Origin of the sequence: Shewanella khirikhana (assembly GCF_003957745.1) — a bacterium.
In the GTDB taxonomy this organism is placed as follows: domain Bacteria; phylum Pseudomonadota; class Gammaproteobacteria; order Enterobacterales; family Shewanellaceae; genus Shewanella; species Shewanella khirikhana.
In genome coordinates this window covers 692,059-748,545 of sequence record NZ_CP020373.1, presented here as the reverse complement: position 1 = coordinate 748,545, position 56,487 = coordinate 692,059, and the positions used below count along the sequence as shown (strand labels likewise).

Annotated in this window: 54 protein-coding genes (1 of these 54 only partly in view); 26 read left to right on the top strand and 28 right to left on the bottom strand. The window is 55.6% G+C overall.

Annotated features, from left to right (window positions below):
• The 4 genes from STH12_RS03250 to STH12_RS03235 all read left to right on the top strand — a co-directional run.
• Positions 1-530, top strand: partial view of a glutathione binding-like protein gene (locus STH12_RS03250; RefSeq protein WP_126166232.1) — the 3' portion only. The gene continues 175 nt to the left of window position 1, outside the view; 530 of the gene's 705 nt are visible here — the last part of the coding sequence; its start codon lies off the left edge, out of view; it ends in the stop codon at positions 528-530.
• Positions 530-910: a nuclear transport factor 2 family protein gene (locus STH12_RS03245; protein WP_126166231.1), complete on the top strand. Its 381-nt coding sequence runs from the start codon at positions 530-532 to the stop codon at positions 908-910. Before STH12_RS03250 ends, STH12_RS03245 begins: the two co-directional genes overlap by 1 nt.
• Before the next feature lies 1 nt (position 911).
• Positions 912-1,118 (top strand): tautomerase family protein, encoded by a 207-nt coding sequence (locus STH12_RS03240; RefSeq protein WP_126166230.1) that lies wholly within the window; start codon positions 912-914, stop codon positions 1,116-1,118.
• 255 nt (positions 1,119-1,373) lie between these two features.
• Entirely contained in the window at positions 1,374-1,829 is a 456-nt protein-coding gene (locus STH12_RS03235) for a GNAT family N-acetyltransferase (protein ID WP_126166229.1), read from the top strand.
• Between the two features lie 112 nt (positions 1,830-1,941).
• On the opposite strand, the gene STH12_RS03230 is transcribed toward STH12_RS03235, so the two are convergent.
• The gene (locus STH12_RS03230; protein WP_237158844.1) at positions 1,942-3,498 is read right to left on the bottom strand and encodes a M28 family metallopeptidase; all 1,557 of its coding nucleotides are present in this window, start codon (positions 3,496-3,498) and stop codon (positions 1,942-1,944) included.
• A 358-nt stretch (positions 3,499-3,856) separates the two neighbouring features.
• Here STH12_RS03230 and STH12_RS03225 point away from each other — a divergent pair, with 358 nt between their 5' ends.
• Positions 3,857-5,041, top strand: coding sequence for an alginate export family protein (locus tag STH12_RS03225; RefSeq protein ID WP_126166228.1), 1,185 nt, complete (start codon positions 3,857-3,859; stop codon positions 5,039-5,041).
• 63 nt (positions 5,042-5,104) lie between these two features.
• Here STH12_RS03225 and STH12_RS03220 read toward each other — a convergent pair whose 3' ends face one another.
• The 3 genes from STH12_RS03220 to STH12_RS03210 form a co-directional block, all read right to left on the bottom strand.
• On the bottom strand, positions 5,105-5,515 hold the full coding sequence (locus STH12_RS03220; protein ID WP_126166227.1) for a GNAT family N-acetyltransferase: 411 nt from the start codon (positions 5,513-5,515) through the stop codon (positions 5,105-5,107).
• Positions 5,515-6,402, bottom strand: coding sequence for a DMT family transporter (locus STH12_RS03215; protein WP_126166226.1), 888 nt, complete (start codon positions 6,400-6,402; stop codon positions 5,515-5,517). Before STH12_RS03215 ends, STH12_RS03220 begins: the two co-directional genes overlap by 1 nt.
• A 120-nt stretch (positions 6,403-6,522) precedes the next feature.
• Positions 6,523-7,068: a hypothetical protein gene (locus tag STH12_RS03210; RefSeq protein ID WP_126166225.1), complete on the bottom strand. Its 546-nt coding sequence runs from the start codon at positions 7,066-7,068 to the stop codon at positions 6,523-6,525.
• Between the two features lie 143 nt (positions 7,069-7,211).
• Here STH12_RS03210 and STH12_RS03205 point away from each other — a divergent pair, with 143 nt between their 5' ends.
• Positions 7,212-7,424 (top strand): hypothetical protein, encoded by a 213-nt coding sequence (locus STH12_RS03205; RefSeq protein ID WP_126166224.1) that lies wholly within the window; start codon positions 7,212-7,214, stop codon positions 7,422-7,424.
• On the opposite strand, the gene STH12_RS03200 is transcribed toward STH12_RS03205, so the two are convergent.
• Positions 7,425-8,036: a hypothetical protein gene (locus STH12_RS03200; protein WP_126166223.1), complete on the bottom strand. Its 612-nt coding sequence runs from the start codon at positions 8,034-8,036 to the stop codon at positions 7,425-7,427.
• 226 nt (positions 8,037-8,262) lie between these two features.
• Between STH12_RS03200 and STH12_RS21395 the strand changes: the two genes are divergently transcribed.
• Positions 8,263-8,808, top strand: a complete 546-nt coding sequence (locus STH12_RS21395) for a DUF333 domain-containing protein (RefSeq protein WP_164551131.1) — start codon at positions 8,263-8,265, stop codon at positions 8,806-8,808.
• Positions 8,809-8,956: 148 nt separating this feature from the next.
• Here STH12_RS21395 and STH12_RS03190 read toward each other — a convergent pair whose 3' ends face one another.
• The 5 genes from STH12_RS03190 to STH12_RS03170 form a co-directional block, all read right to left on the bottom strand.
• On the bottom strand, positions 8,957-9,706 hold the full coding sequence (locus STH12_RS03190) for a substrate-binding periplasmic protein (protein ID WP_126166222.1): 750 nt from the start codon (positions 9,704-9,706) through the stop codon (positions 8,957-8,959).
• A 200-nt stretch (positions 9,707-9,906) separates the two neighbouring features.
• Positions 9,907-10,515, bottom strand: a complete 609-nt coding sequence (locus STH12_RS03185; RefSeq protein WP_126166221.1) for a fumarylacetoacetate hydrolase family protein — start codon at positions 10,513-10,515, stop codon at positions 9,907-9,909.
• Between the two features lie 9 nt (positions 10,516-10,524).
• The gene (locus tag STH12_RS03180) at positions 10,525-11,538 is read right to left on the bottom strand and encodes a succinylglutamate desuccinylase/aspartoacylase family protein (RefSeq protein ID WP_126166220.1); all 1,014 of its coding nucleotides are present in this window, start codon (positions 11,536-11,538) and stop codon (positions 10,525-10,527) included.
• Between the two features lie 74 nt (positions 11,539-11,612).
• Positions 11,613-12,122 carry a type II secretion system protein gene (locus STH12_RS03175; protein ID WP_126166219.1) on the bottom strand — a complete coding sequence of 170 codons (510 nt, stop codon included), beginning with the start codon at positions 12,120-12,122 and terminating at the stop codon, positions 11,613-11,615.
• Between the two features lie 158 nt (positions 12,123-12,280).
• Positions 12,281-12,847, bottom strand: a complete 567-nt coding sequence (locus tag STH12_RS03170; RefSeq protein WP_126166218.1) for a PhnA domain-containing protein — start codon at positions 12,845-12,847, stop codon at positions 12,281-12,283.
• Positions 12,848-12,947: 100 nt separating this feature from the next.
• On the opposite strand from STH12_RS03170, the gene STH12_RS03165 reads away from it, so the two are divergent.
• A complete protein-coding gene (locus STH12_RS03165) occupies positions 12,948-13,619 on the top strand; it encodes a DUF2461 domain-containing protein (RefSeq protein WP_126166217.1) in 672 nt (223 codons plus the stop codon).
• 40 nt (positions 13,620-13,659) lie between these two features.
• On the opposite strand, the gene STH12_RS03160 is transcribed toward STH12_RS03165, so the two are convergent.
• Positions 13,660-14,184, bottom strand: a complete 525-nt coding sequence (locus STH12_RS03160) for a TetR/AcrR family transcriptional regulator (RefSeq protein WP_237158726.1) — start codon at positions 14,182-14,184, stop codon at positions 13,660-13,662.
• Positions 14,185-14,346: 162 nt separating this feature from the next.
• Between STH12_RS03160 and STH12_RS03155 the strand changes: the two genes are divergently transcribed.
• The 5 genes from STH12_RS03155 (at position 14,347) to STH12_RS03135 (ending at position 20,821) form a co-directional block, all read left to right on the top strand.
• Positions 14,347-14,976, top strand: a complete 630-nt coding sequence (locus tag STH12_RS03155) for a glutathione S-transferase family protein (RefSeq protein ID WP_126166215.1) — start codon at positions 14,347-14,349, stop codon at positions 14,974-14,976.
• Between the two features lie 12 nt (positions 14,977-14,988).
• Positions 14,989-15,657, top strand: a complete 669-nt coding sequence (locus STH12_RS03150; protein WP_126166214.1) for a glutathione S-transferase family protein — start codon at positions 14,989-14,991, stop codon at positions 15,655-15,657.
• An 87-nt stretch (positions 15,658-15,744) separates the two neighbouring features.
• The gene (locus tag STH12_RS03145; RefSeq protein WP_126166213.1) at positions 15,745-17,106 is read left to right on the top strand and encodes an RsmB/NOP family class I SAM-dependent RNA methyltransferase; all 1,362 of its coding nucleotides are present in this window, start codon (positions 15,745-15,747) and stop codon (positions 17,104-17,106) included.
• 206 nt (positions 17,107-17,312) lie between these two features.
• Positions 17,313-17,474, top strand: a complete 162-nt coding sequence (locus STH12_RS03140) for a small highly charged protein (protein WP_126166212.1) — start codon at positions 17,313-17,315, stop codon at positions 17,472-17,474.
• A gap of 245 nt (positions 17,475-17,719) precedes the next feature.
• Entirely contained in the window at positions 17,720-20,821 is a 3,102-nt protein-coding gene (locus STH12_RS03135) for an acetoacetate decarboxylase family protein (protein WP_126166211.1), read from the top strand.
• A gap of 218 nt (positions 20,822-21,039) precedes the next feature.
• Here STH12_RS03135 and STH12_RS03130 read toward each other — a convergent pair whose 3' ends face one another.
• A complete protein-coding gene (locus STH12_RS03130; protein ID WP_126166210.1) occupies positions 21,040-22,806 on the bottom strand; it encodes a GGDEF domain-containing protein in 1,767 nt (588 codons plus the stop codon).
• A 254-nt stretch (positions 22,807-23,060) separates the two neighbouring features.
• Here STH12_RS03130 and STH12_RS03125 point away from each other — a divergent pair, with 254 nt between their 5' ends.
• Positions 23,061-23,951 (top strand): DMT family transporter, encoded by an 891-nt coding sequence (locus STH12_RS03125; RefSeq protein ID WP_126166209.1) that lies wholly within the window; start codon positions 23,061-23,063, stop codon positions 23,949-23,951.
• Here the strand turns inward: STH12_RS03125 and STH12_RS03120 are convergent.
• Both STH12_RS03120 and STH12_RS03115 read right to left on the bottom strand, forming a co-directional pair.
• Positions 23,893-24,411, bottom strand: a complete 519-nt coding sequence (locus STH12_RS03120) for a GNAT family N-acetyltransferase (RefSeq protein WP_126166208.1) — start codon at positions 24,409-24,411, stop codon at positions 23,893-23,895. The genes STH12_RS03125 and STH12_RS03120 overlap by 59 nt on opposite strands.
• 30 nt (positions 24,412-24,441) lie before the next feature.
• Positions 24,442-25,830, bottom strand: coding sequence for a magnesium transporter (locus STH12_RS03115; protein WP_418856595.1), 1,389 nt, complete (start codon positions 25,828-25,830; stop codon positions 24,442-24,444).
• A 137-nt stretch (positions 25,831-25,967) separates the two neighbouring features.
• Here STH12_RS03115 and STH12_RS03110 point away from each other — a divergent pair, with 137 nt between their 5' ends.
• Positions 25,968-26,462 (top strand): glutathione peroxidase, encoded by a 495-nt coding sequence (locus tag STH12_RS03110; RefSeq protein ID WP_126166206.1) that lies wholly within the window; start codon positions 25,968-25,970, stop codon positions 26,460-26,462.
• Between the two features lie 135 nt (positions 26,463-26,597).
• On the opposite strand, the gene STH12_RS03105 is transcribed toward STH12_RS03110, so the two are convergent.
• Together STH12_RS03105 and STH12_RS03100 are read right to left on the bottom strand one after the other, a co-directional pair.
• Positions 26,598-26,849: a hypothetical protein gene (locus STH12_RS03105; RefSeq protein ID WP_126166205.1), complete on the bottom strand. Its 252-nt coding sequence runs from the start codon at positions 26,847-26,849 to the stop codon at positions 26,598-26,600.
• A 75-nt stretch (positions 26,850-26,924) separates the two neighbouring features.
• Positions 26,925-28,709, bottom strand: coding sequence for a M1 family metallopeptidase (locus STH12_RS03100; RefSeq protein ID WP_126166204.1), 1,785 nt, complete (start codon positions 28,707-28,709; stop codon positions 26,925-26,927).
• A 136-nt stretch (positions 28,710-28,845) separates the two neighbouring features.
• Here STH12_RS03100 and STH12_RS03095 point away from each other — a divergent pair, with 136 nt between their 5' ends.
• A complete protein-coding gene (locus tag STH12_RS03095; protein ID WP_126166203.1) occupies positions 28,846-29,769 on the top strand; it encodes a collagenase in 924 nt (307 codons plus the stop codon).
• A gap of 206 nt (positions 29,770-29,975) precedes the next feature.
• On the opposite strand, the gene STH12_RS03090 is transcribed toward STH12_RS03095, so the two are convergent.
• The 4 genes from STH12_RS03090 to STH12_RS03075 all read right to left on the bottom strand — a co-directional run bounded on the left by STH12_RS03090 (position 29,976) and on the right by STH12_RS03075 (position 34,312).
• Positions 29,976-30,947, bottom strand: a complete 972-nt coding sequence (locus tag STH12_RS03090; protein ID WP_126166202.1) for a PstS family phosphate ABC transporter substrate-binding protein — start codon at positions 30,945-30,947, stop codon at positions 29,976-29,978.
• Between the two features lie 186 nt (positions 30,948-31,133).
• A complete protein-coding gene (gene phoR, locus STH12_RS03085) occupies positions 31,134-32,438 on the bottom strand; it encodes a phosphate regulon sensor histidine kinase PhoR (RefSeq protein ID WP_126166201.1) in 1,305 nt (434 codons plus the stop codon).
• A gap of 70 nt (positions 32,439-32,508) precedes the next feature.
• Positions 32,509-33,198 (bottom strand): phosphate regulon transcriptional regulator PhoB, encoded by a 690-nt coding sequence (gene phoB, locus STH12_RS03080; protein WP_126166200.1) that lies wholly within the window; start codon positions 33,196-33,198, stop codon positions 32,509-32,511.
• Between the two features lie 187 nt (positions 33,199-33,385).
• Positions 33,386-34,312 carry a porin gene (locus STH12_RS03075; RefSeq protein ID WP_126166199.1) on the bottom strand — a complete coding sequence of 309 codons (927 nt, stop codon included), beginning with the start codon at positions 34,310-34,312 and terminating at the stop codon, positions 33,386-33,388.
• Between the two features lie 292 nt (positions 34,313-34,604).
• On the opposite strand from STH12_RS03075, the gene rdgC reads away from it, so the two are divergent.
• From rdgC to STH12_RS03060, 3 genes are all read left to right on the top strand, one after another.
• On the top strand, positions 34,605-35,516 hold the full coding sequence (rdgC, locus tag STH12_RS03070; protein WP_126166198.1) for a recombination-associated protein RdgC: 912 nt from the start codon (positions 34,605-34,607) through the stop codon (positions 35,514-35,516).
• 98 nt (positions 35,517-35,614) lie between these two features.
• Positions 35,615-36,043, top strand: a complete 429-nt coding sequence (locus STH12_RS03065; RefSeq protein ID WP_126166197.1) for a hypothetical protein — start codon at positions 35,615-35,617, stop codon at positions 36,041-36,043.
• A 78-nt stretch (positions 36,044-36,121) separates the two neighbouring features.
• Complete coding sequence (locus STH12_RS03060) at positions 36,122-37,336, top strand: HD-GYP domain-containing protein (RefSeq protein ID WP_126166196.1); 1,215 nt, start codon at positions 36,122-36,124, stop codon at positions 37,334-37,336.
• Positions 37,337-37,404: 68 nt separating this feature from the next.
• Here STH12_RS03060 and STH12_RS03055 read toward each other — a convergent pair whose 3' ends face one another.
• The 3 genes from STH12_RS03055 to STH12_RS03045 are packed head-to-tail and all read right to left on the bottom strand — an operon-like array spanning position 37,405 to position 39,492.
• Entirely contained in the window at positions 37,405-38,259 is an 855-nt protein-coding gene (locus tag STH12_RS03055) for a substrate-binding periplasmic protein (protein WP_126166195.1), read from the bottom strand.
• Positions 38,260-38,285: 26 nt separating this feature from the next.
• Complete coding sequence (locus STH12_RS03050; protein ID WP_126166194.1) at positions 38,286-38,906, bottom strand: hypothetical protein; 621 nt, start codon at positions 38,904-38,906, stop codon at positions 38,286-38,288.
• Complete coding sequence (locus tag STH12_RS03045; RefSeq protein WP_126166193.1) at positions 38,896-39,492, bottom strand: sigma-70 family RNA polymerase sigma factor; 597 nt, start codon at positions 39,490-39,492, stop codon at positions 38,896-38,898. The genes STH12_RS03050 and STH12_RS03045 overlap by 11 nt, the downstream gene beginning before the upstream one ends.
• A 312-nt stretch (positions 39,493-39,804) precedes the next feature.
• On the opposite strand from STH12_RS03045, the gene dauA reads away from it, so the two are divergent.
• The 7 genes from dauA (at position 39,805) to STH12_RS03010 (ending at position 49,882) form a co-directional block, all read left to right on the top strand.
• Complete coding sequence (gene dauA / locus STH12_RS03040) at positions 39,805-41,550, top strand: C4-dicarboxylic acid transporter DauA (protein WP_126166192.1); 1,746 nt, start codon at positions 39,805-39,807, stop codon at positions 41,548-41,550.
• A 177-nt stretch (positions 41,551-41,727) separates the two neighbouring features.
• A complete protein-coding gene (locus STH12_RS03035; protein ID WP_126166191.1) occupies positions 41,728-43,110 on the top strand; it encodes an SPFH domain-containing protein in 1,383 nt (460 codons plus the stop codon).
• 137 nt (positions 43,111-43,247) lie between these two features.
• The gene (locus tag STH12_RS03030) at positions 43,248-44,390 is read left to right on the top strand and encodes a PQQ-dependent sugar dehydrogenase (protein ID WP_126166190.1); all 1,143 of its coding nucleotides are present in this window, start codon (positions 43,248-43,250) and stop codon (positions 44,388-44,390) included.
• Positions 44,391-44,541: 151 nt separating this feature from the next.
• Positions 44,542-45,033, top strand: coding sequence for a 5-(carboxyamino)imidazole ribonucleotide mutase (gene purE, locus STH12_RS03025; protein WP_126166189.1), 492 nt, complete (start codon positions 44,542-44,544; stop codon positions 45,031-45,033).
• Positions 45,034-45,035: 2 nt separating this feature from the next.
• Positions 45,036-46,121 (top strand): 5-(carboxyamino)imidazole ribonucleotide synthase, encoded by a 1,086-nt coding sequence (gene purK / locus STH12_RS03020; RefSeq protein WP_126166188.1) that lies wholly within the window; start codon positions 45,036-45,038, stop codon positions 46,119-46,121.
• A gap of 169 nt (positions 46,122-46,290) precedes the next feature.
• Complete coding sequence (locus tag STH12_RS03015) at positions 46,291-47,523, top strand: GGDEF domain-containing protein (protein WP_126166187.1); 1,233 nt, start codon at positions 46,291-46,293, stop codon at positions 47,521-47,523.
• Positions 47,524-47,575: 52 nt separating this feature from the next.
• Positions 47,576-49,882: a toxin-antitoxin system YwqK family antitoxin gene (locus tag STH12_RS03010; RefSeq protein ID WP_126166186.1), complete on the top strand. Its 2,307-nt coding sequence runs from the start codon at positions 47,576-47,578 to the stop codon at positions 49,880-49,882.
• 105 nt (positions 49,883-49,987) lie between these two features.
• Here STH12_RS03010 and STH12_RS03005 read toward each other — a convergent pair whose 3' ends face one another.
• The 5 genes from STH12_RS03005 to STH12_RS02985 all read right to left on the bottom strand — a co-directional run bounded on the left by STH12_RS03005 (position 49,988) and on the right by STH12_RS02985 (position 56,250).
• Positions 49,988-50,602, bottom strand: coding sequence for a transglycosylase SLT domain-containing protein (locus STH12_RS03005; RefSeq protein ID WP_126166185.1), 615 nt, complete (start codon positions 50,600-50,602; stop codon positions 49,988-49,990).
• Between the two features lie 114 nt (positions 50,603-50,716).
• On the bottom strand, positions 50,717-51,139 hold the full coding sequence (locus STH12_RS03000) for a hypothetical protein (protein WP_126166184.1): 423 nt from the start codon (positions 51,137-51,139) through the stop codon (positions 50,717-50,719).
• The gene (gene gshA / locus STH12_RS02995) at positions 51,127-52,767 is read right to left on the bottom strand and encodes a glutamate--cysteine ligase (protein WP_126166183.1); all 1,641 of its coding nucleotides are present in this window, start codon (positions 52,765-52,767) and stop codon (positions 51,127-51,129) included. Before gshA ends, STH12_RS03000 begins: the two co-directional genes overlap by 13 nt.
• A 117-nt stretch (positions 52,768-52,884) precedes the next feature.
• Positions 52,885-55,722: a M16 family metallopeptidase gene (locus tag STH12_RS02990; RefSeq protein ID WP_126166182.1), complete on the bottom strand. Its 2,838-nt coding sequence runs from the start codon at positions 55,720-55,722 to the stop codon at positions 52,885-52,887.
• Positions 55,723-55,833: 111 nt separating this feature from the next.
• Positions 55,834-56,250, bottom strand: a complete 417-nt coding sequence (locus STH12_RS02985; protein ID WP_126166181.1) for a YqaA family protein — start codon at positions 56,248-56,250, stop codon at positions 55,834-55,836.
• Positions 56,251-56,487: the final 237 nt, after the last annotated feature.

Here is a 56,487-nt window from a genome sequence, read left to right as displayed (position 1 = left end):
GCGGTGAAGTGATCACCGAAAACGCCGCCATCCTTGAGTTTCTGGCCGATTTGCCCGCTGCGCTTGGTAAGACTGCCCCCATCCAACTGGCGCCGCCTGTGGCAAGCCTTGAGCGCACCAGGCTCAGGGAATGGCTTGGCTTTCTGTCATCGGAGCTGCACAAGGCCTTCAGCCCCTTTTTCAGCGGCGTTGAGCTTAGCCCTGCGGCGCGCAAAGAGGCCGAAGCCAAGCTGCGTAAGCGTTTGTCATTGTTTGAGAAAAAACTGAGCCGCTCTGGGGATTACCTGCTTGGCGACCGTCTCAGCGTGGCCGATATCTACGCCTTTGTCATTCTGAACTGGTGCCAGTTTATTGGAGTCTCCCTCGCAGACTGGCCCGCAGCCTTTGCCCTGTGGCAAAAAATCGGCGCCAGACCCAATGCAATACTGGCCATGCAGCAGGAAGGCCTGCTGCCGGAAAAACAGACTGAGGCTGCGGCCGCAAACAGTGCCAGCCAGAACCAGCCCCAGAACCAAGAGGAACCAGCCTGATGCCAAGCCCTTTTGACGAAGTGCAGACACTGTTATCAGACTATTTTGAGCTGTTGTATCACTGCGATTTGCGCCTGTTCGATACCGTGTTTCACCCCGATGCCCTTTACGCCAGCGCCGATGAAACGCCGTTTCTGCAGCGGGATATGCCCACTTACCGCGAGGTAATTGCCACCCGGCAGTCACCGGCAAGCCGCCGGGAGCCGCGTCAGGATGTTATCGATTCCATTGAATTTGCCGGTGACAACACGGCCTTCGCCCGGGTGCGCTGCGCCATAGGGTCCCGCCAATTTGTGGATTTTCTGACCCTGGTACGGGTAAACGACCGCTGGCAGATCATCGCCAAGGTGTTTCAAATCATTGAGAAAAAGGACAGCTAACATGCCCTACGTGAATATTAAGGTGACCCGTGAAGGGGTAACCGCCGAGCAAAAAGCGGCGCTTATCAGTGGCGTAACCGAGCTGTTGGTGCAGGTGCTGCAAAAGTCTCCGGCCACCACCATGGTGGTAATTGACGAAGTGGAACTGGACAACTGGGGCATAGGCGGCCTGCCGGTGGCAGCCTTCCGTCAAAGTCAGCAAGGCTGATCAACACTTCTCTCCCCTGCCGGGCAGACGCAACAGTGGCATTCCAGGCCGCTTAATCGACTGCCCGGCGTTTTTATCAGCTAATTCAGCACGCTCAAAGTTGGAAGGATGCTGCACCGAAAAGGTGCACCGCTCCCAATCGAGGTGCTTCATGGTGCTGGGTTACACCTAAAACTCTTTAACTATCAATATCCTGAATTCAGGCATGGCCTTTGCTTTGCCCATATTGATGTCACTACTTATGGAGTATTAGGGATGAATATCAAGCTTGACGATTTAAGCCACCCGGCCGTTGCCAGATTGCTGCACGAACATCTGGAAGACATGTACGACAACTCCCCCGCGGACAGCGTCCATGCGCTGGATCTGGCCAGGCTCAAGCAAGGTGATATCCGTTTTTATACCCTGTGGCAGGGTGACATCCTCGCCGCCTGTGGCGCCGTCAAACAGGTTGATTTTCACAGCGGCGAAATCAAGTCGATGCGCGCCACCAGAGCCCTGCGCGGCCGCGGCTTTGGCCACGCCATGCTGATGCATCTGGAACAGGAGAGCCGACGCCTCGGCTTTAAGCGCCTGTATCTGGAAACCGGCACCGCCGATTACTTCCTGCCCGCCCAGCGGCTGTATCTGGCCCACGGCTTCGAGGTCTGTGCCCCCTTCGGCCATTACCGCGAAGACCCCCACAGCCTGTTTATGACCAAGGCGCTGTAAATCCCAGTAAGAAAAAAGCCCGCTATGGTGGGCTTTTAACAGCTGTCCTGAACCAAAGTTCTGTTCAACTCTCTGATACAGCGGAATTAACTCACTGCATCAAATATTGTGCTTAGCGGCCATCTTTGGCGCGGCGGGCTTTAAAATCAGACTCTTCCAGCCACTTGGGCCACTCAGTGCCGTTGGCGAGGCGTGAAAGGATTTGCTCAATCAGCTTAAGGTCCTGCTGCACGCCGCCGAGCTGCCACTCGGGTGAGTAATCGTCGGCGCCTTTATGATACTTGTGGGCGATGTAATCGGGGTCGGTATCGCCAAGGCTCATAAACAGCAGCCCAGGTACCCCCTGCTGGGCCAGGGCAAAGTGGTCTGAGCGGAACATCAAACCGTTTTGTGGACGGGGGTCGGCTTTCACCTGCCGGCCCTGGGCCTTGGCGGCATCATTGAGCATGGCTTCCAGCTCTGACACCCCTTCGCCATAGCGCAGTATGTAATCCACGCCCTCGCCCACATTCATGCCGTCAATGTTCAAAAAGGCCACCAGCTTGGCGGTGGGCAGCGGCGGATTTTCAGCAAAATACTGGGCACCAATCAACCCGGTTTCTTCGGCGGTAAAGGCCGAGAAAATAATGCTGCGGCCGGGTTTGTCTGTCTGTGGCAGCGCGGCAAAGTGCCTTGCCAGCGCCAGCACCCCGGCTACGCCTGTGGCGTTATCCACGGCGCCATTGAGGATAACGGTTTTGCCCGCTTCCTCGGTTTGGCCAAGGTGATCCCAATGGGCGTGCATGACCACAGCTTCATCGGCCTGTTTGTTGCCGGGCAGTATAGCGGCCACATTGTGAGACTCGGCGCGCTCGATATGGTTATTCAGGGTCAAATCGGCCTTCACCGACAAAGGCACGGCTTTAAAGCCCGGCACTTTGGCGGCCGCTTTCAGTGCTTCAATATCCTGGCCCGAAGCGGCAAGGATTTGTTTGGCTGCCGCATATTGCAGCCAGCCCATCACCCCTACCTGACTTTGGTTATTGTTGCCATCAACCAGGGTGAACTTGGTATTGGTGTTGGAGTTTTTCACCACGCCCCAACCGTAGGCGGCAGGGGCATCTTCGTGAACAATAAACACCGCTTCGGCGCCCTGACGGGCCGCTTCTTCATACTTGTAGGTCCAGCGGCCGTAGTAGGTCATGGCGTTACCTTTGAAGACCTTGGGGTCCTGGGTAGCAAAGCCCGGGTCGTTAACCAGCAGCACTACGGTTTTACCGCGCACATCCACACCGGCGTAGTCATTCCAGCCGTATTCAGGGGCATTAATGCCATAACCCACAAACACCATGTCGCTGCCACTTAGCTCTACCTTGGGTACCACCCTCTGGGTACGGGCGGTGAAATCCTCACCGGAAGCAAAGCTGAGCTCGCCAACCTTAAGCACCATGCTCTGATCGGCGGTGATTTTCGCCATGGGCACCGGCTGCAGGTAGTCGCCATTGAACGCCCCTTTCAGGCCCATCGACTTAAAGGCCTGGGTGAGGTAATCGAGGGTCTTTTGCTCACCATCGGAGAGGGGCGCGCGGCCGCCAAAGGCGTCGCTGGCAAGGGTTTTCACGTCTTCGCGGAATGCGGTTTCATCGAAAGTCAGCGGCGCAGCCTGCAACGGCAATTGGCTAAACAGCAAGGTGCAGGTCGCAATCGCGCTGGCAATAACCGGACGCGCACTAGTCGGGCGGGCAAATTTCACGGGGGATCCTTATTGTGCTTTTTGAGCCATTGTAAGGCGCATCCAGCGCATTGCAATGCGCATAGCCGTTTTTAGAGGAGGCTGAGGTTAGCGTATTGCATCGCTCAAAAATACCCACTTAGAGGTACGCCAATGTAGGTATAAGCCATTGATCTGATTCACACTTTTAGCCGACAAACCCCGACTTCAGGGAAAACTTGTGCCAGATCAAAAACCGTGCGACGAACATGCCAATAACATGCGCGCATACAGGAAACACCCAAATGATAACAATCAAAGTCCCGAGGATGACATCATGAAATTCAGCACTGCCGCGCTAGCCGTTTCCACTGCCCTGCTCAGCCTGTCCAACGTTGCCGCTGCCGACCCTGTCAGCAAGGCTTTGGTTGAAGATGCCAAGGTGAATGTGCAGTTCCGCGCCCGTTTTGAGCAAGTTGACCAGCTTTCCGATACCCAGGATTTAACCTCCCTGCGCACCCGCCTGACCTATCAAACCGGTGATCTGTCCAACTTCTTTGGCCTGGCCGAAGTTGATGATGTGCGCTCTACCGATGAAGAGCCCTGGATTGCCGACTACGAATACACCGAAATCAACCAGGCCTTTATTGGTTACAAGGCCCCGGGCGACACAGTGCTCAAGTATGGCCGCCAGCGCATTTTGCTGGACAATCAGCGCTTTGTCGGTGGCGTAGGCTTCCGTCAGAACGAGCAGACCTATGATGCCTTCTCGGTGCAAACCAAGGGCGTGACCAACCTGACGGCTTTCTACGCTTACATCAACAATGTAAATCGCATCTTCAGCGAAGCCTCCGGCAAGTCAGATCACAAGAACGAAACTCACCTGCTTAACCTGAACTACAAGGCCAACAACTGGGCCGATATCTCGGGTTACGCCTACCTTATCGATAACCAGAACGTTAGCCGCTTCTCCACCGACACCTATGGTGTGCGCCTGACCGGTAAAGGCGATGTGGGCAGCCTGAAACTGGGTTACGCGCTGGAATACGCCAAGCAGAGCGACGGCGGCAACAATACCCTGTCTTACGATGCCGACTATCAGCTGGCAGAAGCCTCACTGGGCTTTAGCGGCGTCACTGCCAAGCTGGGTTATGAAGTGCTGGGCTCAGACAATGGCAACGCCGGCTTTATCACGCCACTCGCCACCCTGCACGCCTTCCAGGGCTGGACCGATAAGTTCCTGTTCGGCGGCGCCGGTAACTGGGACAAGGGTATTCAGGATCTCTACTTCAGCGTGGGCGGCGCGGTTGCCGGGGTGAAACTGCTGGCGGTATACCATCAGTTTGAATCCGATGTAGACAACATCGACATGGGCGACGAATGGGGCGTGAGCGTGACCTACCCCTTCGCCAAGCACTACAGCGTGGGCGCCAAGTACGCGAGCTTCTCGGGTGCTGACGCAGGCTACGCCTTCAGCAACGATGCAGACAAGCTGTGGCTGACCTTCGAAGCCAAGTATTGATTGGCCTGAGCTAACATAAAGCCGCCCTCAGGCGGCTTTGTTTTTTGTTAATAAACCAGCAACTTACAAGGTCTTGACCAGATACCGGCGCTTGCCACCTTCAACCGGGTAATCCTGCTGGCACCACACCTCACAATAACCGCGGCGACGATAAAACGCCGGTGCCTGAAATTCCAGGGTATCCAGCAATAACCAGCGGCAACCGCGGGTTCGGGCCTCATCCTCCGCCGTTTGCAGCATGGCGCTGCCAACGCCCTGCCCTCGCAGCGTTGCCGATACCCAAAAGTTATCAATCATGCACCAGTTGCCAAAGGTGCGCCCGGCAATGCCTGCCAGCAGTTCGCCCTCGCCGCCAAGCTTTTTAAAGCCAATGGCACGGCGCAAGCTGGCATCCCAATGCGCAGCGTTAAAGGCAGCAATCTGTAATTTCACTTCGTCAGCAAAAGCCGCAGATTCATCAACGATAAAGTCCATCAGCTTTCTCCGGCCAAACGGCGCAAGCGGGGCACACTGCCGGTGCTGATAGCCGTGCCAAGCAAAATAATGGCGGTGCCGACCACAGTGTGCCAACCGATATGCTCGCCAAGGAACAAGGCGCCCCACAGAATGCCAAACACAGGAATAAGAAAAGTAACGGTTAATGCCGAGGTGGCGCCCACATCATCAATCAGGCGGAAATACAAAAGATAAGCCACGCCGCTGCACAGCACCCCCAGGGTGACGACCGCCGCCATGGTGCCAATGGATGGCATGGCCGCCGGGGGCGTGGCAAACAGCAGCGTTGGCAACAACCAGGCGCTTGCCGCCCACATGCAGCCGTGGGCATTACTGTAGGCACTGCCGTGGCTGGAGGCCTTGGTGTAGATGCTGGCGATGGCGTAACAGATGGCGGCAGCCAGCCCGGCTGCCAGCGCCCACAACCCCTGACTCGACAGCGACAGACTTTCAACCCCGGCCAGCAGCACCACACCGCAAAAACCGGTTACCAGACCACCGAGCGCCGCTCCTTTAGGCATGGCGCGCTGCCAGATGGCCAGCAGCAAAGTACTCCACAGCGGCGCCGTGGCGTTCAGCACCGACATCAAGGACGCCGCAAGTTCGGTGGCAGCGAAGCCATACAGCAGAAACGGCAGCGCAGTATTAATGCCACCAAGAATAATAAAGTGCTTCAGTGGCGCGCTGCCAATCAGTGCCTTTTTCAGATAAAAGGCGCCGCCGAGCAAAAATAAAGCCGCAAAGGTGACCCGCAAAAACATCAGCCACGCGGGGCCAAGTTCGGTCACACCAATGCGAATAAACAGAAAGGATGCTCCCCAAATCGCGGAAAGCAGCAATAACTTAAGCCAGGCCCCAACGGACATAATGCGATTCCCCCATCAGCATTGCGCCAGTGTAGGGAGCCGATGGGAGACTGTAAAGGCGGGAATTCGGTCAAAACACTTTGTTTTTGGGCCGATTTTCGCGCTTTTTATCGGTGAATTTCAGTCCAGGCGGCGCCAGACTTCCTCTTCTTTAAGAACGCCATCTTCCACTCTGCGGGTGTGCCATTCGTTGCCGATAAGCTCAATTTCAAAACCAAACCCCTGCCCCTTGGGCACGTTGAACGAGTTCAGCGATGGGTACTCGGTGTACTGATTGCCTTCGAGACGATATTCACCGGCGCCGGCGGCCCAAAACTCAGTTTTGTTTTTCACGGTTTTCATGGTGGTAAAACTGAAATAGCCGTTTGAAATAACCTTGATGGCGCTGAGCCCCAGGCTGGCATAGTCAATCCACTTGCCTTCGCCATCAAGATAGCGGCCAGACACCAGGGTCCAGCTGCCGTTGAGTGTGATGATCTGGCTGGGCGCTGTTGCCTCAGCGGCCGGTTTTTCTGCCGTTTGCGGGCCAGTCGGCGCTGTATCGATTAAATCTGAATCGGCCAGCGCCAACTCCGCCTGGGCGACTCCTGTGAATGATACAGCGGACAAAGCGCCAAACAATGCCACAGCCAGTGTTACGTCCCTGAATTTCAATCTCATTTTCATGCATTCTCCTCCTGTGAACGGCTTGCATTGTGCACCGCTTCGAGGCGGATTGCCCGCCTTTTCAGCAAAATGCAGTTTTCACGGACACAAACACCCGGCCATGGGTATAATTGCCCACAACAGAGTAATTGTGGGCAAACACCATGACCGATTTCAGCCTTATCAACAAAAGCAGCAGCCAGTCATTCAATAGTCAGAAGCGACTGATCAAGGCACTGCTGGCCGGGCAAACCATTCCCTGTGAGAAGTGCGGCAAACCGCTGTCAGCCTCGATGCCGGGCAAGGCCGACACCCAGATCCTGGGCCATATTCGCTGCGCCAAGGGCTGCACTGACATTGAGCTCGAAGTCGAATAATTATTGATCTGCCATTAACTTGCCATCCGCCGTCACATTCAGACGGCGAATTTCCAACAGCCGCGGTGGCTCAGCCATCGACTGCTGTGGACCATGTACCAACAGCTCCGCATTAATACTCACAGGCAGCAGGCTCCGGCTGCCAACATTGAGGTTTTGCACCGCAATCCTGTCCCCCAGAAAGCTGGCGTCCAACTGGCGAATCGTTCCTTTGGGAATATCAAAGGAAAAGAGTCCCAGATACCAGAAACTGCCCGAGCCCTGATTGGACACCACAAAGGGCGCCAGCAGCAGTTGGGTATTGTTAAACGGAGCATTGAGCGCCTGCATCCTGGTGTAATCCAGCGCCACATTGCCGCGCACCGGCCCGTCAACATATTCACCAATCACAAATTTTTGCCCATGGCCCTCGATAAATTTGCTGAGTGGGGCCTTGGCGTTACTATCGGGCACCGCAATCTCGAAGGCCGACAGGGTTTTTAAAGAAAACAGTGTCAGCATGACCGGGTTGGCCTCAGCCAGGGTTATCTCCTTCGGCGGCTCAGTGCTTTGACAAGCGGGCAATGCCACACCAAGGGCTGCTGCCAGCAGTAATGGGCGCAGTGAAGCCATGTTTTTCTCCTGAAATTGATTGGCATTCCTGAATTCAGACAATAGCACGGCCTCCCGGGAGTATGTACGGGATCACAAACTTTTGTGACACAGGCAAAAATCAGTCGCGTGCAGTCTGGAACTTTCGTATTCAACGGCTTATGGTGGCTCGAGCTTATGTTGTAATCATGGCCGCATTCTGCGGTACATTTCAGTTAGGGGAAGACTCCCGACCACAGGAGGTGTTATGAAAAACTCAGCCAAAGCGCTCCTTTCTGCTCTGCTCGTTGGCAGCCTGTTAACCGCATGCGGTGAAGCGCCTGCGCCAGAAGCCAAAGCGCCGGCACCCGCCAAAGAACAAGCCGCAAAAGAGCCTGCCAAGGAAGCGCCAGCCACCGAAACGGCGGCCGCTGAAGGCCAATATCAGGAAAAAACCACCGGCCTTGCCAACCCAGGCGCCGATTTCTGTATCAAGCTGGGCGGCGAGTACAAGATTGTTGAAGCTGCCGACGGCAAGCGCGGTGAATGTCACCTGCCCGATGGCCGTGTTGAAGATGCCATGGCGCTGTATCGCGGCCATGTAACGGCTGCTGCCGACAAGATGGCCACTGACGCCAAAGATGCGGTTGCCGCCATTGGCATGGCGAACCCAGCCGCTGAATACTGCGTAAAAATCGGCGGCGAGCACAAAGTGGTGAAGGAAGAAGCCGGTGAAGTGGGTTATTGCCACCTCAAAGACGGTCAGGTCGTGAATGCCTGGGATTACTTCCGCGCCCACCATCAGCAGCAATAAGCGAAGCGCTGCCCTTTGAAGCGTCCAATTGCTGCCAAGCATTGGGCGCTTTTGTTTACCCAAATCCTAAGGCAAGTGGCCGAACATGGCAGAAGGCGTCGCGGATGCTACCCCAACGCTGCCAAAGCCACTGCTGGCAGCGCCATTGCTATTGCTTGTTTGGGGGCGCGAGCGGTATAGGCTCGCCAAAAATCGCCCGCTCGAACACTCCATCGTGATAGGCCTTGTCGGCCAATGTGGCTAATTCATTGTTGCTGATGGCAAGTTTATGTCGGCGACTGACCGCAAAATGGATAATGCGCTCGGGCTGCACCCCAAACTCAGACACCCGCACCGCCTCATGGAAACCACTGAACTGGCTGGCGAGAAACGGCAGTGCATTTTCAGGCGCAATTACCAGCCCTACCCGGTCGGCAAGCAACATGCGTACGCCGGTGGGCAGATCGCTGACCACCTCGCGCTGAAGCTGTTTATCTTCATCAAAACGTTCGAAATACAAGGTGTTGCGACTGACCGCTATCAGATGGCCACGCAAATCTTCGTAACGGCGAACCGGCTCTGTGCCCGGGCGGTACAAAAACACATAACGGGCATCCTGACGATAAGGCAGCAGCAGCCAACGCTGGTCACGATTTTCAGAATTGATAATACCGGCAACAATGTCGACCCGGCCGGTGTCGAGCATATGCAGGCAACGGGCAAAATTAGGGCTGGGAACAAACACCGGCTGGTGGTCGATAAGCTCGGCCAGTTTCATCAGGGCAATAATGTTATCGCCGTGGGGTTTGGGTTCAAGGCTCTGGTACGGCGGAAACTCATCGACACAGGCGCGCATCTCGGCAGAGCAAACGCCAAACGCGCAAAAAAGCACAATAACGAGACTTGCACGCAGGATCATCAATCGGGCTCCACTCTGGACATAACCAAAGTATTACTCCTTTTGGCTGATTTGACGACCATCATCAGCTTACGCCCCGCCGGGCAGCAGCAGGCAACGCCGAGCAGCAGCAGGCAACGCCGAGCAGCAGCAGGCAACGCCGGGCAGCAGAAGACAACGCCGAAGCCGAGGCAAGTAAGGCGTCAGGTAGAAAAGCAGGCTCAGCGCGCCTGCCAACTCACGCTGGTCAGTACCTTGCCGTCCAAAAGAAGCTCAGCATGATAATTGCCACCGGCCACAAGCGCCCCGACACCGGCTGGCGTGCCTGTCATCAGGATGTCGCCATCTTCCAGCGTCATAAAGCTTTGCACCTCTTGCAGCAGTTGCTGCGGCGAAAACAGCATCAGCCCGGTGTGCCCTTCCTGCAGCTTTTTACCATCGCAGCTGAAGGTTAACCCAAGGGTGTCACTGCCATGGCAGGGCACAAACTCCCCAAACAGCGCCGAGCCGTCAAAGGCTTTGGCTCGCTCCCAGGGCAATCCCTTGGCCTTAAGCCGACTCTGGCAGGCCCTTTTGGTCAAGTCCAGTCCCACAGTGGCGGCCACCAGCTTGCCACTGGCAACCATAAAGGCGATTTCCGCTTCATAATGCAGCGCTTCGCCCAGCTCGCTGTGCAGTACATTGCCGATGGCGCTGGCGGGTTTGACAAACACCACAGGCTCGCTGGGCACTTCGTTGCCAAGCTCCTCGGCGTGAGCCACATAGTTGCGGCCAATGCAGACAATCTTTGATGGATAAATGGCTTTTCCGGCTAAAAACACGGCTTTCATCTGCGCTCCTTAAGCGTATTCCATCAAAAATTCATCGAGTTGTTCGTTGACGATTTCAATCTCGTCTCCGGCATATTGGGCAATGTGATACAGCCCTTCGCCTTCGTTGGTCACGGGAATATTGGTAATGCCAATCACAATGCCGTCGCTGGGGGCGCGAATTGGCAGGGTGTCCTGACTGTGGGGGCTTGCCAGATACGCAAGAATATTGCCCTTATTGACCCGCTGCCCCAGTTTCACTTTTTGCAGCACCAGGCCATCGGCTTCGGAGCGGATCCAGTAGCTTCTGATGGAGGCCACATCCGATGCGCCCCGCGACAAACGGCCCTTTTGCATGCCCAGATGACGCAGCAAATTCACCGCCCCCTTAAGCCCGGTACGTATGGCCGCTTCAGAGAAGCGCAGCGCCTCTCCGGCTTCGTACAAGATACAAGGCACGCCAGCCCTGGCGGCATACCCCCGCAGCGAACTGCCCTTGGCTTCGTTGTGCATGATAAGCGGCGCACCAAAGGCGCGCGCCATGCTCATCAACACCTCATCGTCGGTGTTGCAGCGGATTTGTGGCAGATTGTCGCGGTGTATGGCGCCTGTATGCAGGTCGAGAATATGGGTTGCGCGGGATACCAGCTCGCGGGTCACCAGATGGGCCAGGCGGCTGGTGAGGGCGCCCTTTTCCGAGCCGGGGAAGCAGCGGTTAAGGTCTCGCCTGTCGGGCAAGTAACGGGATTTTTGAATAAAACCAAACACATTGACCACGGGCACCATCAGCACAGTGCCATAGAGCGCCTTGGGATTGATACGCCCTTGCAGCCTGCGACAGATTTCGATGCCGTTAAGTTCATCGCCGTGAATGGCGGCCAGCACTAACAGCACAGGGCCGGGTTTATTGCCGTGAAAGACTTCCACCTGCAGATCCACCGGTGTGTCTGTATACAGCCTTGCTACCGGCAGACGCACCGTGGTTTGGGTTCCGGCGACAATCTGAGTGCCGCCCAATTCGAAGGGTTCGCGTTTTTTGGCCATGTTTGCTTCCCGCAGGCATTTTTATCCATTGTAACTCAGACAATTAGCAAGGGAAGCCCCGACACTATGGCGCGTCAGCAGCCGCTGTCGACCACGCTGATGGAGGGTGTACCGCTCGATTGCCAGATGTAATGGATATAGCAGTTGGTGGCAATCACCTCTGCCTGAGTCGGCTGGGCACTGGCGAGCTTGGCTGCGGGCGCTGCCACTACCTGATAAGTGCCGCTCACAAAAATGCGATAGCGCCAGTCGTTCACATCCATGCTGGCAGCTTTAAAGATTTCCGGTGGGTTGCTGTAATCGGTACTGGGCGAGGTGCCATTGCTGCTGGCGGCCCAGGGTTGCCCCAGCTCGCCGCGAATGTCTTCGTAAACCACGCGGTTAGTGCCGGCATTGCGAATTTCAGACGCGGATTTAAACAGGGTAACAGCCCCTTTCATGGCCGCTTCGGCGCCCTTGAGCTGCGCTTTATAGGCATCGCTGCTTAAATTGATGAACTTGGGCGCGGCGGTCACCGCAAGAATTCCCAGAATGATGATAACCACCACCAGCTCTATCAGGGTAAAGCCCTGCTGCTTTTTCATAAGTTGCCCCCACTTCTGCTTATTTTGTCACTATAACCAACATCGCCCGGCGGTAACAGCGCATCGGTCAGCTGCTGCAACTTATCCGATTGTTTTATAAACGCTATGACCAATAAAAAAGGCCGCCCGCAGGCAGCCCTCTTGCTGATAGTGTACCCTTAGGCCTTCTTCACGTAGCAGCTTAAGATAACGATGCGGGTACCGTTTACCCGGCCTTCGATATGCTCGGGGTTGCTGGTCAGGCCGATGTTACGCACGGCGGTGCCGCGCTTGGCCACAAAGCTGGTGCCCTTCACGTTCAGATCTTTGATGATCACCACGGTATCACCGGCAGCGAGCTGAGCGCCATTGCTGTCCAGAGTTGGCTCGGCGTCGGCATCCAGCGCGGCTTCGGCATTGGCGGCGTCGACCCAGGCCTGGGTGTCTTCATCCAGATACATCATATCCAGCAGATCCTGAGCCCAGGTTTCGCTGGAAAGTTCTTTCAGCATACGGGCGGCCATCACCTGCACGGCAGGTACAGTGCTCCACATGCTTTCGTTCAGACAGCGCCAGTGGTTTACATCCAGGGTGGCGGTATCGGCGATTTGCGCCTGACAGGTACCGCACAGGGCGATATCGTTGTCAGTGCGATCGCCACTGGCTGGCACTTCAAACAGGGAAAGTTCGGTCTCTGCGCTGCAGAGTTCACATTTGCCGCAGGCACGGCTGATTGCATCAGTCATCTTGATCTGTCACTTTTACCAAAACCAAGGATTCTATCAAAAACCTTACTCGCCGTCAGTGATCTTCCCCAAAAAGCGAGCCCGGTTCATGGAGTAAATCATGTTCACCCAAGCGACCTTCGACTTTCTTGCTGCCCTCGAAGCCAATAACGAGCGCGACTGGTTCAAGGCCAACCAGCCCACCTACGAAGACCAGGTGCGCACCCCCGCCCTTAAGTTAATCGAAGCTGCCGCCCCCGGCATTGTCGCCCTGTCACCGCGCCTTACCGCCGTTGCCAAAAAGGTGGGCGGCAGCCTGATGCGGCCTCAGCGGGACACCCGTTTTGGCCACGATAAGCGCCCTTACAAGACCAATGTCGGTATTCAGTTTCGCCATTTTCAGGGTAAAGATGTGCATGCGCCCGGCCTGTACCTGCATATTGCCAATGACGGCTGCTTTATTGGCGCCGGCATCTGGCACCCCGAGCCCAAGGCGCTCAATGCCATCAGAAGCTGTATCGATGAAAACCCCGCAAGCTATCAAAAGGCGCTGAAAGCGCTGACGGACGGTGGCTTTGCCATGGACGGTGACAGCCTGTCGCGGCCGCCGCGCGGCTTTGAAAAGGGACACCCATTAATTGATGAGCTGAAACGCAAAGACTTTATCGCCGTTAAACCTTTAACAGCCAAAGCAGTGCTGCAAGCCGACTTTGCCTCAAGCCTCGCCGCCGAGTTTGCACACTGCCAACAGCTGATGCGCTATTTATGCTTTGCACTGGAGCTGGATTACTGAGTTTTTCCGCCAGTTTTTTCAGCCAAACAGTAAGATAGGCTCAGGCAGGCGTTTTCCAGCGTTGGATTTCGCCTCTGAGCACCACCATGGCAGCATCGAGCAGCGCAAACTGCCCTGACTTGCCAAGCACCCGAATGCCCTGCAGCTGCATCACCAAAAAGGCCGCCAGCTCGGCGGCACGCGCTTGGGTCTGATAGCGTGCAATCACCTTGCAAAATGCCTGCTCCAGCCCTTCAAACAGCTCATTGCCAAGACGCCTGACTTCGTCATCTTCCACGCAGCGCTCCAAGAGCGCGTTTTGCATAAAGCAGCCAAACTGCTGATCTTTTTGCTTGGCGGCAAACTCTTCCACCAAATTTAGCAGCGCGTCCATATCGGCGTCGTCGGCTTCCAGTGCTTCGAGCCCGGTCAGGCCACGGGTGTACAGATAACGCCTGAGCGCGTCACGGTACAGAGTCAGCTTATCGCCAAAGCTGTTGTACAGGCTGAAGCGATTGATCCCCAGGTGCTCGACCAAATCGGCCACCGAGGTGCCCTCGTAGCCCTTTTGCCAAAACAGGTTCATGGCCTGCTCCAGCTTTTCCTCTTTGCAAAAATTACAGCTTCTCGCCATCGGGACATATCTCGTCACTAAAGTGAATATGAACTGACGATCTAATTATTGACCGCTCGTTCAGTTATGGGGTAGATTCTATCCTAACCGATCGTTCAGATAAAGAGAGACCTTATGAAAATCCTCGAACTCGCCCCGACTCCCAGCGCCCGCCGTGTGGGTATTTTCCTGGCCGAACTTGGCCTGGATGTACCAAGAGAGCAGCTGGATTTACGTGGCGGCGACAACCTGACCCCTGAATTTAAAAGTAAAAGTGTCAATGGCCGTATTCCGGTGCTGGCGCTTGACGATGGCACCCACATCTGTGAATCGGTCGCCATCTGCCGCTATTTCGATGCCCTGCATCCAAGTGACCAAAGCCTGTTTGGCAACAGTCCGCTGGAGCAGGCACAGGTAGAAATGTGGAACCGGGTGCTGGAGCTGAACGGCCTGATGGTCGCGTTTCAGGCATTTCGTAACCTCACCGGCTTTTTCAAAGACCGTGAGCGCTTTGTTGAGGCCTGGGGCGCAGAATCCCGTGAGCGCATCATCGAGTTTCTGCCAACCCTGGAAGCACGCCTCGAGGGCCGGGATTTTGTTGCCATCGACCGCTTCAGCATCGCAGATATCACAGGTTTTGTGCTGATTGGCTTCCTGCCACGGCTCGAGATTGAACTGACCGACGCCATGCCAAACATTCGCCGCTGGCACGACGCCATCGCTGTGCGTCCCGCCATCGCCGCCCTGCTGGCAAGCCAGCAATAAAAGGAGCACATCATGATTGAGCTTTATACCGCCGCAACCCCCAACGGCCATAAAATTTCCATTGCCCTTGAAGAACTTGGGCTCGATTATCGGGTGCATGGCCTTGATCTCATGACCCTTGAGCAAAAAAAGCCGGAGTTTCTAGCCATCAACCCCAATGGCCGCATTCCGGCAATTGTAGATACCGATAACGGCGACTTTGCGGTGTTTGAATCGGGCGCCATCTTGCTGTATCTGGCCGAGAAAACCGGCAAGTTAATGCCATCCGAGCCCAAGGCACGCTCGCAGGTTATCCAATGGCTGATGTTCCAGATGGGCGGCGTTGGCCCCATGATGGGTCAGGCGAACGTGTTTTATCGCTACTTCCCGGAAAAAATTCCGGCCGCCATTGAGCGCTATCAAAAGGAAGGACGGCGCCTGTTCGAGGTGATGAATACCCAGCTTGAAAAGCATGCGTATCTCGCCGGTGACGAGTACAGTATTGCCGATATCGCCACCTTCCCCTGGGTGCGTATCTATGACTGGAGCGGCGTGGATATCAGTGGTTTGGATGCACTGCAGAGCTGGCTCGAGCGCATCGCTGCCCGGCCGGCCGTAGCCAAGGGCCTTGCTGTGCCGCCACCAAGCGAGAAATCCGCCGAAAAGTGCGCCAAAGACATCGCCAAGATGGTAACCCGCTGAGGAGTCTCAGTGGTTCCCGCTGTCCCAGATGCGCCCTTGCGGCGCATCTGCTACAATCGGCGCCGGTTTTTTTACGCAGGCACGCCCATGTCACATCCAGCACCTCTCTCGTCGGCCGAGCGCCGCGCCATCAGTTATGCCAACACTTTGCATCTGCTGGTTTCGCATATTTTTAAGCAGCGCGAAGGCGCCGACCGGGTACTGGCGAACTATTTCCGTGAGCACAAAAAGCACGGCTCCAAAGACCGTAAGCTTATCCGTGAGACCCTGTTTGGTTTGTTCCGTTGGTGGGGCTGGCTGAAAAACCTGCCTGCGGCCGATGACGTTGATGCTTCTGAAGTTCTGGGATTTTCATCTGGCTTAGGCCTGGCCCAAAGCCCGCGTTGGTTTACCCAGTTAAGCCTGGTGGCCGCCATTGAAAATCACCCCTGGCAGGATATCCAGAGCGGCTGGCTGTCACAGGCCAATCTGGCTAAGTTGGAAATACCCGCTTTTGGTGATACTCCAGAGAGCCTTAACCACATTTGCGCAGCGTTAACTCAGCAGTTTGCCTTTGAATTCGCTCCATCAGATCTCCTGCCGGACTGGGCATGGGAACACATCAAGCTGCCTGACACCGAAAGACTTGCCTTTGTCGATGCCCTTTGCCGCCGCCCGCCCCTGTGGACCCGTGCTCAAGGCGAATCCCGCGAGCAGGTGATAAAGCAGCTTGAGGCCGATGAGATTACAGCGAAGGCAAGCCAGGTATTTGATGATGCCATCGAGCTTGCCAGCCAAAGCATTAACCTGGATGCGCTGGCGGCCTATAAGTCGGGCAAGCTTGAAGTGCAGGATTTGGCTTCTCAGGCCATTGGTGAAGTGGCCGCCCCCGGGGCTCGTGAGCGTTGGTGGGATGCCTGTGCCGGCGCCGGTGGCAAGAGCCTGCAGCTTTTCTCACTGATGCAAAAACGCGGCGGCGTGGGTGAACTCATCGCCTCCGACATTCGCCCCAAGGCACTGGAAGAGTTGCTGCGCCGCGCCGAAAAAGCCGGTTTTGCGCCAATTCAAGTCAGCCCCTGGCGCAGTGACAAGCTGCCGGTCAAGGCAGACTATTTTGATGGTGTGCTGGTGGATGCACCCTGCTCCTGCACCGGCACCTGGCGCCGCAACCCAGACATGCGCTGGATTGACGATGCCAGCGCTATTTTGGATAAGCCTGCACTGCAGCTGGATATTTTGCGCCGCGCCAGCGCTGCTGTGCGCAGCGGCGGTGTGCTGGTGTACGCCACCTGCTCGCTGGCCCGCGCAGAAAACGAGGGCGTGGTCGAGGCCTTTTTGGCCTCAGATGAAGATTTTGAGCTCGATGCCACCGCGCATCCCTTCAGTGGTGAACTGAGCGCAGTTCTCACCCTGTGGCCAGAGCAGGCCAATGCCGACGGCATGTTTGTGGCGCGCATGCGTCGCCGCTGAGGCAGGTTTGCGGCCTTCATAAAACCGAACACAAACGAATCGCCCGGGGCTGGGATTTAAGGCTGGTTTCAGACTCTGACCGCCTCACCGCTTCGGGCAATTTTTTTCACCATAAAACAATAAATTTTTCGCTTTAGCTTGTCATGACCATTGGGTAAAAAGATCCTGTGCCAGAGTGGCACAGTGTTTTAGTTGGAACTAAGGTCATGTCACACTCCTACGAATTTGATGACGACGATATGCCATGGGGCGATCACGTCAAAGGGAAGCAAAAAAACAAGCGCGTAAAACAGCGCCGGCGAGACACCAAACGCCGCTACTTTGATGAGAACACCGAGGTGGAACACATCCAAAGCAAATGGCGCTGAGCCGATGAGCCAAAGCGGGTCTTTCAGGACCAATAACGCCCAGTTGCTCCCACAGTGAATTTTTAAGGCAAGCCAATCGGCTTGCCTTTTTCATATCGGCTTCGTATCGGCTCCGTATCTGTTTAATAAAACCGCCAAGCGGCTGAGTTTATGTAAAAATTCTTTACCTGCCATCCATTCTGTTACTACTCTCTGATGACGCCGCCCCGGCATGGAACTGATAAAAACACGCAAAGGATGTCCCGATGGAAACACTTCGCCCCCCGTTTATTTATGGCCCCGGCAGCATGCTGATGCACTCGCCGCTGGTACTCACCAACGCCGACATGTACGGCTGCTTTTTAAAGGGCAAACGCAAAAACTTGCAGCGCAGTGTCGATAAGGTACTGAATCAGGCCGCAGGCAATGCCATGCAGTTTAAGGTGCTCTCCCCCTACGTACTCACCACCTTTACCCGCATTCAAAAGGCCTATTCGGCGGTAGAAGTCGACCGCAACAAGGGCTGGATTAAAGAGACAGATATCATCACCTGGGTGATGGTGGGTCAGGAGGACAAGGGCGCCAATGGCAAGCTGAGCGCTATTCACTTTCTGCCGCTGTTTATTTGGGTCGACGATGCCATGGCGCTTATCAATGGCCGCGAGCTGTTTGGCTATCCCAAATACCAGTGCGAATACAGCATGCCAAATCCCGGCGAGCCATTGACCGAACTGAGCCTGGCGGCCAAAAGCTTCAAACATTTCAGCCCCGATGAGGAGCTGGCGCTGCACCCGCTGCTGAAGATTAACTGCGAAGCACGGGACGAAGAGCGCATGTCGACGGTGGATGCCATCGCCCGCACCTGGCAGCTTTTCAAAGATCAAACCGATTTTCTGCCGGATCTCGATGCCCTCGGCGAAGAGCAAATATTTGAGATGCTGTTTAAGCCCGCAGTCAGTCAGGTATTTCTCAAGCAGCTGCCAGACAGCGCCGGTATCGACGCCGTGTATCAGGCCATTGTCAGTGCCCCTTCCAAGGTGAATAAAGTCCACAGCCTGGCACTGCTTGAAAACGACTGGGTAGCCGAAGTGTTTGAAAACGCGAGCTTCCCCTTTGAAGAGGCCCTGGGTGTAACGCCCGGCGAGCAACATGTGCTGCTGCCCTACCATGTGAATTTTGATTTTGAAGTGCCGCCGGGCGAAGTGCTGGTGGATAACAGCGTGGTGAAAAAAGAAAAAATCGCCATTCTGGGTGGCGGCGTCTCGGCCATGACTGCCGCCATGTGCCTCACCTCCCAGCCGGGCTGGCAAAACCGCTACCAGATTGATGTGTATCAGTTGGGCTGGCGCATTGGCGGCAAAGGCGCCAGCGGCCGCAATCCGGCCCTGGGTGAGCGCATTGAAGAGCACGGCCTGCATATCTGGTTCGGTTTCTACCAGAATGCCTGCAAACTGATGCGCGAAGCCTATGAAGAACTTGGCCGCCCCGCAGGCAGCCCGCTGGCGCGTTTTGAAGATGCCTTCAAGCCCCACAGCTTTATTGTGCTCTCGGAAGACATCAACGGCGAGCGGGTCAACTGGCCCATCGAATTCCCTTTGATGCCCGGCATCCCCGGCGACAGCACCGAGACCCTCACCCTGTGGAAGCTGGTGAAAGCGGTGTTCTTCTGGGTGGTAGAATGGCTCAAAGACATGGACGAGCTTGTCGATGACAGTGCTGACAGCCCCAAAGACTGGTTCGAACCCGGTTGGTTTGAGCGCCTGAAAGAGCATCTGCAAGAGTCGGTGGACGATGCCATGGACAGCCTCGAGGCGCTGGGTGAGCGACTGGAGTGCCGTTTTGACACTCTGATTGGCCGCGAGTGCGAACATGGCGAGCATCCGGTGGAAGACAGCCTGATTGAAGCCGCCGTAGCCCGGCTGCATGGCCGCCTTGAGCGCCGCTTTGCCCACCGCCTGGATAACAATCATGCCCTGCGCCACCTCTACATTGGGGTCGACCTGGGACTCACCATTCTTAAAGGCATGTTTGCCGATGGGGTGTTCAAACATGGCTTTGATGCCATTAACGAGTGGGACTACCGCGAGTGGCTGCGCCGCCACGGCGCCAACGAGCGCTACACAGTAGACAGCGCGCCGGTACGCGGCTTTTACGATCTGGTGTTTGCCTACGAAGATGGCAACTTCGACAAGCCCAATGTGGAGGCAGGCACCATTATCCGCTCCATGCTGCGCATTGCCCTGTGCTATCAGGGCGGGGTCATGTGGAAAATGCAGGCGGGTATGGGCGATACAGTCTTTACCCCCTACTACGAGGTGCTCAAACGCCGCGGTGTGAATTTCCACTTTTTCAATCAGGTAGATAAACTCCACTGTGATGGCAAGGCCGTCACAGCCATCGAGATCACCGAGCAGGTAAAACTCAAAGCTGAATACCAGCCATTGGTAGAGGTCAAAGGCCTGGACTGCTGGCCAAGCATGCCAAGGTATGAGTTTATCGATGACGAAGAGGCCGCGCTGCTGCAACAGCACAATGTCAACCTGGAGCACTTCTGGAACGATTGGGACAGCCTGTATCAGGCCAAGTTCGGTAAGCCGCTGCCACGCAAAACCCTCACCCTTGGTGAAGACTTCGATAAGGTCATTTTTGGCCTCTCCATTGGCGCCGTGCCCCATGTTGCCGCCGAGGTAATGGCCCACAGCCAGCCGCTGGCCACCTGTGTGGAGAAAGTCAAAACCGTCGCTACCCAGGCTTATCAGCTATGGATGGATAAAGACCTTGCCCAAATCGGCTGGCCAGAGCGGCCACAAAGCGGTGAAGAGCCGGTACTATCCGGTTTTTCAGAGCCTTACGATACCTGGGCCAGCATGGACCAGCTGCTCGACAAGGAAGAATGGGGCGCCCATGAACCCAAAAACGCCAGCTACTTCTGCTCAGCCTTGCCGGTAGCAAACTACCCGGCGCCCGGCAGCAGTGGTTTTCAAACCGAGATGGATGCCATTGCCAGGCAAGGCGCCATAGGCCAGCTGCAGCATGAAATTGGTAAACTCTGGACCGAAGTGGGAGACAGCTTCCCCTGGGAGTGGCTGCATGATGACTCCGGCGCCAGCGGTGAAGCGCGCTTCAACAGCCAATATTGGCGCGCCAATGTGTCACCCACAGAGCGCTATGTTCTGTCGGTGAAAGGCAGCTCCGCCTACCGTATCACCACAGATGGCACCGGCATTGCCAACCTCTATGTGACCGGCGACTGGATTAAAACCGGCCTCAATGCAGGCTGCGTGGAGGCGGCAACCATGGCAGGCATGCACACCTCCAAGGCCATCTGCGGTTACCCCGAGCTTATCCGTGGTGAAAAGGACTTCTGATTAGCGCTTCTCTATGCTTCAGACATAAAAAAGCGGCTTAAAGCCGCTTTTTTATGTCTACGTTTAAGTCACAAATCGGCGCTTAATATCGGCTCAACAAACGAATTGGCGCGATTCGACTGGCAATGCATTGGCGACCAAGCGCCAGTTTATCAACCTGAAATTTATGAGCTTAGGTGATGAGCCTTGGACTTGATGAGCCCTGGATTTGATGAACCTTAGATAACTTTGGCGGCAGAGCTTTGCTCTTGTGCAATCTCTTGGCCGTCAACAGAGCCGTCAGCAAGCCGCACGTCATCAAAGGCGCGCTTATCTGCCAGCAGCCGCTGATTGCTGCTTTGCTCACCCTCCACGGTTTCAAACACCATCTCACGGCGCCGCTCGGCCTTGTTGCTGTACATGCGGGTATCGGCGGCACGCAGCCATTCGTGAGATTTTTGCACCTGGCTGTCGAGGGCGAAGCCAAAGCTCAGCCCTGCATCACGAAAACCGCGGCTGGTAAAGAAAGCATCAACCTTGGTCAGCTCATCAATCAGCGCACTGAGGTGAGGCTCATCGACAATCAGTGCAAACTCATCGCCGCCGAGTCGGTACATACGAAGCTTAGAGAATTTAAGCCGTTTAAGCGCCTCAACCAGAGTGCGCAGCAGCTCATCCCCTGCCTGGTGCCCCTGCAAATCGTTCACCTGTTTGAGGCCATCCACGTCCAACAGCAGCAGCGCTGAGGGCTCTTTGACCGCCTCGCCGAATGCCGGCCAGGTTTGCATAAACTCATCAAAGGCATAACGATTGCCGATTTGGGTAAGGCTGTCTATTCGTGCCTTTTCCCAGGCTTCGCTGAGCTCTTCAATGTAGGCCTTACGCTCCTCAGAAAGCAGCTTAAGCTTGTTGGCCAGCGCCAGCGACAACAACAGGGCATCGGCGGTGCCCCCCGCCAGGGTGGCAAACTCGGCATACTCAATCACATCCGAGGTGATCCCCATATTGCCGGGCAGAATAAGCAGCGCAGGTAGCAGCAAGCAGCTGAAAGCCATAATGAAATACTTGGCTGGGGCAAAGCCTTTCATCAGGCACACATTACCGGCCACAATCGCCAGCACTATCCAGGCACCAATCAACACTGAGGCGATAACCGCGGTATAGGACAGCAATAACCAGCTGGTTGGCAGCGCCAGCACACAGGCCCACAGCAGGTATTTGCTTAGCCGCCACAGTTTGGGCGAGTAGCTGGGCAGTTGAAGGAAGTGCTTGTAAAACAGGATATTGAATATGGGCAAGCCAATAAAAAACACATGGTGCAGCTCAAGCAGATGAATATCCAGAAGCTGCGCCGGGATATGGAAGGTAAAGGCCCATCCCAGCAAATAGGTGATTACATACAGGCCGTAGTAAAGGAAGGCCTTGTCTTCGGTGGAGGCGAAAATCAGCAGGTTATAAAACGCAATAAACAGCAGGCCGCCCAAACACAGCACCACAGCCACCGCCAGCCCATCGGTCAGCTGTTTATGTTCAGTGGCCGGATTGATTTCAAGCTTGGGAATGGATGAGAAGTAGCGCGACTCGACCCGCACCACCAGCCAATACTCGACACCGTAGCGCAGGTTCATATCCCGACCATAATCAAACAGATACTGGTGAGGCGAGTAATAACCACTGCTGGCCATCTGGCGACTGCCATCGCGGCCCAGCACCAGATAATCGACACGTTCGGCAATGGAGTTGTGCAGGTTAACCACCCAGTCGCTGCGGTTTTCATTCACCATAAAGGGCACCACCAGCCAGTAGCTGCCACCGCTCAGCGGCATGCGTTTTACTTCCTGATGGCTATTGAGCCAGCCTGGCATTTCCTCATAGGAGGTGGGCATGGCGTGATCATCGGTTGCGACAAACTGGTAGGGGTCATCCAGGGCAACAGCGGCCCTGGCGCCAGAGGACCATAGAAGGGGAAGAAGACAGGTTAAAAACAGTACAAGTATCCGAGCCATAATTCGTTATTGTTGTTTGTTGCTGCTCTGGTTGAAGAGCTGGCGATGCACCCACATAGGCACCCGGCGGCTCTCCTCATCTGTTGACCCTCGACTTGCGCTTCTTCCCTGTCGACAAATTTTTGACGGCCAACTTGCAACTTTATTGCTACATCTCCCTTTTTTCAATTGTAGTTAGTTATTTTCAACAAGACGTACTCATTGATGGGTGTTATTTTAAGCCGCTGACACCTATTTTGGTTATTTCCCGCCCAATGCACGCCCTGTTTCTGATCCTGCTGGCCCAGCTGCTCATTGCCACAGGTAATCTGCTGATTAAGTTTCTCGACCAAAATACCGGCGTATTTCAGCTGGTACTTTATCGTCAGCTGTTCGCTACCCTGCTGGTGCTGCCCTTTGTATGGAAGCTGCAGGGCAACCTGAAACTAAGCCCGCTGTACAAGGTACATATGGTGCGGGCACTGCTGATTGGTCTGGGCAACGGAGTCTTCTTCATTGCCATTCTCAATCTACCGCTGGCCTCGGTGACTGCCGTGCTTTATCTGGCGCCACTGATGCTGCTGTTGATGTCAGCGCTGATCCTCAATGAATCCATAGGTTACCGCCGCTCTGTTGCAGCCGCTGTCGGCTTTTGTGGCATTTTGATGATAAGTCAGCCGTCGGGCTTTAATCCCTATCTGCTGCTGGCCGCCCTTGGCGCCCTGATAAGTGCAAGCAACAGTTTAATTTTAAAGCGATATGCCACAGCCGAACATCCCTTCAGCACCCTGTTTTGGTCCAATGCCTTTGCCATGGTGTTTCTGCTGCCCGCAGCCGCCATTGAAGGTGCGCCGCTGGCCTGGGATGTCAGCGGCGTCGGGCTGTCGTTGGCGCTCTTTTACCTTGGCATGACCTGGCTGGTTATCCATGCCTACCGTAAGGCCGATGCCAGCCAGCTGGCCCCGGCGGAATACACAGGGCTGGTGTTTGCCACCCTGTTTGGACTGTGGTTTTTGGGAGAAACGCCAAACCTTTTGAGTATCGCAGGCACATTCATAGTGCTGTGGTCGGCAGTGCTGCCTGTGTATCCGGATCTGAAGGGCCGCTTCAGGGCTTGGCGGGCACGGGGATCCGGGAGCCAATCACAGGAGCCATCAGAGCGCTGATATCGAGGCCCTGCTCCATAGGCATCACATACCAACCTATGGTATTGCCGGTGCCGCGAATGCTGAGATAGTCGCCGAAAAATTGCCAACCCGCTTTAAGCAGGTTGTCGCGACTGGCACTGTTCTCGGCTCTGACCGTGGCCCACAAAAGCTTGATACCCGCTTGCCGCGCCCAGGCAATACGCGCCTCGGTCAGCCGGGCAGCAATCCCCTGGCGCCGATATGCTTTGGACACCACCAGATACCCAAGCTCTGCCACCTCGCCGCTACCGGCCTTAATAGCACCGCAGCCCGCCAGCACATCGCCATCCCACGCCAGCATCAGTAGCCGGGCTTGCCTGAGCGCCTCATGGTCCAGCGGATGATGATTGTCATCACGGCTGTCGATAAGCGCAGCCGCGGCGATATAGTCAGCGGCGTCCGTGGCAGGCCGCAATTGCAGGCTTGTAATGTGGGTCATAGGGTTTGGCTGTTTATTGAACTCAAACGGTTACAGGAAAAGGATAGACGCAAGACCGAGGAAGCTGAAAAAGCCCACCACGTCGGTCACTGTAGTCAGGATCACCGAGCCGGAGAGCGCCGGATCCTGCTCCATTTTCTGCAATATCATCGGAATAATCACCCCGGCGCCAGCGGCCACCAGCATGTTCACCAAAATGGCGCAGCCAATGGCAATACCGATTATCTGGTCGTTAAACCACCAGGCCGACACCAGCCCTATCACTATCGCCCACAGCACACCGTTGAGGGCGCCAATGCCCAGCTCGTTTTTCATCAGCGACCAGAGGTTACCGGCCGAAATCTGCCCCATGGCCATGCCACGGATCATCAGAGTCAGCGACTGACTGCCGGCGATACCGCCCATGGACGCCACAATCGGCATCAGCACCGCCAGCGCCACCACCTGCGACAGCACGTTTTCAAACAGACCAATGGTGGCCGAGGCCAAAAAGGCCGTCAGCAGATTGATACCAAGCCAGACCGCGCGGCGACGGGCGCCTGTGACTATGGGGGCGAACAAGTCGTCGGTTTCGCCCATACCGGCGGAGGCCATCAGCTGGGATTCGTAGTGCTCGCGCACAAGCTCTGTGGCCTGACGCAGGGTAACACGGCCTATCAGCCCGCCCTCTTCGTCTACGACCGGCAGTTCCACTTCACGGCTGTGCTCGAGCAGCTCGGCGGCATCCATCAAAGATGCATCGGCGCTGATGGCGCGGCTGTCTTCGTCCATCAGACTCAGCAGCGGCGCATCCGGGCTTGAACGGAACACCTCATAGCGACTCACGGCGCCGCGGTAATGCTCCTGCTCGTCCACCAGAAACAGGGAGTCGTTACAGTCCAGCTCGATACGGCGAAAGAAGCGCTGGGCCTGGCCAACGGTGGCCTTGGTTGAGAGCACCAGCATCTGGTGGTCTGCATAACGGCCAATTTCGTTTTCTGAGTACTGATTATAGAGTTCAAAGTGTTGGCGCTGACGCTCGCCCATTTGGGCCAGCGCGCGGTCGGTGAAGCTTTCGGGGAGGTAGTCACTCCACTCAATCAGATCTTCCGGGCTTAACTGGGCAAACAGCATGTCGACTTCTTCGTCGGGCATGCGTTTTAAGATCCCCATACGGGGATCGGCGCGCATCAGGCTGAGCACTTCAACCCGGTCGCCAAACTCTACCTGCTGCCAGCGCTCGTAACGTTCGTCCAGCGGCAAGGCTTCGAGCAATACCGCCACTGTGCCTGGTTCAACCTCTTCCAGAATTTCCGAAAATACCTCTGCCTGCGCCTCACCAAAGGCGCCGGTCAGTTGCTGAACGACTTGTCCCACTTCGTTTTGGGGTGCCAGGTTGGGTTCTTGCTCGGGGATATTTTCAGTCAAGGCGGTGTCCATCCGTTACATCTTGTGGCTGACTATATGGGGATTCCAGGGTGATCGCAACCGAGCAATTATATTGCGCGCAATTCATTTGCGCGCAACTACAACTACCGCTACAATGGCCTCGATGATTTTTTAAACGGACCCAGACCATGAGCCAGATTTACGATATTTCTCTGACCGGTATTGCCGGTGACAACCGTACCCTTAACGACTACCGCGGCAAGGTATTGCTGGTGGTGAACACCGCGAGCAAATGTGGCTTTACCCCGCAATATCAGGCACTTGAAAGTTTGTATCGCAAGTATCAGTCACAAGGGCTGGAAATTCTCGGCTTCCCCTGCAACCAGTTCGGCGCTCAGGAACAAGGCAGCGAAGCTGAAATTGCCCAGTTTTGCGAGCTGAATTTTGGGGTGAGTTTCCCGCTGTTTTCCAAAATCGATGTTAATGGCGACCAGGCCCATCCGCTGTTTGTGCACCTGAAAAAAGCAGCACCGGGCGTGCTTGGCAGTCAGTCCATCAAGTGGAACTTCACCAAGTTTTTGATTGGCCGTGATGGCAAGGTGCGGGACAGATTTGCCCCCACGACTGATCCCGCCAAGCTGGAAAAAGACATTGAAGCCTTGCTGGCGGAAAAGACAAATTAAAATTCAATGGGATTCATAGGGATAAAAATTTTTTGATTTTTTTATCCGTTTCGGTGGAACTTTTTACCGCACGGGGAGCTCAAACATAGTGAACATTGAAATGGGTTTTCGTGTTCATCATTCTCCCTGGGACTTCTAGCGCAGTCCCCTTGGTCCACTGAAGGATCGCAGGGCAACCTCCCCCAGGTTGCCTTTTTTTATGCCCGATTTTCGGTATTTTGAAGAAATTAAAAAAATTCTGAATTTTTTTGCCGTCAGGCTGAACTTCTTCAAAAAGACCGGGTCAGATACTGTGAACCGAATTTTTGCAGCTGGCTGAGCCAGCTGCGCATGGGTAACGTTCATCATCATTCTCCCTTTCAGCATCTGCTTGTTTTGCTGGCGCATGTAGCAAGCTTAAGTGACTGACTTGAACATCTCGGGCAACCTCTTGGTTGCCCTCTTTTTTATCCGTTCACCAGCTCACACAGGCGCGCCAAGCAACTTGTCGAGCTGTACCCGCAGCGACGGGTGATAGCAGGCTCTGGCTTTAGCATAAATAGCCGAAAGTTCAGCGTGATAGCCTGCAATTTGCAACTCGAGAAACAGCGGCCTGACAAACTTGGCGCGGCCGATACGCCCCAAAAAAGCCTCCAACTGCGGCAGCGCCGGGTCAAAATGATTGCGAATCGCGACCCTGAGCCAATCACAGGCGATCTCAGCATTGCCCGAAGCCCCCAGATTGAAGCTATCGTTCAGCTCAAGCAGCCGCGCCTGGGGGATATTCTCCGGCAGTCCGGCAAGAAAATACTGCCAGTGCTGCACCCGCCATAGATGGGTATCGGCCTTGGAGAGGGGCACGCCGCTGCGCCAGCGCTCAAGGGCGCAATCCACCTTATCCAGGCTGGTCGAGGTTGGCGGGCTGAACATGGCCGGCAGGCCTTCAGCGTAAATCCACTCCCGCAGCTCAGCCTCAGTCAGCTTATCGGCATGGTCTCTGAGCAGGGTTTCGCTGGCATACTCAACAAAATCCTCGGTGGTGATGGCAACAAAGGCATATTTTTCAATATATCGGCGCAGGAAGGCATCAAAGTGCTGCCGCCCCAGCCTGGCTTCGAGGAAATGGACAAACATCGACGCCTTGTCGTAGGTAAAGCGGTTAAAGGCGGCATTGGGATCGTCTGTTTGCAGATTGGCGGGCAAGGTCTGGCGAGCACTGGGCATACCCGTCATCTCCTCTTGCAGGCGGCCATACTCAATCATCAACTCAAGCTCAGCCTGCTCCTTACCATACACAGCTTCCACAATCCGGTTGGTAAAGTAGGTGGTAAAGCCCTCGTTAAGCCATAAGTCGCGCCAGGTGGCGTTACTGACCAGATTGCCGGTCCAGGAGTGCGCCAGCTCGTGGGCCACGGTGGAGACCAGGCTCTTATCTCCGGCAATAAGCGTGGGGGTTAAAAACGCCAGACAGGGGTTTTCCATGCCCCCGAAAGGAAAGCTTGGCGGCAAAATCAGCATGTCATAGCGGCCCCAGGCATAGGGGCCGAGAATGGACTCAGCCATCTGCATCATGGCCTCAATATCATCAAACTCTTTGGCGGCAAGCCTTGCTGTTTCCGGCTCTGCGAATACGGCGCTGCGCGGTCCCACCTCGATGCGCTCAATCTCTCCGGCGGCGATGGCCAGCAGATGCGTTGGCATGGGTTTATCCATCACAAAGGTAAACACACCATCGACCGGCAGGCTGGCGCTGTTTAAGGCGCTCATCACGACCCGGCAGTCACGATTGGCCGACACCCTGGCATCGAACGTGATTCTGGCCTTGGGCGAGTCCTGCAGCGGCAACCAACTGCGGGCATTGATGGGCTGCGACTGGGAAAACAAAAACGGCTTGCCGCTTTGGGTCTGGGGACCATCGAGCCACTGCAATCCTTCGGCTTCGGGGCTGGTGCGATACTCAATCACCACCGCCGTTACCGCGCTGTCGATGCCAATGGTGAGCGGCTGACCCAGGACAGGATGTTCATCACCCAGCGTCCAGACAAGGGCACGGCCGCCCTCGTCTGTTATCTGTATTATGGTCAGCGCCCGGCTGTCCAACACCAGCTCAGTCACCGACGCCGCCTTGGGCGAAAGCGCAAGCCGAATGCGCCCATCCAGCACACAGGCATCAAAATCAATATTCAAATCAAGCGCAAGATGCGTAACCTGCACCTCGTCGGTGTTGGCAAAGGAGTGATAATCCCGCCGATTGTCCCACTGCTGCATAGCGTTCCCGGTTAACCAAATTTGCCCAAGTATGCATATCCAAGCTTAGCCAACCAAGTGGCAATACCGTGAAAGATTGACAAATTGTCTCGCCAAGGCATTATTTGCATACAATATTCATAAATAAGATTCTATCATGCGCACCTTTGCCGTTTCACTCTCAAGCTTGGTTGTCGGCTCCTTGCTGTCGTTGCCGACATTTGCCACCAGCCCATTGCCGCTGGAGGCGGTACTGAAAATTCAGCAGCAGTGCAGCCCAACCCTGATCATCCGCGCCCAGGCGCTGACCCAGGCGCAGATTGATGATGCCTGTCAGATGCTGAGCCAACAGGAAGCTAAGTTCCATCAGCTGCTCAATACCCACAACCGCCCGGTAAAGCACGATAACAACACGGCCATGCGCGCCAATATATACGCCGATGCCGAGGCCTATCGCACTTATGTGACGGCCCACTTCGATGTGCCAAGCGACAACGGCGGCATGTATCTGGAGGGCTTCCCTGACAAACCCGGCAATCAGGCAGAGTTTGTGGCCTATCAGAAAAACGGCGCCATCTGGAATCTGCGCCACGAGTATGTGCACTATCTCGATGGCCGCTTTAACCTGTATGGCGACTTTTGCGCTTCGCTGCACGACTCACACAGCGCCCCGGAATACTGCCCCAAACCAGCCCCGGCCCTGCCCCATCTGGTGTGGTGGTCAGAAGGCCTGGCCGAATACCTGGCGCAGGGTGACGACAACAAGGCCGCCGCCCAGCAAGCCGCCAAGGGGACCTATCGCCTGAGTGAGATATTCGATACCAGCTACGAGCACAACGGCGGCAGCGACCGCGTCTACCGCTGGGGCTATCTGGCCGTGCGTTTTATGATGGAAAACCACAAAGACAAGCTGGAGACCATGCTTGGCTTTACCCGCAAGGGTGATTACCCGCGCTATCAGGCGCTGGTACGAGAGTGGGGAACCGGCATGGATGAAGAGTTTTCGCTGTGGCTGAAAAAAATTGCAAAAAATTTGCCGCCAGAGGGAACCAACTCAAAAAGCGCGAGTCTGAATAAGTGAACCGAGTTTTTCATCGTTCATCATCATCCTCCCTTTTTGATGGTTTCTAGCGCAACCATCCTTAGTGTTAAACTGAGTTGGAAAGACACTTGTTCGGCTCCCATTGGGAGCCGTTTTTTTATGCCTGCGTTTTGCATCCAGGTCGTCATCATCTGCCCCAAAAACGCAAAAAGCCTCCCGAAGGAGGCTTATTCAGCGAGCTGGAATTACAGGCGGATGCCCACTTTTTCCAGATCTTTGGCGATTACGCTGTTTGGCAGTGGCACGTAACCGTCTTTCTCAACAACCTGCTGACCCTGTTTGGACAGGATGAAGCGGACGAACTCACGCTCCATTGGAGACAGGTCTTTGTTAGGGTGCTTGTTGATGTACACGTAGAGGTAACGAGACAGTGGGTAAGTACCGTTGGCAGCGTTTTCTACAGTGGCGTCGATGAAGCTGTCGCCTTTCTTGGCCAGAGCTACCGCTTTAACACCGGCAGTCTTGTAACCGATACCTGAGTAACCGATGGCATTCAGAGACTGAGACACTGACTGCACTACAGAAGCTGAACCAGGCTGCTCGTTTACGTTGGCTTTGAAGTCGCCTTTACACAGGGCGTGCTTCTTGAAGTAACCGTAGGTGCCTGATACTGAGTTACGGCCGTACAGCTGTACGTCTTTGGCTGCCCAGCTGCCATCCAGACCCAGGTCGCCCCAGCGCTGAACGTCGCTGCCGCCACACTTGTGGGTAGAAGAGAAGATGGCATCAACCTGCTCAATGGTCAGACCCTGGATTGGGTTGTCCTTGTGCACGAATACAGCCAGCGCATCGATAGCGACACGGATAGCGGTTGGCTGGTAGCCGTAGTGCTTTTCGAAGGCTTCGATTTCGTTAGGCTTCATCTTGCGGCTCATTGGGCCGAACTGAGAAGTACCTTCAGTCAGGGCTGGTGGCGCAGTAGAAGAACCGGCAGCCTGAATTTGGATGTTCACATTGGGGTAGATGGTTTTGAACTCTTCAGCCCACAGGGTCATCATGTTGGCCAGGGTATCAGAACCGACAGAAGACAGGTTACCAGACACGCCACTGGTCTTTTCATAAGTAGGCAGTGCAGGGTCCAGTGCAGCCGAGGCGGCAGCGGTGAATAAACCGGCGGCGGTCAGGGTCATGGCGCCGACAAGCTGTTTCAGTTTCATAATTGCTCCAGTGTTGAACCATTTTTGTTTAGACGCAGCCAGTATCAACTGCCACGATGACAAGTCTATGACCTTGATGTGACACTTACATGACAGTGACACATTTAATTCAAATTTTTGAAAAGTACTTTTGAATCAAAAAGAAAGACAGACCTAGGCCTGTCTTTCTTAGCTTGTAGAGCAGTATTACTGGCCGCTTTTCTGCTCCAGCAGATGCTGGGGGATCACAAAGCCAAAGATACTGCCCTTACCCAGCTGACTGCTGACATAAAGCTCGGTGTGATGATGGGCGAGCGCATGCTTTACAATCGCCAAACCCAAACCACTGCCACCGGTGGCACGGGAGCGGGCACTGTCGACCCGGTAGAAGCGTTCCGTTAAGCGGCCAATATGCTGGGGCGCAATGCCCTCGCCGTTATCTTCTACCTGGAAGCGGCCGCCGGTGGCAATCAGTCGCCAGCTGACTTTGATAATACCGCCTGGTGGCGTGTAGCGGATGGCGTTGGACACCAGATTGATACAGGCACTGCGCAGCAGCACTTCATTGCCATGGGCGTTGAGCCCCGGCTGAATATCAAACTGCAATGTGTACTCGCCCTGTGCCAGCGCCTCGGCTTCATCCTTGATGGTGCCCATCAGGGCGGCCATATTGACCGTCTTTTCGAGGTCAACATCGGTGGCATCTTCGATGCGTGACAGGGTCAGCAGCTGCTCCACCATGGATTGCATCCGCCGGGTTTGCTGCTGCATTAATGCCAGCGGCTTGGCATTAATGTCATCGGGCTCAGTCATGCCCTGCATCATCTCAAGGTACCCCTGCAGCACTGTGAGCGGAGTCTTGAGTTCATGGGACACGTTGGCCACAAACTCCTTGCGCATGCCTTCAAGCTGACGAATACGGGTGATATCCCGGGCAATCAGCAGCATCTGCCGATCGCCGTATTTCATCAGCCGCAGCTCCAGCTGGCGCTTGTCCGACACAGGCGATGGCAGCTCCAGCGGTTCGTTGAAATCATGGGTTTTCAGATAGGCGGCAAAATCGGGGTGGCGAATAAGGTTGTCGATGCGCTGGCCGTTGTCTTTGGGCCACACCAACCCGAGCATCAGCTGCGCCAACTTATTACACCAGAGAATATTTTTATCGGAGTCCAGCACCAGAGCAGCATCGGGCAATGCTTCTGCGCCCTGACGGAAACGACCAAGCAGACCGGCCAGTTGGGAAACCCGACGGCGATTTTTGCCCTGCAGGCGATAAATACCGTTGAAAATCCCTTCCCAGCTGCCACTGCCCTGGGGCGGCGTGAGGCGGCGGTCGTGCCACAGCCAGTGGGTCAGGCGCCCAAGCTGACGGTAATGCCAGATAAGCAGCGCAACGCAGCCAATCAGCAGCGTCCACAGCACCTGTCCAAGCAGCAGGCCCAGTGCCAGGGTGACAAACAGGTAAATCATCAGCCTGGAAGCCAGGCGATACCCTGAATAGGAGTCGAACATAAGTATGTCCAGCTAAGGGGTCCGTTGGAGGCACAAGATACCCTATCGGGCTTCCTGTGCCTATCCCGGACTACACCCGGGTGGAAAAACGGTAGCCGGCGCCGCGTACGGTTTGAATAAGACGGTCGTGACCTGACGGCTCTACCGCCTTGCGCAGACGGCGGATATGCACATCCACAGTTCTGTCTTCCACGTACACGTTGGTGCCCCACACGTTGTCCAGCAGCTGTTCGCGGCTGTATACCCGCTCAGGGTGGGTCATAAAGAAGTGCAGCAAACGGAACTCGGTTGGGCCCATGTCCAGCACGGTATCACCGGCGGTGACACGGTGGCTGACCGGATCCAGGGTAAGCCCCTGCACATCGATGGTTTCTTCCAGGCGGGTTGGCGCCGCGCGGCGCAGTACCGCCTTGATGCGGGCCACCAGCTCCTTGGGCGAAAACGGCTTGGTGATATAGTCATCGGCACCCACTTCCAGGCCCTTGACCTTATCTTCTTCCTCGCCACGGGCGGTAAGCATGATCACCGGGATCTGGCGGGTAAACTCGTCCTGCTTGAGGCGTTTGGCCAGCTGGATGCCACTGCCACCGGGGAACATCCAATCGAGCAGGATGAGGTCCGGGTATGGCTCGGCAAGTTGAGACAGCGCAGAATCAAAGTCCTCGGCAACCGTGGTACTGAAACCGTGCTGTTCCATCACGAAAGTCAGCATCTCGCGGATTGCCAACTCATCTTCAACAATCAAAATCCTTGCAGTCATAAGCGGTTTTCTGTCAGTGAATGTCCACGCTGAACATTATTGGTCAGTTTTGTGACAAAAATATGAAGCAGCCCCATTATAGTGCCATATTTCCGTAAGAATTGTCATAATCAGACGAATTAACTATCTGTTTATAAAAATGAAAAAGGAGGCCTAAGCCTCCTTTCTTTTACGCATGAAGTTCTGATTAGAACTTGTGCTCAATACCAACACCGATGTAGTTGTCAGTGTCTTCAGCAGCTTCCATGTCGCGGCTGGTGTAGAAAGCGAACAGCTTGGTTGGCTTGCCCAGCTTGTAATCAGCACCGATAGACCAGGAATCACCTTTGTCTTCCATGTCCTGATACTGACCTTTCAGGGTCACGTCAGAGATATTGTAGGCAGCGCTTACCAGGTAACCGGTCTTGCTGTCGCCGTTAACTGATTTTTCTTCCTGCTGGTACATACCGCCCAGGATCAGGCCAGCCAGTTTGGCTTGTACAGTGGCACGCAGGATGTCGTAACCTTTTACTTCGCTGTCGTAAGCTACAGACGCGTAGAAGTTGGTTTTCTTCAGACCGGCATCACCGTACATGGCAGCCAGAGAGAAACCGTCTTCACCGGCCTGAGCCTTGGCACCTTCAGCGGCGTAGGTAGCACCTACTTTGAAACCACCGAAAGAAGGAGAAACGTAGGTTACAGTCTGTTCGATACGGTTTTCACCTTTGAACAGGCTCTTCAGGTCGCCTGACAGGTCGTTGAACTGGTCAACTTTACCCTGAGCGATTTTCAGCATGGTGTCGTTACGACCCACGGATACAGCACCGAAGTTGCCCTTCAGACCCACAAACTGGTTACGGGCCAGGAAGTTTTCCTTGGCATCATCGCCGGTGTTCACTTCATACTCGATGGTGTAGAAGGCTTCCAGAGAAGAGCTGAGTTCGAAAGCACCCTTAACACCCAGACGGGAAGCGTTGCTCTGAACTACAGTTTCAGATTCGCCGGCTTCGTCGTTGTTCTGTACAGAAACATTCAGCTTACCGTAAACGGTGATAGGCTCGGCAGCGTGTGCAGAAGCCAGTGAAGCCATGGTCAGCGCGGAAACAAGCAGAGTTTTGTTAAAAGCGTTCATCATTTAATCCTTGCGACGTTCAGTGCGTCTGGTTATTGGTTTGGAACGAGCGCAAGTTTGCAAGGCAAGTGTTTCAGTTTTATTTCAGTTTTTGCTCAAGTGGTTACATCTCCAGCAAGCGCGTAACACACATAGCCAACAATCGTTATATTTCAATACTTTATGTTTGATACAACTTTTAATGACACTTTTGTGAATTTGCTTTGCTGCCATCTGGCTGTCATCTCGATTTCCGGTTTACCCGCCACGGGCGATGGCTTACACTCGGGCTTTCGTTTCGTGGCCGAGTGCAATTATGTGGTTTAAAAATCTCACCCTGTATCGTTTTAACAAGCCAATCAACATCGACGCCGAGTCGCTGGAAAAGGCCCTGGCAGACTTTACCTTCAGCCCTTGCTCCAGCCAGGACATCAGCAAGTTCGGTTTCTCCAAGGCCCTGGGCAAACACGGCAGTGCCCTGGTTCACAGTGCCAATAACCGCCACCTTATCTGCGCCACCAAGGAAGAAAAAATCCTCCCAGGCCAGGTAATTAAAGAGGCGATGGAAGAAAAAGCCGGTCAGATTGAAGCCGAAGAAAACCGCAAGCTCACCAAAAAAGAGAAAGACGCGCTTAAAGAAGAAATCACCACCACGCTGCTGCCGCGCGCCTTCTCCCGCAGAAGCCAAATCCATGCCCTGATCCTGCCGGAAATCGAGATGATCCTGGTGGACAGCTCCAGCGCCACCAAGGCCGAAGAGCTGCTGGCACTGCTGCGTAAGGCCATGGGCTCACTGCCGGTGATCCCTGTGTCTTTCACCGTGCCGGTTGAACATACCCTCACCGAATGGCTCAAGGCTGGTGAAGCGGCGGCGCCCTTTATCATGCAGGATGAAGCGGAACTCAAGTCTGCCGCCGATGAAGGCGGTATCGTTCGCTTCAAACAACAGGTTCTGACTGAAGAAGAAGTGCTGGCGCACCTGGAAACCGGCAAGGAAGTGCACAAGCTGGCACTGCATTTCGGTCAGTCCATTGCATTGGTGTTGCAGTCTGACGCAAGTCTCAAGCGCCTTAAGTTCTCTGAAGAGTTCCGTGCCGGTAACGATGACTTGGGTAACGATGATCCAATGGCGCGCCTCGATGCCGACTTCGCCCTGATGGGCAGTGAGTTGGTGGCGCTGATGCACGCTCTGGTGGAAGCCCTGGGCGGTCTGCCCAAGGACGAGTAACCTCAATTCCACGGAAACAGGGCGCTGCGGCGCCCTGTTTTTTTTGGCCCCCTGACCTACACTCTGTGGATGGTTTGCCACTTTTGTGTGGAAATTCAATGGCCGCAGATAACGCCAACCCCCGCAGCGAACCGCCGGTGCCCAAGGCGGATGACTTAAGATCCAAGCTGCTGGGAAAGTTACCGACAGAGCTTGCCGACAGCTACAGTGACGAGCAGGTCGAAGGGATCCGTATTCTGCTTGGCGATCGCACCTGGGGCCGTCACAGCATCGACAGTCGCGGCACTTTTTCGCTGCCTTTTATGCGATGGCGCTACTACTGGGTATTTTTGCTCGGTAAAAACCGCCGGGCCTACACCCGCACCGAGAAGCATCTTTCGCTGGCATTTTTTGTCGGCTGTGTGCTGGCATTTTTACTCATTTCCCTGCTGCTTGGACTGCTGGGGCTGTATTTGCTCAAATCCATGCTCGGTATTGACCTCTTTTCAGAGACATCCCTTGGGATTTGGGACTGGTTTAAGAGTTGAAATCCCTTGCCACTATGGCTAAAACAGGGGTATTAATCTTTTTTTTACAAATTTACTGCATCCATAGGCTGACGCTGCATGTCCACACTGTCCAGGGACGAACACCCGACGGATCTTGCCCATTGGCGCCAAATCATCTTTCGCCGCCTGTTCGGGGCCATGGCGATCATTTGTATTCCCGTTTACTTCACCAGCGTTTACCTGTGCATGAAGCAAGGCTTCTGGTCCATGGTGGTGGTAGACACACTCGCCTACCTGATGCTGCTGGCCTTGCTGCTGTTCCCTGAACTGGAAGACCGCCAGCGCTACCTGCTGGGTAGCCTGTTGTGCTACGGCATAGGCGTGGCCTTTATCTGGGCTATAGGCCCCACGGGAGCAGGATTTTTCTGGCTGTTTATGTTCCCGCTTATCGCCACCTTGCTGCTTGGCAGTCGCATGGGACTCGCCTCTCAGGGCTTAGCGGCACTGACGCTGATCATCACCGCCATCGCCTATGGCAACCACTGGCTCCCCTGGCCACCACTGCCCGAGTACAGCCTGGAAATCTATCTGGTGGTGATGCTTAATTTTTTGGTTATCAACGCCATGCTGTGTTTTGGCACCGGCTACCTGACCGATAAGCTGGCACAGTCACTGGAGCGGACCAACGCCTCCAGACGGGCGACCGTATTGGGGCTGGCACGCGTTTCCAGTTACCGCACCAGCGAAAAAGCCCGGCACCTCGACCGGATTGCCATTGCCAGTGAAAAGCTCGCCGAAGCCCTGCTGCACTCGCCCCACAAGCCCGAAGAACTGACCCAGGAATTTGCCGAGCACATTGGCCTTAGCGCTACCCTGCACGACATTGGCATGATTGGTCTGCCGGACAGTTTGCAAAGCAAGATGCTGGAACTGACGCCCTCGATGGAGCACGACAGATACAAGCACACCCAGATTGGCGAGCGGCTGCTGGCGGATCTGCAAAAAGAGGCTCCCGATTGCATGCTGCTGGAGCTCGCCCGAGACATCGCCGCCTACCATCACGAACGTTGGGACGGCGAAGGCTTCCCGGGTAAGCTGCGGGGCAAAGCAATTCCGCTGGCCGCACGGATAGTGTCACTGGTGGATATCTTCGATGATTTGCTGTGCCACCCGGACGAGCGGCTGAGAATGTCCTTTACCGAGGCGCTGGCGCATCTGAAAGGGCTTAAGGGCACGGCATTGGATCCGCTGTTGGTGGATACCTTTTTGGCCGAACCCGGGATGAAAGCAATTTGGGAAGAGCCTGCCATATACCGTCAGGGCTCGGATTAAGCGGGCTGATTCAAGCGGCAATCAGCTTTTGACCGTCAACCGAGTATCAGTCGGCCAGTATCCGGCCGTCACTCTGCCATCACTGGGCCGGCACGCTCGCGGCCGGCACCGTTATCTGAATGTCCTTCTATCCGGCTTAACGAGATTTGCTCCCACTTGAATTGCAGCCGGGCGATTTCACCTTCTTCACCGGCCAGGCCAATGGCATGGTTGAAGGCGTCTACTTCCTCTTTTGACATGGATTCGCGGCTGAACATCAGGTGGATTTCACTTTCACTGAGGCGCACCGAGTGGCGATACAGATGCAACTGCTCACTCTGACTGGCGATATAGGGCAAAGACAGGGAGTCGCCGATCGCCAAATCACCGCGGCCACGGGCCAGCATCTGCACGCTTCTGAGTAGATCCGGGCTTTCCACCAGCAGGTCGCGGCGCAGCATATGGTCTTTATTTTGCTCAAAATCATCGCCATACCAACCAGCCTGGGGCACCAGCAGCTTGTGCTTGGCGGTCATCACTTGGGCCCAGCTGCTGATATCGTTTACCGATGCACTTTCCATGCTGAACAGGCTCACCACTTCCAGCCGATAAGGCAAAGAGAAAAACGCGTACGACACCCGCTCTTCCGTCCTGCTGGCCCCCATCATGATGTCGATTTTGCCCGAACGCATCAGCTGATGTGAACGCTTGGGGGGCATCTTATCAAACACGATTTCGCAGCCCGCCCGCTCAGCAAATACCTTCAGCAGCTCCACATCTAGCCCAAGCGCCGGACCGGCATCTTCAGACCAGGAATAAGGCGGCCAGTCGTTAAACCCCACGTGCAGCACATGGCTGCAGGCCGCCTGACTGGATGACAGTGGCAGCAGCCACGACAGCAGCACCAGTGCAACTGTCATTGTGCGTGCGGCGAACTCTGTCATCGTCACCTCCGAAAGGCTGGCCAATCTCAGTTGGCAACAACCCTGGCAAGAGCATCGAGACGCTGGCGTTGCGCCTCAGTCAGTTTATCGCGGCCAAGCTCCAGGGTATCAATCAGTTCCCTGGCAAGGATGGTATCGCCCGCATCAATGGCCGCGGCGATGGCATCCAGCCGCGAATCAATATCTCCCTGCAGCAGGGCATCGGCGGCAGGGTCAGTGTTGGCCGGCGCCGCCATTTGCATGGTTTCCTGTCTGGGCGCCATTTTCATCATCGCCGGGGCCGGTGCCGATTGTGCACCGGACGCGGCCTCGGGGGCGGACTCTTGCAGCGTAGCCGGTGTGGTGCCCATCATGTCACTTTCGGCCGGTACCGGCAGGCTGTCGCCAAAAAAGCTGAACCTTGGGTTAATCAGCACCAAGCTGACCAGCAACATCAGCGAGGCCGCGGTTGATATCACATAGGGGAAACGCCTTACCCCCTGGCGTTTCGCAGCAGGCTGCTGATGGGCATCCAGATGTCGCAGAGCGAGGGAACGGATTTCCTCATCGAGCCTGGCCGGCGGCATTTCCCGTGCCCCCTGACGATAAAGGCTATCCATTTCCTGCTTCAGCTCGGGGCTAAGCGCACTGTGAGGACTATCTTTCATCGTCATCCTCCCCCAGACGCCTGGCCACGCAACTGCGAAGGCTCTGGTAAGCATAGCGGATCCGACTCTTGGTCGCCTCAAGCGACACCGCGGCAATTTCACTTATCATCAGCGCAGTGAAGCCCATTTCGCTCGACAGCAAAAAGGCCTCTTTTTGTACCTGGGGTAATAAAGTCACGCAATGACGCAGCGCCTGCACCCGCTGCTCCTGTTCCAGCGAGCGGGCGGGCGTCATGCCGTCGGGCAACTCCTGCAACTCTTCTTCAAACGCATCGGCATCATCGAGGGGTTTAACCGCCCGCACATGGTCAATCAACAAATTGTGGGCAATGCGATACAGCCAGGTGGTGAACTTGGCACTGACCTCATAGGCAGGGGCGGCCTTAATAACCCGCCCCCAGGTCTCCTGATACAGATCTTCGGCCAGTTGGCTGTCGCCAATCTGACGTACAAAATAGCGATACAGGCCGCCACGATGACGCTGATACAGGGTGTCAAAGGCCTTGATGTCGCCCTTGGCGTAACGCTGCATCAGCAGTTCGTCTTCATCGTTACCCGGCAGTGAAATGGATTGGATTGCTGTCATGATTGCTCTGAAACCATAAATCCTGAAACCCAAAGGCCGGGAACAGCGCGGGGGGCCGTCCTGCCCTTTGATATGGCTAACTTTGATCTCAGTGTGCACAGCAGCCAGTACAAAGTCCATATTCACCTCGTATTTGTGGGTCTATGCTTATTAACGTAGCCCCACGCCAAAAGGGTTAATGAATTTGCCCGTTGGTGGCGCCGATTCCATCGAGGCCCCATAAACCGGAAAAATGACGACTCGCTCACACTTTGACCAGCTCGCCCTGACTACAATAATCGTCTTTGGCCGCACCCGCGGCAGGAAGCTTACATGCCACACCGCCAGCACCTTACCTCTCTAAGACCAGGCATCGCCCTGCGTCAAAGCCTGTTTGAGTCCCCCTACGGCCGAAAATCCCTGCTGGCAGATATCCTTGCCGGGATCACCGTGGGCATTATCGCCATTCCACTGGCCATGGCCCTTGCGATTGCCAGTGGCGCGCCGCCGCAGCACGGCCTGTACACCGCCATAGTGGCGGGCATCATTATTGCGCTCAGCGGCGGCTCCAGATTATCGGTATCCGGCCCTACCGCTGCCTTTGTGGTGCTGCTGGCGCCAATTTCGGCTCACTATGGTTTGGGCGGTTTAATGCTGGCGACCGTGATGTCCGGCGCCATTATGATGCTGATGTCGCTGATGCGACTTGGCAGGCTTATTCAGTACATTCCAGAGCCCGTCACCCTGGGGTTTACCGGCGGTATTGCCATTGTGATTGCCAGCTTGCAGGTAAAAGATCTGCTTGGGCTCAGCATCGAGTCGAGCGGCGAAGGCTTCTGGCCCCTGTGGCAGGGCATCATCCATGCGCTGCCCAGCAGCCAATGGCCCAGCGCACTGGTGGCTATCGTCACCCTGACAGTGCTGATTGGCTGGCCAAAACTCACCAGCAAGGTGCCGCCGCACCTGCCCGCCATCGTTATCGGTACCCTCACCGCACTGTGGCTCAGCGGCAACGGACACGCCGTAGACACCATAGGCTCACGTTTTTCCTATGCGCTGGCCGACGGTACCCTGGCGCCGGGGATCCCGCCCTTCCTGCCGGAATGGATTGCCCCCTGGCATCTCCCCGGCAGCGATGGCAAGCCACTGGCACTCAGCTGGAGCTTACTGCAGGCGCTGCTGCCCTCGGCGTTGGCCATTGCCATGCTGGGCGCCATCGAATCTTTGCTGTGCGCCGTGGTGCTTGATGGCATGACCGGCAAACGCCACAGTGCCAACAGTGAGCTGTTCGGACAGGGGCTTGGCAACCTTATCGCGCCTTTTTTCGGCGCTATTCCCGCCACAGCGGCCATTGCCCGCAGCGCCGCCAATGTGCGCGCCGGCGCCAAGAGTCCGCTGGCGGCAGTATTCCATGCTCTGACGGTGCTGGCCGGGCTTCTGGTGCTTGCGCCTGTACTGGCGTACGTGCCCATGGCTACCATGGCCGCACTGCTGCTGGTGGTTGCCTGGCACATGAGTGAGGCACCAAAGAGCCTGCACCTTGTGAAAACTGCGCCCCTTGCCGACGTGCTGGTGCTGCTCACCTGTCTGCTGCTGACGGTTATTTTTGACATGGTGATAGCCATAGGCGCCGGCATAGTGCTGGCTTCATTGCTGCTGATGGGGCAACTGGCCGCCACCACCCGGCTGGTGTCCCAGGACATGCCTTGCCATCCCGATGACGACCCGCCAAACGACTCACAAGCTGACACGGACGCCCACAGCAGTGCGCTCTATCGCATTGACGGACCGCTGTTTTTTGCCGCTGCCGACAATGTCTTCAGCGAGCTTTTGCATCGAAGCCAGGGCGTTCAGACCCTGATCCTTGACTGGCAAAATGTGACCTTACTCGATGCCGGTGGCGTGGCGGCGCTGGAGCGAACCTTGTCGCAGCTAAAAGCCGAGGGGCGCGAACTTCGTATCGCCTCTGTGCCCTTCCATGCCCTGCGGGTATTGGTGCGGGCTCGGGTGGCTGAAATCCCGGGGCTGCTGAGTTTTCATGCCGACCTCGCCTCGGCCTGTGCCCCCATCCACAAATGAATGCGGGCACGCCCTGCCAGGCTAAGCCTCACTTCATGGAAGGCGCGTGCAGATAAACAGCATAATATATTGAAAAATATTGGTAATAATCCCTTGTAAAAATCCATGACCGGGAACCGGGTTCCCGGTAACATGGACGCCGATTTTCATTTTCGGTTCAGCTTGCAAGGAAGACACATGGACGACAGCAACATCACCCGCGCCAAAAAGGCTCTCTCCCCCAAAGCCATTCTGCTCACCCTGGGTGCCATAGGTGCCGTGGCGGTGCTGAAGAGCTCAATTCTGATGACTGACGCCGGTTACACCTATGTTCATCAGAACAACATCACCGGGGCGTTGGATGTATTTACCGAGCCGGGCATCCACGTACGCATGCCGTTTTTATCCAAAATAACGCGCTACGATCAGGTAGTTACCGTCTCTTTCGGTAACAATCAGGGCGAAGCCTTTTATCAGCGACTCCCCTCGCTGCAGGTGCGGTTTGCCGACACCTACACAGGCCAGGTGCCCGCCACCTTCCGCTTCAAGTTGTCCCACTCCCCTGAGCAAATTATCCAGATGCACCGGGAGTTTCGCTCCAACGACAACCTGATTGAAACCATGCTGATCAAAAACGCCCGCAACGTGACCGTAATCACCGCGACACAGTACACCGGCGAAGAGTTCTTCCAGGGCGGCCTGAACCAGTTCAAGGCGCAGCTGGCGGATCAGCTCAGCAACGGTATCTACACCACCGAGCGTCGCCAGGTTGAAGTGGAACAGGTGGATTTGGTGCCGGTAGGCTTCGATCAGGACGACTCCAACAAGCTGCAGGCCACCAAACAACTGGTGTGGAAGACCATTCCTGTCACCGACAAAACCGGTCAGCCGGTGCGTCAGGACAACCCGTTAAGCCAGTACGGCATTACCGTGACTCAGGTGACCATTGGCGATCCGCAGCCGGAGGATCAGCTTGATAAACTGCTGACAGACAAAAAGAAACTGGTTGCCGAGCGCATCCGCACCATTCAGGAGCAGGAGACCTCCAAAGCCCAGGCCAAGACCGAGCAACTGCGCAAAGAAATTCAGCGTACCCGCGAGGTTCAGGATGCCCAGCGTGCCAAGGAGCTGGCGGTAATTTCCCAGCAAAAAGAAGTGGAAATCGCCCGTCAAATTGCCGAGCGGGAACTGGTGGAAGAGCGCAAGAAGAAAGAAATTGCCGCCCTTTCCAAGGCCAAAGAGCTGGAAATGGCCCAGGCCAACCTGGAAATTCAAAAGGCCAACGCCGCTGCGGCCTCCTTTGAGGCCAAGGCTATCCGCGAAACCGGTATCGCCGAGGCGGAAGTTCTGGCCGCCAAATACAAGGCCCTCGGTACCTACGAGAAAATCTACACCGCCGAGATGAACCGCGATGTGGCCAAGGTGTTGTACGAGAACCTGCCTAAGTTCAAAGTGGAAATGCCGCAAAATTATATTGGCGGCAATGGCGGCATGACCTCCAATCTGGATGTGATCACCGGCTTCTCGGCCCTTGGATTAATGGATAAGAGCAAAGAGCTGAGTCAGCAAACCAAACAGTAACGGCCTCTTTCCCATGTTAAACAGCGCCCCCCGGCGCTGTTTTTTTAACTGCACCTTTGGCATGCTTGATGGCATTTACCGATTTTGCCCATGGCGATGTATCCACTTGCCCATGGCAATGATTGCAGGAGAAAACCATGACATCAGGCAAACTTAGCCGCGCCCTGTTGCTGCTGGCGCTGACGCCTCTGCTGGCGACAGCCTACAGCAAAGAAGAAAATCAGGCCGTGCTGGATTTGATAAAACTGCCGCCGAGCTTTGAGATTGAAGTGCTCCATGATGGCTTTAAAAACTACCGCCAGATGGCGCTGACCGACTCAGGTATCCTTTACGTCGGTTCCCGCAAAGAAGGCAAGGTGCATTATTTTCCGCTGCCGGGTTCTGCGGCCGCCAGGGCAGGCGTGCCCAATGGTGCCATCAGCATGAAATTCACCATGCCATCGGGCATCGCCATCAAAGACGGCAACCTCTACATCGCCGATATCGGCAAACTCTACCGGGTTAAGGATGCTAAGCACCCCGGCAAGAGTACTCCCGAGGTTATTTTCGATAAACTGCCGGAAGATTTACACCACGGCTGGAAGTACCTTAAATTTGGCCCGGATGGTCGGCTCTACATCCCCATCGGCGCCCCCTGCAACATCTGTGATGCCGGGCCAAACTACAGCAAAATCATCAGCCTGGATTTGGACACCCTCACCACCAGGGACGAGGCCCTCGGCGTACGCAACAGCGTCGGCTTCGACTTTGCCCCGACCACAGGCGAGCTTTGGTTTACCGACAATGGCCGCGACATGATGGGCGATGACATGCCTTCCGATGAGTTGAATCAGCTCAGTCGCCGCGGCCAGCACTTCGGTTACCCCTATGTGCATCAGGGCGACACCCTTGACCCGGAATTTGGCACAGGTAAACGCATTCAGGACTATGAAGCGCCCAAGGCCAGGCTCGGCGCCCACGTGGCAAGCCTCGGCATGACCTTCTATACCCAAAAACAGTTTCCGCCAAAATACCAGGGCGGCATCTTTATCGCCGAACATGGCTCCTGGAATCGCAGCGAAAAAGTCGGCTACCGGGTGCGCTTTGCCAAGCTAAAAGACGGTGAGGTAGAAAGCCTGGAAACCTTTGCTGAAGGCTGGCTGCAGGGCGATGCAGTGCATGGTCGCCCGGCCGATGTGCTGGTGGCGCCCGACGGCAGTCTGCTGGTGAGTGACGATGGCCGCGACCGCCTCTATCGCATCTTCTACAGCGGCCATTCCGGCACAGAGAAAGGCAACTGAAAAGGCAGCGAAACCACGCCCGTCATGCTATCATTGCGCCCCATCTCGCCCTGGCAACGACTACCGAGGGGACTCCCCCGCCGCCAGGGCTACCAGTACCCTAGCCTGAAAACAGGCAAATATAATTAAAATCAGTCGTTAAGGAGTTATCATGCAAGCCCTCGTTGCTGTCGTAATGGGATCCAAGAGTGATTGGCCCACCATGGAAGCCGCCGCAGAGATCATGGATAAACTGCAGGTGCCCTACCATGTTGAAGTGGTCTCCGCCCACCGGACCCCGGACAAGTTAATGGACTTTGCAGCCACAGCTGCAGACAAGGGCTTTCAGGTGATCATCGGCGGCGCCGGCGGTGCAGCCCACCTGCCAGGCATGCTGGCCTCCAAAACCCGTCTGCCCGTGCTGGGCGTGCCTGTTCAAAGTAAGGCTTTGAACGGCATGGATTCCTTGCTGTCTATCGTGCAAATGCCAAAGGGCATCGCCGTAGGCACCCTCGCTATCGGCACAGCCGGTGCCTTTAACGCAGGTCTGCTGGCCTGTCAGATCCTTGCCAACAACGATGCTGCCCTCGCCGAGCGTCTGGAAGCCTTCCGCGCCGAGCAAACCCAAAGCGTACTGGAAAATCCGGATCCGAGGGACGCGTAATCATGGCAAACAATAAGCGCGTTTGGGTACTGGGCAATGGTCAGCTCGGTGCCATGCTGTCCCACGCCGGTCAGCCGCTGGCAATCGATGTGCTGCCGGTGGATATCATGGCCCCCAGCGATGAAAAACTGCCGCTGGCCGATGATGACATCATCACCGCCGAGCGTGAGCAGTGGCCCGAGTCCAGCCTGAGTCTGCAGCTCTCCACCCACAAAAACTTCATCAATGGTCCTGTGTTTGGTCGTCTTGCCGACCGCTATACCCAAAAATCCTTGCTGGATGAGCTGAAGGTTGCCACCGCTCCCTGGGAGCTGGTGGATAACGACACTGACGTCAATGCCCTTTATGGCAAGTATGGCGAGCGGGTGCTGATGAAGCGTCGCACCGGTGGCTACGATGGCAAGGGTCAGCATTGGCTCAAGCAGGCCGAAAATGGCCAGATCCCCGCCGACTGGCGCGGTGAAGCCATTGCCGAGCAAGCCATTAATTTTGATGAAGAAGTATCTGTTGTGGGCGTTCGCACTCACAATGGTGAGTGCTTCTTTTACCCGCTGACCCTGAATCTGCATCAGGACGGCATTCTGATGGCATCTGTGTCACCGCTGCCAAGGCTTGCGCCACTGCAGGCCGAGGCCGAAGCCATGCTCGGCACCATCATGCAGGGCCTCGATTATGTGGGCGTAATGGCCATGGAATGTTTCCGGGTTGGCGACCACCTGCTGGTGAACGAGCTGGCGCCGCGGGTACATAACTCGGGCCACTGGACCCAGGCGGGCACCCATATGGATCAGTTCCAGCTGCACCTGCGCGCCCTGTGCGACCTGCCTATTCAGCAGCCTCAGGTGAACTTCCCCTGTGTGATGGTTAACCTTATCGGTATCGACAAGGACGACCGCTGGCTGAGCCTGCCCAATGCCGAGCTGTTCTGGTACGCCAAAGAGGTGCGTCCGGGCCGCAAGGTAGGTCACCTGAACCTGTCGGTGCACAATGCCGCCATGCTCGAAAGTAGTATCACTCAGCTGAAAAGCTGGATGCCGGAGCAATATCAGGCACCGCTGCAGTGGATCCTCGATAACGCCGACTTTTAACGAGGCGCATCCCTCCCGCGCGGCTCTGACGGAGTGTGCCGGGAGCATCAGCATCAAAGCCCCGAAATGTCGGGGCTTTTTTATGACGTTTGTGCTGTATTTGGCCTGTGCAACCGCCGGATTTCCTCCGTATAATGGTCGGGCCAGAGATTCGATATGGATATTTTCAGTGAAGCAACGGGACAGCCTCAAGCGCAAACGCATCGACAGCCTTGGTCTGGGTTACCACCTCACATTATTGCTCATCCCTCTCTCAGTATTTATCGGGATTTTTTACCTCTTCTCCCCCAAGGGGTCTTTGCCGTGGATGATTTTGACCCTGGTGTGCCTGGTGTATCTGGTGGGTTACAGCCTCAGCTATTACCTGCATCAGGGCCGGTTGCAGCGGCTGTGGGAACACCTGGAACAGGTGGTCAATATCAACGATGCCACCTTCGAACTGGTACATTTGTCCAGCCAATACAAGGATGAACACGCGTTTCTGGATGCTCTGCTGACCAAGGCGGTAAATGTGATCAATGGTGCCGAAATGGGCAGCATTATCCGGGTTGAACCCGACAGCCATAAGCTGATGTTTGAATCCAGCGTCGGGCTGGATCTCGAGCGGCTGCGACAAATTGATTTCTCGCTGGAGCAGTCATTTGAGTATCGTCTCACCGATGGCCGCTGCGACCGGGTTGTGGTGGTGGACGATATGCGTCACGTCAACGCCGAAAGCACCCTGACCAAAGCCGAGCAGGAAATACTGCTCACCGCCGCGCACCAGCCGATCCGCTCCACCCTCTCAAGCCCCATCCATATCGATGGCAAGCTGTATGCCATGTTAAACCTCGACAGCAGTCAGCTGAGTGCCTTCAGCGACTACGACCGCAATCTGGTGGCCATTCTTACCCACGAGGCGGCCAATGCGATTTCGCTGTATCAAAAGTCCCGCGAAATTTATCGGCTGGCCAACTTTGATGCGCTCACGGGGCTGTTCAATCGCCGTCACTTTGAAGACAGCTTGGCGCAATGGAAACACAACCGTGCCTTTGGCAGTTTCCTGACCCTGATTGATATGGATAACCTCAAGACTATCAACGACATTATGGGTCATCAGGCAGGCGACGAAGCCCTGGCACAACTGGCGTCGGCACTGAAACAGCACTGGCCCCAAAGCAGCCTTATCAGCCGTTTTGGCGGCGATGAATTTGCCATTATTTCCCATGGCCCTGAGGATGCGCTGCAGGAGCGACTCAATAAATTGCAGGCGGCGCTGGCAGCGCTCGACAAACCGATTTCTGTCAGTGCTGGGGTAGCGCCCTTCACAGGCCAGTTTGCCCAAAGTTTTAAACTGGCGGATGAGCGCATGTACGAGCACAAGCGGGCCCGCAAACTAAGCCGTACCCAGGCCTCGCAATAACAGGCAGTCCCGGCCGGATGGCTGGGCAAGGACAATCCACAAGGAAGATAAGATGTATCCAAAGTTAACGGCAGCCATGCTCGCCACCACACTGCTGTTGCACCCGGCGCCGATAATGGCCGCCGAGTCTATTGCGCTGCAGCTGGTTGATGTCCGCACCCAGGATGGCCTGAGCCGTTATTTCAAACGCACCACCGGCCAGCCATTGCAGGGTGAAGTAACCCTTAACCATGAAGACGGCAGCTTTACCCAAGCCCAGTTCAGCGACGGTTTGCCAAATGGCAACTGGCACGCCTTCTACAAAAAAGACACCCCGATGATCCGTGGCCAGTTTGCTCAAGGCAAACAGGAAGGCGAATGGCAGCTGTTTGCCCTGCAAGGGGGCATGGTTGAGCTGCAACGGTTCCAACAAGGTCTGGCCCACGGCAAATGGCTGCGCTACAGCCCCGAAGGCGATGTAATTGAAGAGCGCCAGTTCGAGCTTGGTGACAACACCGAAATCAAGCGTTTTTACCCCAATGGCCAGCTCGAGTCGCAGGAGAGCTATCGCCAGAACTTACGCCACGGGAAGTGGCTGAGCTTTTATGAAAACGGCAACCCACAGCGCAGCGCCACCTTTGTGGACGATTTGGCAAGCGGCGAGCTGACCGAGCAGTATCCTTCCGGCAGTAAACGACTGCAGGGCCAATACGATAACAAGGGCCAGCGCACCGGCAGCTGGCAAACCTGGGACGAGGCCGGCAGACTGGCCAGCCAAACCCAATACAGCAACAACCAGAAAAACGGCCAGGAGCAGCACTTTTACCCCGACGGCCAGCCCCAAAGCCAGTGTGAGTTTCTGGACAACCTGCCCCACGGTGAATGCCAAAGCTTCAGCAGTGAAGGCTTGCAGCTGTCCAAAGAACATTTCTATCGCGGCAAGCTCGATGGCGAGCAGCTGTATTACAACGATGAAGGCACCCTGACCGCGAGCCTCAACTACAAAGAAGGCCTGAGCGCCGGGGTGCAAAAACGCTTCCACCCCAATGGTAAGCTCGCCAGTCTCGAAACCCTGGCCGATGACAAACCGGCCGACAATGGCCAGTACCCGCGGCATGGCAAGCAGGAGCGCTACGACCAATATGGACAGCTGCAGGAGTCAGTCACTCTGGCCCGAGGCCTGCGCGAAGGCGAGTATCAACGCTATCAGGGCGACACCCTCGCGGAGTCCAGCCACTGGAAAGCCGATATTCGCCACGGCGAAAGCCGCCGCTTCCATAAAAATGGCAACCTGGCGTCGCTGGATGAATATCAGGACGGGAAAGTTAACGGTAAGTCCGAGCGTTACTTTGAAGACGGCAAACCCCAGTATCAGGGGCAGCAGCGCGATGGCCAATGGGTGGGTAAGTACCAAAGCTTCTACCGCGAAGGAACAGTGCAGGAACTCAAGCATTACGCCCAAACCAAGCCTGAAAACGCCTCCCAGTATCCACTGGATGGGGAATACTCCCGCTGGTACGCCAACGGCGATTTAACCGAAACAGGCCAGTACAGCAACGGCCAAAAAACCGGGCTGTGGCGCCAGTACGCTGACGGCAAAGTCAGCCGTGAGCAGGAGTATCTGAACGGCAAACGCCACGGCAAATTCACCGAATACTATCAGGGTCGGCGCCGCAGCAGCGGTGAGTACCGGGACAACCAAAAGGAAGGTGAATGGACTCAGTATCGCTACGAAGAGAAAGACCCGACCTTCGGCCCTATTCCCGAAGGCAACGTCTACAGCAAGACCCAGTTTCGCGCCGGTAAACCCCATGGCACCGAAGAGCTGTTCGCCTTCAGTGGTGTGCGTTATCGCCTGACCACCTGGGAGATGGGCGTGCAAAACGGTGATTATCAGGAGTTTTATGTCAGCAACGGCCAGCAAGAAGCCAGCGGCAAGCTTATCAAAGGTAAAAAGACCGGCCAGTGGCAATACTGGTACGAAAACGGCCTGCAAAAGCTGCTCGTGAGCTACGACAATGACAAGCTCCAAGGCCCGCGCAAAGAGTTCTTCCCCGATGGGCAGCTCATGGCCGAGGGTGACTACCAGGATGACAAGCCAAACGGCAGCCACAAGCAGTATTACCCCACCGGCACCCTGAAAGCAGAAGAGTTCTGGATTGCTGGCTACCGCGAAGGCGAAGCCCGCTACTTCCACCCCAACGGCAAACCTTCAGAGCAGGGCAGCTACATCAGGGATAGAAAGGAAGGTCAGTGGCTGAGTTTCTGGCCCGGAGGCGAGAAACGCATTCAGGGCAGTTATATTGCCGACCGCCAATCCGGCGACTGGCAGTTCTTCGACCAGTTCGGCAAGCTGATTAAAACCGAGCACCATAACTGACAATAACGCCTGCTGGCGCAAAAAAGGGCATTCCAGATGAATGCCTTTTTGTTTCAGTGAGTTATTGAAGGATTAAAGCGGTCAAACCCTCATCCAATGGCAGGTTCAGCCAAAGAACAGCCGGTACAGCCAGGATGAATCCAGCTCTTCTTTACAGCCCTTGTACTGGGCGGCATAACGGCGGGAACGCTCGTCCACCTTGGCGGCCACCTTAATAAGCCATTTCTTGGATTTGTGAGTGCCGCGGCGATAACCACCCCAGCCTTCGTGATAATTCAAATATTGCGCGCGGGCATCCCACTTGGATACACCGTTGATTTTATGCGTTTTGGTGATGAACCAGCCCATAAAATCCATGGCATCGTCAAAGTCGCTGCGACTCGACCAGCTGTTGCCCGTCTCACGCACATAATCGTCCCAGGTCATGGTTTTGGCCTGGGCGTAACCATAGGCATCACTGGCACGGCCAATGGGGATAAAGCCCAGAAAATACTCCATCGGCGGCGCGGCGTTGTGTTTGAACGAGCTTTCCTGATACATCATCGCCAGCGGCACATGCACAGGCACGCCCCACTTTTCCTGGGTATCCAGCGCCGCGTCGTACCAACCACGGTGCTCTTTAAAAATGGCGCAAATATTGTCTGGGTCTTTGGGAGGCGAAGTGGCACAGCCGCCAAGCAGCAGTGCCAGTGGAAACAGCAGAATAACGGCCTTTGACATAGCGCTTCTCTTTATATCAGGGATAGCGTTCACAGGGAGCTTGAGTGTCCCATGTCATTGATTAAGATGCAATTCAGATAAAGCTAACTGAGGGGTCGATCGCGAAGGAGACGCTTAAGGCGTCTCTATCTCACATTCTGCGGCTTCGGTTTGCCAAATGACCGGCTCCCAAAAGTCAGCATCTTTGCCAAAGTAACGCTTATCGTCCTTAAAGCGGGCGGCAAAGTGATAGCGGGTATTGGCCGCCACATCGACTTTAAGGGTCTTTTTCTGATGGGCCTCGGGCGCCACCCGCAAATCGACCGCATCAATCAGCTCCACCAGGGTCAACTCGTAATTGCCCGGTGCCAATTGATAATTGGGCCGGGAGATCACCGGCGTACCATTGAGGTGAGTGACGATAGCGCGGTAGAGGCGCTCATTTTCCGGAGGGTCCTGATAACCGGATACCCAGCCGCACTGACGACTGGTATCCACCTGACTGGCACAGCCGCCAAGCACGGCGACAGCAGCCAGTCCAAGCACTAGAGCGCGCATGGTACGTCCTTGAAATAGTCACGCAAAAAGTCATCAAAATTCTGGGTATCGGCAGCTTCAATCTCACGCTGGGCTGTCAGCGACGACGCTGCCTCGGCCAGATAATCCGCTTCGGTTTCGTCGCTCAGCGGATAGGTGAGGAAATAATCCTGATACTTGGCGGCAAGGCCCATCACAAACTCGCCATGGTCGTGCCCTGCTTCAATCACCGCCTTGTGCACCCGGCCCGACAGGGTAAACGACGGATCCAGCACCGCTTTATGCCAGTGGCCAAGGGCCTCGGCGTACACGCTGCTATCACCATCGAGCAGGCTGGCAATCTTGCCAAGCTCGCCAAAGAGCTGTTCGAGCCAGTCTTTGATATCAACCGCTTCGCCATGGCGACGCAGCATCAGTCCGGGCTTTCTGCCCTCGTGGATAACCGCCTTGAGGTTGGCGGCAATCTCGGCCTCGCCGCAGGCATCTTCCTTGGGAGAGTCGGCCAGCAGGCAGTAGAGCAGGAACAAGTCGAGGAACCGCAGCTGTGATGCTTCAACGCCCACAGGGCTGAAAGGATTGACATCCAGTGCCCGCACTTCGATGTACTCAACCCCTGCCCGCGCCAGCGCTTCCGAGGGTTTCTCACCCTTGCGGGTTACCCGCTTGGCACGGATGGGCGCGTAAAATTCGTTTTCAATCTGCAGCACATTGGCATTGAGCTGACGGTATTCGCCATCCACTTTAACGCCGATTTCGGCAAAATGGGCCGATGGCAAACAGATGGCGGCGCGGATGCCATCGAGGTATTCCGCAAGCGAGTTATAGCTGATATTCAGGCTGGCCTGTTCTTTGTTGGTATAGCCAAGGTCGCTCATCCGCAACGAAGTGGCATAGGGCAAATACAGGGTGCCGCGTTCGGTCTTTTCAAACTGCACGCTGGTTTTCTGGCCCTTGAGGAAAGACGAGCACAGCGCTGGCGATGCGCCAAATAAATACGGCAACACCCACACCAAACGGCGATAGTTGCGGATAAGGCCGAAATAAGACTCGGAAATAAAGTCGCTCAGGCTAAGCTCGCAGCCCTTGATGGCATGCAAGCGCGGCCAGAGTTCATCGGATACTGAAAAGTTAAAGTGCACGCCGGAAATAATCTGCATCAACGGACCATAGCGGTAAGTCAGGCCCTTACGATACAGGGTCTTCATCTTGCCGGTGTTGGAGCTTCCGTAACGGGCGATGGGGATGTCTTTTTCATCACCGACAAAGCAAGGCATGCTTACCGGCCAGAGTTTCTGCCCGTCGAGGTGACGCAAGGTATAGGCATGGGTTTCGGTGAGCCCGGTGAGCAAGGCGTCGATATCGCCATTGACCGGGGTAATGAACTCGAGCAGGGCCTCACTGTAATCGGTGGTGATCCGGGAGTGGGTCAACGCTGAGCCCAAGGCTTCGGGGTGAGTATCCATCGCCAGATTACAACAACTGGTGATGCGCAGTGCCTCTCGCTCCAATCCCCGTCTCAGGCCCGCCAGAGCCTGACGTCCTTGTGCATCGGAGAGGGCCCCGAGCGTCTCATTGAATACTGTCAATTGATTCTTCCTGGTTGCAATGGCGCGCGGCGCCGCCGTACACAGCAGACCCGAATGGCGCATCCGGTCTTTCGGCTTTCGTCCAAAATAATGCTATTTGCCAGTGGCGGCAAGAAACACAAGCAAGGGTGGCGAAAACGCCACCCTTGCTAACTGCCATATGGGGTCTTGGCGACTGAATTACAACGCCAAATCCTTAACTGGATACCCCAACGCCTTGAGATCTTTCTCTATGCTGGCCTTATCGCCCACCACAAAGATTACCATCTCATTGATGTTAAGGTGCTTTTTAGCCAGAGCATCGATTTCGCCCTTGCCAATACCGGCAACAATTTTGTCCTGCTCAGAGGTGAAATTGTCGGCCAGCTGATAACGCTGGATCATCCGCATAAAACCGGCTTTCTGGTAAGGCGTTTCATAATCCAGCGCCTGCCCCTGAGAGATGGAACTGCGCATAAACTCAAGCTCATCGGCTCGGATCCCGCCATCGCGATAACCGGAAATCTCCTTAATGAACTCGGAAACCGCCGGCGCAGTCACATCACTACGCACACTGGCAGTGGCGAGGAACTGGCCGGTTTCAAGCCCACCACGGAAGCGGCTGCGGGCACCATAGGTGTAGCCCTTGTCTTCACGCAGATTAAGGTTGATGCGGCTGTTAAAGGCGCCGCCCAGCGGATAGTTCATCAAACCGGCCTTGAAGTACTCACCGGTGGCATCAAACGGCAGCGATACCTTACCGATGGAAATCACCGACTGAGCCGCACCCGGCTTGTCCTGCACATAGATGGTGCCACCGTCAAGCTGTGGCAGTGCGCCAAGAGCCGGCAGCGACATGGCTGTGCCCTGCCACTCACCAAGGGCGTTGAGGGAGCGCATCAAAGATGCCTTGGGCGCACTGGATACCGCCACTATCTGGGCGTTACCGGCACGGTACTGGGCATCATAGAAGGCTTTCACATCATCCAGGGTCAATGCCTGCACCGACGCTATGGTGCCACCGGCATCCACACCCAGAGCATTGTCATTGCCAAACAGCAACCGGGCAAAACCTGTGCTGGCAAGATAGTTGGGGTTTGACTGAGAATGCTTAAGCCCCTGCAGGGTTTGCTGTTTGACCCGCTCAAAATCGGCAGCTTTAAAACCTGGAGTCAGCAGCTTTTCTTTCAGTACCGCCAGGGTGGCATCCAGCTTGTCGGTCAGCGCCGAAACCTTAATTTCACTCTGATAATCGCTGGCAGAAAACTGCACCGAAGCGCCCAGCAGTTCAAGCGCCTGGGTCAGCTCTTCACTGGAGCGTGAGGCGCTGGACTCGTTCAGCACCGCCGCGGTCAGATTGGCGATACCCGCCTTGCTGACATCGGCCAGACGGTGACCACCGGCCAGGTACACCACGATTTCGGTGGTGGGCGTTTCACGGCTCTCGGTGCCAAGCACGGCAATGCCATTACCCAGATTGTCGCGCCACAGGGTGGGCACTTTCAGCTTGGGCGCCTCGCCGCTTTTGGGCATCACACTTCTATCGAAGGATGACTTGGCCTCGGCCACCTTCAGCTCGCCGTCGATGGCATGGGCTGCCACCTGAGGCGCGGGGGCGACAAAGTTGTCTTCGGCGGCAATCAGGGCTCCAGCGCCTTCCGGCACCACGCTCATCACCACCATGGGCTTGCCCTTAACGTATTGATTGAATACGCGAATAACATCTTCTTTGGTAACGCTGGCGTAGCGTTTCAGATCCTTGGCAATCATGTTGGGGTTGCCGTAGAAGGTCTGGTTGGCAGCCAGAGTCGAGACTTTGCCACGCACACTCTGCAGGCCAAAAATGGTGTCGGCTTCAAACTGCACCTTCACCTTTTCCAGGTCTTCATCGGTCACACCGCGGCTTTCAAACTCGGCGATGGAGGCACGCAGCTTAGCTTCGGTTTCTTTAAGGCTGCCACCTTTGGCTGGGTTGGCGAGGGCAAAGAATGACAGCTCACAGGAGAGTTCACGGCAAGGATGGCTCACGCCCGCCTGCACCGCATAACCTTCTTTCACCAAGTTCTTGTACACCAGCGAGGTTTTGCCGCCGCCAAGAATATTGGCCAGCAAATCCAGCGCGGCTTCATCCTGATGACTGCCATAAACGGTTGGCAACGCCATGCGGATCAGTGGCAGGTGTACCTTGTCTTCCATCGACAGATATCTGTCTTTATCCAGTGTTACCTTGGTCTTTGGCAGTGGTTCAACCTCTGGGCCACGGGGGATATCGCCGAAGTATTTGTTTACCCAGGCCAGGGTTTGCAGCTCATCGAAGTCACCGCCGATGGTCAGGGTGGCGTTATTGGGGCCGTACCAGCGCTGGAAGAATTGCTTCACGTCGCTAAGCTCGGCGCGGTTCAAATCATCCGGCCAACCAATCACGGGCCAGGAGTAAGGATGACCCGCCGGATACATGGCCTGGCTGAAACGCTCGTACATGCGGCCATAGGGCTGGTTGTCGATACGTTGGGCACGCTCGTTTTTCACGGTTTCGCGCTGCACTTCGAATTTCTCTTCGGTCAGCGCCGGCAGGAAGAAGCCCATGCGGTCCGATTCGAGCCACAGCATCTTTTCCAGCTGATTGCTGGGCACTGTCTCGAAATAATTGGTGCGATCTGTGTTGGTGGTGCCGTTGAGGGTACCGCCGGACTCGGTGACCACCTTGAAGTGCTGCTCATCGGCGACGTTTTCTGAGCCCTGGAACATCATGTGTTCAAACAGGTGAGCAAAGCCGCTGCGGCCAGGCAGCTCACGGCCTGAACCCACGTGGTAAGTCACGTCCACGTGCACCAGTGGATCTGAGCTGTCCTGATGCAGAATGACCGTCAGACCATTGGCCAGCTGGAATTTTTTGTAGGGAATGCCTACGCCAGCCTCAGTGGCACTGACCGTTTCCAGCAGCGTCACCCCGGCGGGTAAGGCGAGTGAGTCGGAAGAATGCTGGGCACAGCCCGCAAGTGCGGCCGAAACGGCGGCTGCGAGTATCCATTTTTTCATTAGCTATCCCTTATTTTACTTGTAGTTAGTCACCAACAGATCTGCTCGACTATAACAGAGCCCCCCACTGGGCCATTATGATTTTGTCTGCCTGGGTTGTAAAAAAAGATGTCAAAACGCCTGCATCAGCAGCAATAACAAGGCGTAACGCAGCGCTTTGCCGATAAGGATAAGCACTGTGGATGCCAGCAGCGGCAACCTAAGCCAGCCGGCAAGCACGCACAGGATGTCACCAATCACCGGCGCCCAGGACAGCAGCAAACTCCATACACCGTATTTTTCCACCAACGCCATGGCGTGGCGCTGGGATGCTGACAACTGCTCGGGCTCCCAGGCAATTCGGCCAAGGCGGCCGAGCCCCAGACTGGTGAGAGCCCCCAGGGTATTACCCAGGGTGGCGGCCATAAACAGCCCAAGCCACAGCTCGGGGCTGGATTTCACCAGTGCCAGCAGCAATACCTCTGAGCCCCCGGGCAACAGGGTGGCCGCCAGAAAAGCGCCGGAAAACATCAGCCATAACGGCTCCATACTCAGACTCCAGACAGGCGCGTTAAAAAAACGGATCATTTTAACGCTATAAAAACAAATCCTGATATCACAATAAGTTATATTAAAAACGGTTTGTTTTGGATCTCCTTGTGTCGATACAATGCGGTTGCACTGTAATTTTCCCCGCTCTCTGGCGGTTAACTGCCTGTGGCAGCTGACTGACCTGGCTGCCGCGGTTTTGCCCCGTCGTCTTTTTTGGGCAAGTGCAGTTTCACT

Excerpts from the sequence above, each read along its gene's own strand:
- STH12_RS03090 (WP_126166202.1), bottom strand. The coding sequence starts at position 30,947 with ATGAAACTGAAACAGCTTGTCGGCGCCATGACCCTGACCGCCGCCGGT.
- STH12_RS02985 (WP_126166181.1), bottom strand. The coding sequence starts at position 56,250 with ATGGAGCCGTTATGGCTGATGTTTTCCGGCGCTTTTCTGGCGGCCACC.
- STH12_RS03235 (WP_126166229.1), top strand. The coding sequence starts at position 1,374 with ATGAATATCAAGCTTGACGATTTAAGCCACCCGGCCGTTGCCAGATTG.
- STH12_RS03115 (WP_418856595.1), bottom strand. The coding sequence starts at position 25,830 with ATGGACACCGCCTTGACTGAAAATATCCCCGAGCAAGAACCCAACCTG.
- STH12_RS03120 (WP_126166208.1), bottom strand. The coding sequence starts at position 24,411 with ATGACCCACATTACAAGCCTGCAATTGCGGCCTGCCACGGACGCCGCT.
- STH12_RS03065 (WP_126166197.1), top strand. The coding sequence starts at position 35,615 with ATGGCCGCAGATAACGCCAACCCCCGCAGCGAACCGCCGGTGCCCAAG.
- STH12_RS03110 (WP_126166206.1), top strand. The coding sequence starts at position 25,968 with ATGAGCCAGATTTACGATATTTCTCTGACCGGTATTGCCGGTGACAAC.
- STH12_RS03160 (WP_237158726.1), bottom strand. The coding sequence starts at position 14,184 with ATGAACCTGTTTTGGCAAAAGGGCTACGAGGGCACCTCGGTGGCCGAT.
- STH12_RS03000 (WP_126166184.1), bottom strand. The coding sequence starts at position 51,139 with ATGCGCGCTCTAGTGCTTGGACTGGCTGCTGTCGCCGTGCTTGGCGGC.
- STH12_RS03030 (WP_126166190.1), top strand. The coding sequence starts at position 43,248 with ATGACATCAGGCAAACTTAGCCGCGCCCTGTTGCTGCTGGCGCTGACG.
- purE (WP_126166189.1), top strand. The coding sequence starts at position 44,542 with ATGCAAGCCCTCGTTGCTGTCGTAATGGGATCCAAGAGTGATTGGCCC.
- STH12_RS03005 (WP_126166185.1), bottom strand. The coding sequence starts at position 50,602 with ATGTCAAAGGCCGTTATTCTGCTGTTTCCACTGGCACTGCTGCTTGGC.
- STH12_RS03215 (WP_126166226.1), bottom strand. The coding sequence starts at position 6,402 with ATGTCCGTTGGGGCCTGGCTTAAGTTATTGCTGCTTTCCGCGATTTGG.
- STH12_RS03150 (WP_126166214.1), top strand. The coding sequence starts at position 14,989 with ATGATTGAGCTTTATACCGCCGCAACCCCCAACGGCCATAAAATTTCC.
- STH12_RS03155 (WP_126166215.1), top strand. The coding sequence starts at position 14,347 with ATGAAAATCCTCGAACTCGCCCCGACTCCCAGCGCCCGCCGTGTGGGT.
- STH12_RS21395 (WP_164551131.1), top strand. The coding sequence starts at position 8,263 with ATGAAAAACTCAGCCAAAGCGCTCCTTTCTGCTCTGCTCGTTGGCAGC.
- STH12_RS03200 (WP_126166223.1), bottom strand. The coding sequence starts at position 8,036 with ATGGCTTCACTGCGCCCATTACTGCTGGCAGCAGCCCTTGGTGTGGCA.
- STH12_RS03060 (WP_126166196.1), top strand. The coding sequence starts at position 36,122 with ATGTCCACACTGTCCAGGGACGAACACCCGACGGATCTTGCCCATTGG.
- purK (WP_126166188.1), top strand. The coding sequence starts at position 45,036 with ATGGCAAACAATAAGCGCGTTTGGGTACTGGGCAATGGTCAGCTCGGT.
- STH12_RS03205 (WP_126166224.1), top strand. The coding sequence starts at position 7,212 with ATGACCGATTTCAGCCTTATCAACAAAAGCAGCAGCCAGTCATTCAAT.
- STH12_RS03050 (WP_126166194.1), bottom strand. The coding sequence starts at position 38,906 with ATGAAAGATAGTCCTCACAGTGCGCTTAGCCCCGAGCTGAAGCAGGAA.
- STH12_RS03145 (WP_126166213.1), top strand. The coding sequence starts at position 15,745 with ATGTCACATCCAGCACCTCTCTCGTCGGCCGAGCGCCGCGCCATCAGT.
- STH12_RS03045 (WP_126166193.1), bottom strand. The coding sequence starts at position 39,492 with ATGACAGCAATCCAATCCATTTCACTGCCGGGTAACGATGAAGACGAA.
- STH12_RS03010 (WP_126166186.1), top strand. The coding sequence starts at position 47,576 with ATGTATCCAAAGTTAACGGCAGCCATGCTCGCCACCACACTGCTGTTG.
- STH12_RS03130 (WP_126166210.1), bottom strand. The coding sequence starts at position 22,806 with ATGGCTCGGATACTTGTACTGTTTTTAACCTGTCTTCTTCCCCTTCTA.
- STH12_RS03095 (WP_126166203.1), top strand. The coding sequence starts at position 28,846 with ATGCGCACCTTTGCCGTTTCACTCTCAAGCTTGGTTGTCGGCTCCTTG.
- STH12_RS03240 (WP_126166230.1), top strand. The coding sequence starts at position 912 with ATGCCCTACGTGAATATTAAGGTGACCCGTGAAGGGGTAACCGCCGAG.
- STH12_RS03140 (WP_126166212.1), top strand. The coding sequence starts at position 17,313 with ATGTCACACTCCTACGAATTTGATGACGACGATATGCCATGGGGCGAT.
- STH12_RS03175 (WP_126166219.1), bottom strand. The coding sequence starts at position 12,122 with ATGAAAAAGCAGCAGGGCTTTACCCTGATAGAGCTGGTGGTGGTTATC.
- STH12_RS03190 (WP_126166222.1), bottom strand. The coding sequence starts at position 9,706 with ATGATCCTGCGTGCAAGTCTCGTTATTGTGCTTTTTTGCGCGTTTGGC.
- STH12_RS03170 (WP_126166218.1), bottom strand. The coding sequence starts at position 12,847 with ATGACTGATGCAATCAGCCGTGCCTGCGGCAAATGTGAACTCTGCAGC.
- STH12_RS03225 (WP_126166228.1), top strand. The coding sequence starts at position 3,857 with ATGAAATTCAGCACTGCCGCGCTAGCCGTTTCCACTGCCCTGCTCAGC.
- STH12_RS03180 (WP_126166220.1), bottom strand. The coding sequence starts at position 11,538 with ATGGCCAAAAAACGCGAACCCTTCGAATTGGGCGGCACTCAGATTGTC.
- STH12_RS03100 (WP_126166204.1), bottom strand. The coding sequence starts at position 28,709 with ATGCAGCAGTGGGACAATCGGCGGGATTATCACTCCTTTGCCAACACC.
- STH12_RS03135 (WP_126166211.1), top strand. The coding sequence starts at position 17,720 with ATGGAAACACTTCGCCCCCCGTTTATTTATGGCCCCGGCAGCATGCTG.
- STH12_RS03075 (WP_126166199.1), bottom strand. The coding sequence starts at position 34,312 with ATGATGAACGCTTTTAACAAAACTCTGCTTGTTTCCGCGCTGACCATG.
- dauA (WP_126166192.1), top strand. The coding sequence starts at position 39,805 with ATGCCACACCGCCAGCACCTTACCTCTCTAAGACCAGGCATCGCCCTG.
- STH12_RS03125 (WP_126166209.1), top strand. The coding sequence starts at position 23,061 with ATGCACGCCCTGTTTCTGATCCTGCTGGCCCAGCTGCTCATTGCCACA.
- STH12_RS03105 (WP_126166205.1), bottom strand. The coding sequence starts at position 26,849 with ATGCGCCAGCAAAACAAGCAGATGCTGAAAGGGAGAATGATGATGAAC.
- STH12_RS03245 (WP_126166231.1), top strand. The coding sequence starts at position 530 with ATGCCAAGCCCTTTTGACGAAGTGCAGACACTGTTATCAGACTATTTT.
- phoB (WP_126166200.1), bottom strand. The coding sequence starts at position 33,198 with ATGACTGCAAGGATTTTGATTGTTGAAGATGAGTTGGCAATCCGCGAG.
- STH12_RS03210 (WP_126166225.1), bottom strand. The coding sequence starts at position 7,068 with ATGAAAATGAGATTGAAATTCAGGGACGTAACACTGGCTGTGGCATTG.
- phoR (WP_126166201.1), bottom strand. The coding sequence starts at position 32,438 with ATGTTCGACTCCTATTCAGGGTATCGCCTGGCTTCCAGGCTGATGATT.
- rdgC (WP_126166198.1), top strand. The coding sequence starts at position 34,605 with ATGTGGTTTAAAAATCTCACCCTGTATCGTTTTAACAAGCCAATCAAC.
- STH12_RS03055 (WP_126166195.1), bottom strand. The coding sequence starts at position 38,259 with ATGACAGAGTTCGCCGCACGCACAATGACAGTTGCACTGGTGCTGCTG.
- STH12_RS03220 (WP_126166227.1), bottom strand. The coding sequence starts at position 5,515 with ATGGACTTTATCGTTGATGAATCTGCGGCTTTTGCTGACGAAGTGAAA.
- STH12_RS03165 (WP_126166217.1), top strand. The coding sequence starts at position 12,948 with ATGTTCACCCAAGCGACCTTCGACTTTCTTGCTGCCCTCGAAGCCAAT.
- STH12_RS02990 (WP_126166182.1), bottom strand. The coding sequence starts at position 55,722 with ATGAAAAAATGGATACTCGCAGCCGCCGTTTCGGCCGCACTTGCGGGC.
- STH12_RS03185 (WP_126166221.1), bottom strand. The coding sequence starts at position 10,515 with ATGAAAGCCGTGTTTTTAGCCGGAAAAGCCATTTATCCATCAAAGATT.
- STH12_RS03035 (WP_126166191.1), top strand. The coding sequence starts at position 41,728 with ATGGACGACAGCAACATCACCCGCGCCAAAAAGGCTCTCTCCCCCAAA.
- gshA (WP_126166183.1), bottom strand. The coding sequence starts at position 52,767 with ATGCGCCATTCGGGTCTGCTGTGTACGGCGGCGCCGCGCGCCATTGCA.